General features: G+C 52.9%; 58 protein-coding genes, 1 pseudogene and 1 riboswitch (1 of these 60 cut by a window edge). Of the genes and pseudogenes, 31 read left to right on the plus strand and 28 right to left on the minus strand.

Going from position 1 to position 56,599, the window contains the following annotated elements; all coding sequences use genetic code 11:
* Window positions 1–487: 487 nt before the first annotated feature.
* Window positions 488–649: a hypothetical protein gene (locus RTX30_RS09375; protein ID WP_312689144.1), complete on the minus strand. Its 162-nt coding sequence runs from the start codon at window positions 647–649 to the stop codon at window positions 488–490.
* 418 nt (window positions 650–1,067) lie between these two features.
* A complete protein-coding gene (locus RTX30_RS09380) occupies window positions 1,068–2,015 on the minus strand; it encodes a VirK/YbjX family protein (protein WP_312689146.1) in 948 nt (315 codons plus the stop codon).
* A gap of 175 nt (window positions 2,016–2,190) precedes the next feature.
* Between RTX30_RS09380 and pphA the strand changes: the two genes are divergently transcribed.
* On the plus strand, window positions 2,191–2,835 hold the full coding sequence (pphA, locus tag RTX30_RS09385) for a protein-serine/threonine phosphatase (RefSeq protein WP_312689148.1): 645 nt from the start codon (window positions 2,191–2,193) through the stop codon (window positions 2,833–2,835).
* On the opposite strand, the gene RTX30_RS09390 is transcribed toward pphA, so the two are convergent.
* From RTX30_RS09390 to yebS, 5 genes are all read right to left on the minus strand, one after another.
* Window positions 2,836–3,027 (minus strand): YebW family protein, encoded by a 192-nt coding sequence (locus tag RTX30_RS09390; protein ID WP_312689150.1) that lies wholly within the window; start codon window positions 3,025–3,027, stop codon window positions 2,836–2,838.
* 105 nt (window positions 3,028–3,132) lie between these two features.
* On the minus strand, window positions 3,133–3,372 hold the full coding sequence (locus tag RTX30_RS09395) for a YebV family protein (RefSeq protein ID WP_312689152.1): 240 nt from the start codon (window positions 3,370–3,372) through the stop codon (window positions 3,133–3,135).
* Between the two features lie 114 nt (window positions 3,373–3,486).
* Window positions 3,487–4,926 carry a 16S rRNA (cytosine(1407)-C(5))-methyltransferase RsmF gene (rsmF, locus tag RTX30_RS09400; RefSeq protein WP_312689154.1) on the minus strand — a complete coding sequence of 480 codons (1,440 nt, stop codon included), beginning with the start codon at window positions 4,924–4,926 and terminating at the stop codon, window positions 3,487–3,489.
* 78 nt (window positions 4,927–5,004) lie between these two features.
* Window positions 5,005–7,638 carry an MlaD family protein gene (locus tag RTX30_RS09405; RefSeq protein ID WP_312689156.1) on the minus strand — a complete coding sequence of 878 codons (2,634 nt, stop codon included), beginning with the start codon at window positions 7,636–7,638 and terminating at the stop codon, window positions 5,005–5,007.
* A complete protein-coding gene (gene yebS, locus RTX30_RS09410) occupies window positions 7,607–8,890 on the minus strand; it encodes a membrane integrity lipid transport subunit YebS (protein WP_312689158.1) in 1,284 nt (427 codons plus the stop codon). Before yebS ends, RTX30_RS09405 begins: the two co-directional genes overlap by 32 nt.
* Before the next feature lie 131 nt (window positions 8,891–9,021).
* On the opposite strand from yebS, the gene RTX30_RS09415 reads away from it, so the two are divergent.
* The 5 genes from RTX30_RS09415 (at window position 9,022) to kdgR (ending at window position 14,499) form a co-directional block, all read left to right on the plus strand.
* Window positions 9,022–9,519, plus strand: coding sequence for a GAF domain-containing protein (locus RTX30_RS09415; RefSeq protein WP_312689160.1), 498 nt, complete (start codon window positions 9,022–9,024; stop codon window positions 9,517–9,519).
* A 96-nt stretch (window positions 9,520–9,615) separates the two neighbouring features.
* Complete coding sequence (gene proQ, locus RTX30_RS09420) at window positions 9,616–10,302, plus strand: RNA chaperone ProQ (RefSeq protein WP_312689162.1); 687 nt, start codon at window positions 9,616–9,618, stop codon at window positions 10,300–10,302.
* 19 nt (window positions 10,303–10,321) lie between these two features.
* Entirely contained in the window at window positions 10,322–12,370 is a 2,049-nt protein-coding gene (gene prc / locus RTX30_RS09425; protein ID WP_312689163.1) for a carboxy terminal-processing peptidase, read from the plus strand.
* 193 nt (window positions 12,371–12,563) lie between these two features.
* Window positions 12,564–13,445: a protease HtpX gene (gene htpX, locus RTX30_RS09430; RefSeq protein ID WP_312689165.1), complete on the plus strand. Its 882-nt coding sequence runs from the start codon at window positions 12,564–12,566 to the stop codon at window positions 13,443–13,445.
* Window positions 13,446–13,707: 262 nt separating this feature from the next.
* A complete protein-coding gene (gene kdgR, locus RTX30_RS09435) occupies window positions 13,708–14,499 on the plus strand; it encodes a DNA-binding transcriptional regulator KdgR (RefSeq protein ID WP_312689167.1) in 792 nt (263 codons plus the stop codon).
* Between the two features lie 39 nt (window positions 14,500–14,538).
* On the opposite strand, the gene RTX30_RS09440 is transcribed toward kdgR, so the two are convergent.
* Window positions 14,539–14,778, minus strand: a complete 240-nt coding sequence (locus RTX30_RS09440) for a YobH family protein (protein ID WP_312689169.1) — start codon at window positions 14,776–14,778, stop codon at window positions 14,539–14,541.
* 161 nt (window positions 14,779–14,939) lie between these two features.
* Here RTX30_RS09440 and mgrB point away from each other — a divergent pair, with 161 nt between their 5' ends.
* From mgrB to rlmA, 6 genes and pseudogenes are all read left to right on the plus strand, one after another.
* On the plus strand, window positions 14,940–15,083 hold the full coding sequence (gene mgrB / locus RTX30_RS09445; RefSeq protein WP_312689170.1) for a PhoP/PhoQ regulator MgrB: 144 nt from the start codon (window positions 14,940–14,942) through the stop codon (window positions 15,081–15,083).
* A 74-nt stretch (window positions 15,084–15,157) separates the two neighbouring features.
* Entirely contained in the window at window positions 15,158–15,448 is a 291-nt protein-coding gene (locus RTX30_RS09450) for a YebO family protein (protein WP_312689171.1), read from the plus strand.
* 17 nt (window positions 15,449–15,465) lie between these two features.
* Window positions 15,466–16,485, plus strand: coding sequence for an MBL fold metallo-hydrolase (locus RTX30_RS09455; RefSeq protein ID WP_312689172.1), 1,020 nt, complete (start codon window positions 15,466–15,468; stop codon window positions 16,483–16,485).
* A gap of 487 nt (window positions 16,486–16,972) precedes the next feature.
* Window positions 16,973–17,116, plus strand: a pseudogene (locus tag RTX30_RS09460) (DUF2627 domain-containing protein).
* Window positions 17,117–17,128: 12 nt separating this feature from the next.
* Window positions 17,129–17,338: a transcription antiterminator/RNA stability regulator CspE gene (gene cspE / locus RTX30_RS09465; protein WP_001062678.1), complete on the plus strand. Its 210-nt coding sequence runs from the start codon at window positions 17,129–17,131 to the stop codon at window positions 17,336–17,338.
* Window positions 17,339–17,479: 141 nt separating this feature from the next.
* The gene (gene rlmA / locus RTX30_RS09470; protein ID WP_312689173.1) at window positions 17,480–18,295 is read left to right on the plus strand and encodes a 23S rRNA (guanine(745)-N(1))-methyltransferase; all 816 of its coding nucleotides are present in this window, start codon (window positions 17,480–17,482) and stop codon (window positions 18,293–18,295) included.
* Here rlmA and mntP read toward each other — a convergent pair.
* The 5 genes from mntP to manX all read right to left on the minus strand — a co-directional run bounded on the left by mntP (window position 18,292) and on the right by manX (window position 22,442).
* Window positions 18,292–18,858: a manganese efflux pump MntP gene (mntP, locus tag RTX30_RS09475; RefSeq protein ID WP_312689175.1), complete on the minus strand. Its 567-nt coding sequence runs from the start codon at window positions 18,856–18,858 to the stop codon at window positions 18,292–18,294. The two genes, rlmA and mntP, sit on opposite strands and share 4 nt — an antisense overlap.
* Window positions 18,859–18,864: 6 nt before the next feature.
* A riboswitch (yybP-ykoY riboswitch) is annotated at window positions 18,865–19,039 on the minus strand.
* A gap of 197 nt (window positions 19,040–19,236) precedes the next feature.
* Window positions 19,237–19,692 (minus strand): DUF986 family protein, encoded by a 456-nt coding sequence (locus RTX30_RS09480; RefSeq protein WP_312689176.1) that lies wholly within the window; start codon window positions 19,690–19,692, stop codon window positions 19,237–19,239.
* Window positions 19,693–19,748: 56 nt separating this feature from the next.
* Window positions 19,749–20,597 (minus strand): PTS mannose transporter subunit IID, encoded by an 849-nt coding sequence (locus RTX30_RS09485; RefSeq protein WP_312689177.1) that lies wholly within the window; start codon window positions 20,595–20,597, stop codon window positions 19,749–19,751.
* Between the two features lie 12 nt (window positions 20,598–20,609).
* Window positions 20,610–21,410 (minus strand): PTS mannose/fructose/sorbose transporter subunit IIC, encoded by an 801-nt coding sequence (locus tag RTX30_RS09490; protein WP_312689178.1) that lies wholly within the window; start codon window positions 21,408–21,410, stop codon window positions 20,610–20,612.
* Between the two features lie 63 nt (window positions 21,411–21,473).
* Entirely contained in the window at window positions 21,474–22,442 is a 969-nt protein-coding gene (gene manX, locus RTX30_RS09495; protein WP_312689180.1) for a PTS mannose transporter subunit IIAB, read from the minus strand.
* A 306-nt stretch (window positions 22,443–22,748) separates the two neighbouring features.
* Between manX and RTX30_RS22370 the strand changes: the two genes are divergently transcribed.
* Window positions 22,749–22,907, plus strand: a complete 159-nt coding sequence (locus RTX30_RS22370; protein ID WP_409429812.1) for a protein YoaL — start codon at window positions 22,749–22,751, stop codon at window positions 22,905–22,907.
* Window positions 22,895–24,454, plus strand: coding sequence for a CNNM family cation transport protein YoaE (yoaE, locus tag RTX30_RS09500; RefSeq protein WP_312689182.1), 1,560 nt, complete (start codon window positions 22,895–22,897; stop codon window positions 24,452–24,454). The genes RTX30_RS22370 and yoaE overlap by 13 nt, the downstream gene beginning before the upstream one ends.
* A gap of 3 nt (window positions 24,455–24,457) precedes the next feature.
* Here yoaE and RTX30_RS09505 read toward each other — a convergent pair whose 3' ends face one another.
* From RTX30_RS09505 to pabB, 4 genes are all read right to left on the minus strand, one after another.
* Entirely contained in the window at window positions 24,458–26,053 is a 1,596-nt protein-coding gene (locus RTX30_RS09505) for an EAL domain-containing protein (RefSeq protein WP_312689184.1), read from the minus strand.
* A gap of 166 nt (window positions 26,054–26,219) precedes the next feature.
* Window positions 26,220–27,584 carry an L-serine ammonia-lyase gene (sdaA, locus tag RTX30_RS09510; protein ID WP_312689186.1) on the minus strand — a complete coding sequence of 455 codons (1,365 nt, stop codon included), beginning with the start codon at window positions 27,582–27,584 and terminating at the stop codon, window positions 26,220–26,222.
* A 184-nt stretch (window positions 27,585–27,768) separates the two neighbouring features.
* Window positions 27,769–28,347, minus strand: coding sequence for a CoA pyrophosphatase (locus tag RTX30_RS09515; RefSeq protein ID WP_312689188.1), 579 nt, complete (start codon window positions 28,345–28,347; stop codon window positions 27,769–27,771).
* A gap of 3 nt (window positions 28,348–28,350) precedes the next feature.
* Entirely contained in the window at window positions 28,351–29,703 is a 1,353-nt protein-coding gene (gene pabB, locus RTX30_RS09520) for an aminodeoxychorismate synthase component 1 (protein WP_312689190.1), read from the minus strand.
* Between the two features lie 81 nt (window positions 29,704–29,784).
* Between pabB and RTX30_RS09525 the strand changes: the two genes are divergently transcribed.
* Window positions 29,785–29,967: a YoaH family protein gene (locus tag RTX30_RS09525; protein ID WP_312689501.1), complete on the plus strand. Its 183-nt coding sequence runs from the start codon at window positions 29,785–29,787 to the stop codon at window positions 29,965–29,967.
* On the opposite strand, the gene RTX30_RS09530 is transcribed toward RTX30_RS09525, so the two are convergent.
* Window positions 29,968–30,312, minus strand: a complete 345-nt coding sequence (locus tag RTX30_RS09530; protein ID WP_312689192.1) for a RidA family protein — start codon at window positions 30,310–30,312, stop codon at window positions 29,968–29,970.
* A 111-nt stretch (window positions 30,313–30,423) separates the two neighbouring features.
* On the opposite strand from RTX30_RS09530, the gene RTX30_RS09535 reads away from it, so the two are divergent.
* The 5 genes from RTX30_RS09535 (at window position 30,424) to rnd (ending at window position 36,798) form a co-directional block, all read left to right on the plus strand.
* Entirely contained in the window at window positions 30,424–32,334 is a 1,911-nt protein-coding gene (locus tag RTX30_RS09535; protein WP_312689194.1) for an ATP-dependent DNA helicase, read from the plus strand.
* A gap of 58 nt (window positions 32,335–32,392) precedes the next feature.
* Window positions 32,393–33,088, plus strand: coding sequence for a tRNA (adenosine(37)-N6)-threonylcarbamoyltransferase complex dimerization subunit type 1 TsaB (tsaB, locus tag RTX30_RS09540; protein WP_312689196.1), 696 nt, complete (start codon window positions 32,393–32,395; stop codon window positions 33,086–33,088).
* A 35-nt stretch (window positions 33,089–33,123) separates the two neighbouring features.
* Window positions 33,124–33,711, plus strand: coding sequence for a Slp family lipoprotein (locus tag RTX30_RS09545; RefSeq protein ID WP_312689198.1), 588 nt, complete (start codon window positions 33,124–33,126; stop codon window positions 33,709–33,711).
* A 202-nt stretch (window positions 33,712–33,913) separates the two neighbouring features.
* Window positions 33,914–35,599, plus strand: coding sequence for a long-chain-fatty-acid--CoA ligase FadD (gene fadD / locus RTX30_RS09550; protein ID WP_312689200.1), 1,686 nt, complete (start codon window positions 33,914–33,916; stop codon window positions 35,597–35,599).
* A gap of 71 nt (window positions 35,600–35,670) precedes the next feature.
* Window positions 35,671–36,798, plus strand: coding sequence for a ribonuclease D (rnd, locus tag RTX30_RS09555; RefSeq protein WP_312689202.1), 1,128 nt, complete (start codon window positions 35,671–35,673; stop codon window positions 36,796–36,798).
* Window positions 36,799–36,887: 89 nt separating this feature from the next.
* On the opposite strand, the gene minE is transcribed toward rnd, so the two are convergent.
* From minE to minC, 3 genes are read right to left on the minus strand one after another with little or no spacing between them, the layout of a single operon-like run.
* Entirely contained in the window at window positions 36,888–37,154 is a 267-nt protein-coding gene (minE, locus tag RTX30_RS09560; protein ID WP_004384978.1) for a cell division topological specificity factor MinE, read from the minus strand.
* A gap of 3 nt (window positions 37,155–37,157) precedes the next feature.
* Window positions 37,158–37,970 (minus strand): septum site-determining protein MinD, encoded by an 813-nt coding sequence (minD, locus tag RTX30_RS09565; protein WP_312689204.1) that lies wholly within the window; start codon window positions 37,968–37,970, stop codon window positions 37,158–37,160.
* Between the two features lie 22 nt (window positions 37,971–37,992).
* The gene (minC, locus tag RTX30_RS09570; protein WP_312689206.1) at window positions 37,993–38,685 is read right to left on the minus strand and encodes a septum site-determining protein MinC; all 693 of its coding nucleotides are present in this window, start codon (window positions 38,683–38,685) and stop codon (window positions 37,993–37,995) included.
* Window positions 38,686–38,809: 124 nt separating this feature from the next.
* Here minC and RTX30_RS09575 point away from each other — a divergent pair, with 124 nt between their 5' ends.
* The 3 genes from RTX30_RS09575 (at window position 38,810) to RTX30_RS09585 (ending at window position 40,431) form a co-directional block, all read left to right on the plus strand.
* The gene (locus RTX30_RS09575; RefSeq protein ID WP_312689208.1) at window positions 38,810–39,085 is read left to right on the plus strand and encodes a YcgL domain-containing protein; all 276 of its coding nucleotides are present in this window, start codon (window positions 38,810–38,812) and stop codon (window positions 39,083–39,085) included.
* A 146-nt stretch (window positions 39,086–39,231) separates the two neighbouring features.
* Window positions 39,232–39,891 carry a fumarylacetoacetate hydrolase family protein gene (locus tag RTX30_RS09580; protein ID WP_312689210.1) on the plus strand — a complete coding sequence of 220 codons (660 nt, stop codon included), beginning with the start codon at window positions 39,232–39,234 and terminating at the stop codon, window positions 39,889–39,891.
* A gap of 93 nt (window positions 39,892–39,984) precedes the next feature.
* Window positions 39,985–40,431 (plus strand): YcgN family cysteine cluster protein, encoded by a 447-nt coding sequence (locus RTX30_RS09585; RefSeq protein ID WP_312689212.1) that lies wholly within the window; start codon window positions 39,985–39,987, stop codon window positions 40,429–40,431.
* 3 nt (window positions 40,432–40,434) lie between these two features.
* Here the strand turns inward: RTX30_RS09585 and RTX30_RS09590 are convergent, their stop codons facing one another.
* Both RTX30_RS09590 and dsbB read right to left on the minus strand, forming a co-directional pair.
* Window positions 40,435–40,701: a hypothetical protein gene (locus tag RTX30_RS09590; RefSeq protein ID WP_312689214.1), complete on the minus strand. Its 267-nt coding sequence runs from the start codon at window positions 40,699–40,701 to the stop codon at window positions 40,435–40,437.
* A gap of 142 nt (window positions 40,702–40,843) precedes the next feature.
* Complete coding sequence (dsbB, locus tag RTX30_RS09595) at window positions 40,844–41,374, minus strand: disulfide bond formation protein DsbB (protein ID WP_312689216.1); 531 nt, start codon at window positions 41,372–41,374, stop codon at window positions 40,844–40,846.
* A gap of 332 nt (window positions 41,375–41,706) precedes the next feature.
* Here dsbB and fadR point away from each other — a divergent pair, with 332 nt between their 5' ends.
* Window positions 41,707–42,426 carry a fatty acid metabolism transcriptional regulator FadR gene (fadR, locus tag RTX30_RS09600; RefSeq protein WP_312689218.1) on the plus strand — a complete coding sequence of 240 codons (720 nt, stop codon included), beginning with the start codon at window positions 41,707–41,709 and terminating at the stop codon, window positions 42,424–42,426.
* Between the two features lie 33 nt (window positions 42,427–42,459).
* Here fadR and RTX30_RS09605 read toward each other — a convergent pair whose 3' ends face one another.
* Window positions 42,460–43,992 (minus strand): SpoVR family protein, encoded by a 1,533-nt coding sequence (locus RTX30_RS09605; protein WP_312689220.1) that lies wholly within the window; start codon window positions 43,990–43,992, stop codon window positions 42,460–42,462.
* Window positions 43,993–44,311: 319 nt separating this feature from the next.
* Here RTX30_RS09605 and RTX30_RS09610 point away from each other — a divergent pair, with 319 nt between their 5' ends.
* Both RTX30_RS09610 and dadX read left to right on the plus strand, forming a co-directional pair.
* Window positions 44,312–45,610 (plus strand): D-amino acid dehydrogenase, encoded by a 1,299-nt coding sequence (locus RTX30_RS09610; protein WP_312689222.1) that lies wholly within the window; start codon window positions 44,312–44,314, stop codon window positions 45,608–45,610.
* 18 nt (window positions 45,611–45,628) lie between these two features.
* Window positions 45,629–46,699, plus strand: coding sequence for a catabolic alanine racemase DadX (gene dadX, locus RTX30_RS09615; RefSeq protein ID WP_312689224.1), 1,071 nt, complete (start codon window positions 45,629–45,631; stop codon window positions 46,697–46,699).
* A 17-nt stretch (window positions 46,700–46,716) separates the two neighbouring features.
* Here the strand turns inward: dadX and RTX30_RS09620 are convergent, their stop codons facing one another.
* The gene (locus RTX30_RS09620) at window positions 46,717–48,450 is read right to left on the minus strand and encodes a potassium/proton antiporter (RefSeq protein WP_312689226.1); all 1,734 of its coding nucleotides are present in this window, start codon (window positions 48,448–48,450) and stop codon (window positions 46,717–46,719) included.
* Between the two features lie 126 nt (window positions 48,451–48,576).
* Window positions 48,577–49,488, minus strand: a complete 912-nt coding sequence (gene ldcA / locus RTX30_RS09625; protein WP_312689228.1) for a muramoyltetrapeptide carboxypeptidase — start codon at window positions 49,486–49,488, stop codon at window positions 48,577–48,579.
* A 99-nt stretch (window positions 49,489–49,587) separates the two neighbouring features.
* Between ldcA and emtA the strand changes: the two genes are divergently transcribed.
* On the plus strand, window positions 49,588–50,199 hold the full coding sequence (gene emtA, locus RTX30_RS09630) for a membrane-bound lytic murein transglycosylase EmtA (protein WP_312689230.1): 612 nt from the start codon (window positions 49,588–49,590) through the stop codon (window positions 50,197–50,199).
* Here the strand turns inward: emtA and RTX30_RS09635 are convergent, their stop codons facing one another.
* A complete protein-coding gene (locus tag RTX30_RS09635) occupies window positions 50,200–50,931 on the minus strand; it encodes a flagellar brake protein (RefSeq protein WP_312689232.1) in 732 nt (243 codons plus the stop codon). It lies immediately after the preceding gene.
* A 213-nt stretch (window positions 50,932–51,144) separates the two neighbouring features.
* Here RTX30_RS09635 and RTX30_RS09640 point away from each other — a divergent pair, with 213 nt between their 5' ends.
* Window positions 51,145–51,396 carry a GlsB/YeaQ/YmgE family stress response membrane protein gene (locus RTX30_RS09640; protein WP_312689234.1) on the plus strand — a complete coding sequence of 84 codons (252 nt, stop codon included), beginning with the start codon at window positions 51,145–51,147 and terminating at the stop codon, window positions 51,394–51,396.
* A gap of 83 nt (window positions 51,397–51,479) precedes the next feature.
* Here RTX30_RS09640 and RTX30_RS09645 read toward each other — a convergent pair whose 3' ends face one another.
* Complete coding sequence (locus tag RTX30_RS09645; RefSeq protein ID WP_312689236.1) at window positions 51,480–53,237, minus strand: alpha,alpha-trehalase; 1,758 nt, start codon at window positions 53,235–53,237, stop codon at window positions 51,480–51,482.
* 1,003 nt (window positions 53,238–54,240) lie between these two features.
* Here RTX30_RS09645 and RTX30_RS09650 point away from each other — a divergent pair.
* The 3 genes in view from RTX30_RS09650 to tssK are tightly spaced (at most 24 nt apart) and all read left to right on the plus strand, a layout consistent with a single transcriptional unit that may run on beyond the window.
* Window positions 54,241–54,735, plus strand: coding sequence for an SH3 domain-containing protein (locus tag RTX30_RS09650; protein ID WP_312689237.1), 495 nt, complete (start codon window positions 54,241–54,243; stop codon window positions 54,733–54,735).
* 24 nt (window positions 54,736–54,759) lie between these two features.
* On the plus strand, window positions 54,760–55,266 hold the full coding sequence (gene tssJ, locus RTX30_RS09655) for a type VI secretion system lipoprotein TssJ (RefSeq protein WP_312689238.1): 507 nt from the start codon (window positions 54,760–54,762) through the stop codon (window positions 55,264–55,266).
* A gap of 24 nt (window positions 55,267–55,290) precedes the next feature.
* Window positions 55,291–56,599, plus strand: partial view of a type VI secretion system baseplate subunit TssK gene (gene tssK, locus RTX30_RS09660; RefSeq protein WP_312689240.1) — the 5' portion only. It continues 35 nt past the right edge of the window; only the first 1,309 of its 1,344 coding nucleotides appear in the window; the start codon lies at window positions 55,291–55,293; the stop codon falls past the right edge of the window.

Here is a 56,599-nt window from a genome sequence, read left to right on the forward strand (position 1 = left end):
TTAGCCTGCATTAATGCCAACTTTTAGCGCACGGCTCTCTCCCAAGAGCCATTTCCCTGGACCGAATACAGGAATCGTATTCGGTCTTTTTTTTGCACTTCAGTAATACCAGCCCTGCAGCGCTAATTCAAGTGGTTATCCCCCCGCGGTTGTGTTGCTCTGGCGAACCCGCAAGGGTGAGGATTTGTTATGGCTCAGGTTAACTACTCGCTCTTCTTCATGATCCCAGCAGAAATGCCCAACGGGACGATGGCTTTTGCACGTGAAAGATGCGTGTACTACGGGGAGGGGCAACGAAGGACCGTATGCGGTAGAGGGCAAAATCATAGTAAACGTGAGCAAAAAAGGTACGATTTTCCGAAATGTTCAGCTTCTCTCACGCTTGCTCTTCGGGAATGAATCAAGCGCTCATACTCTGCCTAAAAAGGATAAACATCCGGCCTGAGCCGGATGTTTAATGATCGCATTTTTGATGTCTGCCTGGGACTTACCAGCCGCCCGGGCCACCACCGCCAGGTCCTTGCATGGGCGCTCCACCGTGCCCTCCGCCGTGACCGCCACCGGGACCTGGTCCCCAGAAGGGGCCGATACAACCGGAAAGAGAAAGCGCCGCGCAAAGGGTAATCACTGCAAAAATCATTTTTTTCATATTATCTCCTCAAGAAGTCGCGCTAATTTATCATTATCCTATAAATTTTACTTAAGCGTAATCTTAAAAATATATGATATATAATAAAAATCGTACTACGAGTCCGGAGGAACACGGATGACGCAGACATAGCGGAAGGCATGCCACTCGTTTGTTTATCCTCATGTTATCTGGACTGATGGCGGGTAGCGGTAGCCCTTGTCACTGAAAATCGCTGACGTGAATTTTATGATGCACTGGGTGGAAACGACGGAGAGTAAATATGTAGGCGGTATCAGATAGCGCGTAACGCGACGCTGGTGAATTATACCATTATATTAACAATGTTTATCTATGGTTTAAGAAAAGAGGTGTTTAAAATAGGGGCATTGATAACAAAATAAACGCAGGCAAAGCGTATTACTCCGCCTGCTAATATTTACGCGGAAAACAATTGATTAACTTTTACAATAACATCATCCAGCAATTCAAAACGACGGCGGTACTCGGCACGTTTTTTACTGGCAATAGATTCTAATGACTTACGTGCAAATTGTGTCGGCAAACGCCAGCGCCATTTATTGTCTTTTACACCTTCAATGGATGCCCAAAATTCATCGTAACTGGCGTGAAAATGGCGGCCTTTGCTCAGGCGGTAACGCAGAGCGCGGAACACATGGCCATTATCGCTGACACCGTAGATCGCAGTTATGCCTGTCACAGCAGCAAACTGACTCAACACTTCCAGCAGCATTTTTTTCGGGAACACACCGTGACAAGCGCGCGTGGCGACTTTAATGACATCGTGCTGAACCTCTTTGCGTGGTCCTTGCAGACCGCCGATAACCAGTACGCGTTGGCCCTTTTCGCTCACCACGCTGAATGTCACGCTGGCCAGCAGGTGATCATTCTCATCGTGCAGCCATAGCGTGCTTTCACCTTCACGCTCTGCTTTGCTGGCACCGGATGCATAAAGAGAGAAACGGGCGTCATCTTTACCTAAAAATTCGATGATTTGACGAGGCTCCGCGGCACTTAGCGTCTCTGCCAGCGCAGGTGGGACTTTCTCATCCAGCCAGACGTAATGGGAAATAATGGCATCCGCACGTTGCGACGCTCCCAGCCCCAGCGTGAGGTATTGGCGGTGCGATTTACTGGGAAGCGTAATTTGAGCGTTGAGTAAGCTGTCGAACCCCGGTCGGCGGGACAACGCATCCAGCATGCGCGTGGTCGGTGACCAGAATAGCAGCGAGCGAAATAAAAACTTAATACGGTAATTACGCTTTTTCCAAATCGGACCGGGGACAAGACGACCGGCAACCAAATCTGAAATAATACGCGGCTTATAATTTGTCTTAAGTTCTGTTTGCAGGCTGATATTTGACACGATGAAGACCTCTGATTGTTTCAGCGCTTATTTTAAAGGTCTGGTAAATACAAATTAATGCTGCCCCGGTCTTTATTTTCGATTCGTTTAATAATGATTTAGATAAATAGCGTCTGAACAATACATCTTTCTTCGTCAAGGATTTTCCTATACTTAAAAATAAGGGGGGGCAAACATGTATCAGCGTATTGACGGCACACAGTGGCGTAACATTTGGATTGTCGGCGATTTGCATGGTTGCCACCGGCAACTGATGCAGGCGCTCCGTGTACGCCATTTTGATCCCTGGCAGGATCTCTTGGTTTGCGTGGGAGATGTGATCGATCGCGGGCCAGAGAGCGTTCAATGTCTGAAGCTATTGCAAAAACCCTGGTTTAAAACCGTGCGCGGCAATCATGAACAGATGGCGATAGATGCTCTGCGCGAGGGTGATATGGCCATGTGGCAGCTCAATGGCGGTAACTGGTTCAGCACACTGGAGGCGGAGGAACGGCAGCACGCGCTGGAAGGGTTGCAGCGTTGTGCACAGCTGCCCTATATCCTGGAGTTACATTGCCAGAACGGTGTGAATGTTGTTGCGCATGCCGATTATCCGGCTGCGGAATATCAGTGGGAGAAAGCGATTGATCAGGAGTCTGTGCTCTGGCGACGCGACAGACTAAACCAGCTGTTGGCGGGCAAAGGTAGCAAAATCGCCGGTGCCGATCATTTTTGGTTTGGTCACACACCTCTCAGAGCTCGTTACGATGCGTACAATCTGCACTATATTGATACCGGTGCGGTGTTCGGCGGTGAATTAACACTGGCGCAACTGCAATAATCAAAAATCACTGAACTCACTGGCCGGGCGCCAGAAACCGTCAATAAAGTCTTCAACCGGGTAGCAGCCTCCATGGCGTAATCGCTGTGTATCCATCGCGCGAAGACACTGTTGTTCGGTGTTAAATACATCTACAACGATGTCGTCACACCCACCATCCAGGTAACAGACAAATAACACCAGAGCGAACATCCCATCCTCGGTTCAGTACAACGTAACGATAAGTGTAGAGGATGAATCCAGGCAGGGGAAATCAGGCGGGTAAATAACCCGTCTTATGGACGGGTTCCTTTCGAATCAGGCAAGACGCATGACCCAGGTATCAGACTTCTGATCGTAATGCTCGCGATACAAAACCGAATGTTCGCCGTTTAGGGTGGCAGGAATGCTGGTTTCCGCGTCCCAGGCATCAAGTTGCATACACAGATCCGGGTCAGAGCTGCAGGGAATACGCAATGTGCGTTGGCCCTGCGCTTCGCCCTGCAACTCGGCATCGTCGATTTCGAATGCGCCAATGCGCACGCTGGTTTTCGTCATAATGCTCTCCGTTGTTAGCTGATTGTGTGGTACGACCAGTGAAGCCGCCCATATTTCAGCCTGGTACAACGAAGAGCAAGTTGCCAGTCAGAAAGTGCTATTTTTTTACCGCGATCATGCGTTACCGGCAAACAACCGACCGTCGCGCACCAGTTCACGTGGGTAACTGTTCTTCAGTCGCGACCCCACTTTTTTTGCCAGACCTAGCGGTTGCCCCTGAAAGGTCACAATCACATCATCGCGCGGCGGCAAAGTGTCCGGGTAGATGTCACGGCCGCGATACCACTCTTCTGCTTCGGCCAGCGTCAGGGGAAAAGCCAGCGGATTATCATGACCGGTCAGCGCAATAACGGCCTCATGCTGCCAGCGAAAACCTTTATTGTGTGTTTCTGCCAGACGCAGACCAATACGTTGAAAACGAACTTTGCCAATCAATGGCTCAATATGGGCCGGAAACAGCCAAATCTCTTTATCCCGTTGCCACAGATGCAACTCATTCCCCCAACGCAATCCGACCGCCGCGGCGGCAGTGGCAATTTGTGCCGCTTCCCGCGGTTTAACCGGGCTAAAGGGGAAATTACCGACTTTATAGGTTGGCAAAGGCAGGGGAGGTACCGTTGCCGTTTTGCGCAGACGGGCCACGAAAAAACCTTCACAATCATAGATCTGCGGGAATACATGCAAAAACCCGTCTTCGGTTAATGCGCGGCCGGCATCCGGAAAAAGTGCATCCAATGGCATGAACTCAACCGCCTCCGGGTAGCGGGCCTGTAGCCAGTGACAAATGGCTTCATTTTCATCGCGATTCAGTGTACAGGTCGAATAGACCAGCGTGCCGCCAGGACGCAAAGCATGGAAGGCGCTATCGATCAGCTCGCGCTGGGTGGCGGCAATCTCCAGGTTACTGGCAACCGACCAGTTTTTCAGCGCATCGGCATCTTTTCTTACCACGCCTTCGCCTGAGCAAGGAGCATCGAGCAAAATGGCATCGAACATCTCGGGGAGTGCCGGTCCAAAAACCCGGCCATCAAAATGCGTCAACGCAACATTAGAGATGCCGCTACGGTTAATATTGGCATGTAACACTTTGACCCGGCTGGCCGAGAACTCATTGGCCAGAATGGCTCCCTTGTTGTTCATACGTGCAGCGATTTGTGTGGTCTTGGACCCTGGTGCGGCGGCTACATCCATGACCCGTTGCGGTATATCGCCATCAGCAAACAGGGCGGCAACCGGTAGCATCGAGCTTGCTTCCTGAATGTAAAACAACCCGCTTAAATGCTCAGCGGTACTGCCCAGCGGCAGCGTCTCTTCATCGTCACGCTCGATCCAGAACCCCTCGGCACACCAGGGTACGGGTGTGAGTTGCCAGCCGTAAGGGGCTACCAGTGTGAGAAAATCCGCCACGGTAATCTTCAACGTATTAACGCGAATACTCCGCCGCAAAGGGCGCTGGCAGGCCGCGATAAATTCATCGAAAGAGAGATGGGCTGGCATGGCCAGGCGCATTTGCGCCAGGAATGCTTCAGGAAGGTAAACAGCGTTTTGAGCCACAGGGCGCACCACAAGCAATAAAACAGGCGCGCAGTGTAGCACAAAGGCTCCGACGCAGACACGCCGGAGCCTGTAGCGTTAACGCGGCAGGGCGGTGCCCCATTGCCGCCACTCTTTCGGCTCACTTTCCAGCAACAGGAAATGTTTACCCGGCTGTGCTTTCGGTGCCAGCGGCGTACCCGGTGGCGTCGCAAAGGCAATACCGCCGCGAATGAATTGATTAAAGGTACCGGTTTTCACCACCCCGCCAGTCAGGCCAAAATCAAGCGTATAGCCGGACGCCAGCCAGAAGACTGAATTGTTGCGTACCAGGTGTTGATAGCGTTTGCTGATGCGCATCGCCACCATCACACGGTCGGAAAGTGTGCCGAGCGCCAGCCCGGTAACCGTACCCACCTCGATACCGCGGAACAGGACCGGGGTGCCGATGTTCATCGAACCTACTTCCGGCGCTTCTACCACAATATTGAGCCCGTCGAGGTAGCGCGAGTCGGTGATGGTCGCTTCCGAAATTTCGAAATCCCTGCGCATGTCGCCGCGCCCTGGCTCCACATTGATATAAGGCTGCAACAGGGTATCAAGATGCTCGACGCCTGCGGCAGAGATTTGCGGGGTGATCACAGAGAAACGAGAACCCGAGCGGGCAAAGGTCTGCACATATTCCGGGTAGAGTACGGCACTGGCCTGAACTTCGTTTTTATCGGTGATCAGTTGCAAACTCTGAATCTGACCGATATCAATGCCCAAATAGCGGATCGGCATGCCTTCCGCCAGTTTTCCGGCATCAAACGCGTGTAACGTGATCTGGCCACCAACGGCACGCGCCGCAGTTTCGGAAGCGTACAGTTCACGTTTGTCGCCTTTACGGGTGCGACCACTCGCGCCACTCAGGTTATCAAAACTGATTGCACCTTTTATCGCCCGGGACAGGGGAGAGGCCTGTACCGTCAGCCCGCTGCCATTAAGCTGCACTTTCGCACCACCTTCGGCCCAAAAGACGCTGTTCGAGGTCAGCAGATCGCGATACTCAGGTTTGATATGTAAATCGATGTCGAAGGCGTTAGCACGCGGGCGCACCGTGATAACCTGGCCCACTTCGAATTTACGATACAACACCACCGAGCCTGCCTGCACATCTGGCAGGGTTTGCGCAGTCAGCGTCAGTGTCGTGGTGGGCAGATCGCTCAGACTGTTTTCCAGCGCTTTATCGAGGTTGGCAAACAGCGGATAGGTCTGTTTCATGTCGCCTTTTACCCCAGGCAGAATGCGGATCCCTCCGCTGACCCATTCACTGGCGCTGGCAGCAAGAAATTCCACGCCATCAAGTCCAACTTTGACATCGATACGGCTGTTAACCACAAATTTACTGTCGCCATGCACCAGCGAGCGATATTGCGGATCGATAGCCACAGCAAAGGAAACACCGTCGCGCGTCAAATTGCGCTCCAGTACTTGCCCTATCTGCACACCATGCAGAACCAGCGGTTGCCCTGCGTCGATGCCATAACTTTCCGGCGCAGTCAGTGTCAACGTAACGACGCCGGGCTCCTGCAAAAGATTTTTGTCGGCAGGAAGTACTGCGAACTGATTGCGAGGCTGGCCTTCACCTGGCACCAGCTCCAGCGTATTGCCGGTCAATAACGCGCTGACATTGGGGTTGTTGAGCGAAAGTTTCGGGCTGCGCATCTCAATACGGGTTGTATCGCGTAGGAGATTGACCACGCCGGGATCGACAGTCAGCTCCCCGGTTACGGTGCCCCCGGGATTAAGGTCGATTTTGGTCAGCTCACCCACTTCCAGACCCTGGTACATTAACGGCGTGGAACCGGCTTTCAGACCCTGGCCGCCGGGCAGATCCAATTTGACCAGCACACCGCGCTGGCTGTGAGCCAGGTCTTCATATAAGCCATACTCATCGTCCTGGTTAGCTGTGGCCGATTCGTCGGGTGAATCGAAGGCGATGGCACCATTGACCAGCGCAGCCAGACTTTCCAGTTCCACTTTCGCGCCGCTCAGACTCACATCCGCTTTGACACCGGAAACGTTCCAGAAACGGCTGGCTTTTTTGACCAGATTGGTGAAACGCCGCTCAATCAGCACATCGATGGTAACGCCTTGTTTATTGGCGTTGATCGAATAGTCATAGACCCGACCGACGGGGATTTTTCGAAAGTAGACCAATGAGCCACTGTTTAGCGCCCCTAAATCCGGCGCATGCAGATGGATCATCAGGTCGCCATTGTTCAGGCGATACTTTGGTTGCGTGTCCAGCGCGGTAAAATGCTCCTGCGGCTCACCTTTACCCGGCATCATTCCGATGTAGTTACCGCCAACCAGTGCATCCAGCCCGGATACCCCGGCGAGGGACGCTTTGGGGGTGACCAGCCAGAACTGGGTTTCGCTGCGAAGCGCATCTTTCATGTTGGCTTTAATACTGGCGCGCACTTCAATTTTTTTCAGATCGTCACTCAGGCGAATATCCTGCACGGTGCCAACTTCCACCCCCTGGTAACGAACCGGTGTGCGCCCGACAACGATGCCATCGGCGGACATAAAATCGATAGTGATGGTGTTACCACGATCTTCGTAGCTGCTCCATATCAGCCAGCCTGCGATCAAGAGGGCGATAACCGGTAACAGCCAGAACGGCGAAATGCGCCGTTTAGATTTAATGCGCGCTTCAGTCGGCGAAGCGGGGGTTTCCTGACTCATGAGCATCCCAAAGTAAGCGACTGTCCAGCCATTCGACAGCAAGAATAGTCAAAATTACCGCCGCACCGAAATAAAACGCGGCCGGTCCCATAGTAAAAGCGAGTAGCTGGTCGCGATTAATCAGTGACATCATCAGTGAAATGACAAACAGATCGAGCATCGACCAACGCCCAATCCAGGTCACAAAGCGCAAGAGTAAAATACGAGAACGCAACCCCTGTTCAAATTTAAAATGGATGCTGAGAAGCAGTGTAAACAGCACAATGACTTTGGTAAATGGTACCAGGATACTGGCGATAAACACCACGCCCGCCACAGCAATATTGCTGTGGGCAAGGGAGATGATCCCGGACATGATGGTGTCTTCCTGGCGCGCACCGTTGACATAAATCACCGAAATCGGCAACAGGTTCGCCGGGAACAGCAAAATAAATGACGCCGTCAGTGATGCCCAGCATTTTTGCAGGCTCTGCTTACGACGCATTGGCAAAGGAATATGGCAGCGCGGGCAGCGGCCTCGCGGGTCCGGGAAACCGGTAAAATGGCAGCCAAGGCAGATACGCAACTGCGGGTCTGGGCGCTTTGCCGGGCGTTGCGGATAAAAGCGCTCCCATAACTGTTCCACATTGAGGTGGATAAGTGTCATGACACTCAGGAGTACCAGCGCGATAAACGCAAATAAGCCGATGCCGGGCTGAAGCCATGCGTAGTCCTGCACTTTGATCGAGGCAACGCCAATCCCCACCAGGTAGATATCCAGCATCACCCATTCTTTGAGTTTCTCCAGCATCAATAATACCGGACGGAGATTCATGCCAAGGATATTGCCGAGCCATAAATAGGCAATCCCGCTAATCAGCACCAGCGGTGCGCCAACGGTACAAAACAGGACCATTGCTGCGGTCAGTGGGGATCCCTGTGCGGTCATTTGCCAGATCCCCTGCAACAGGTTGGCATCAATGCGCACTCCTAATAAATAGAGATGCAATAAGGGTTCGCCCCATGCGAAGGGCATCAGTAGTAGCATTGTTACCGCCATGGCGCCCAGGCGGGTTAATGACCAATCGCGCCCATCGCGGATTTTGGCGTCGCAACAGGGGCAAAATGCACTTTGGTGCGATTTCATAACCGGTAACGCAAAAAGCGTATCGCATTGTGGGCAGCGCTGATAATGTGCGCGGGGCAATGCTTCGCCGACCCGGCGAATGGCGATTTTTTGCGTGGTGGCGAGTTGTCGAATCTTCAGGGCCATTGCATGCGTCAGAAAAGGTTTGAATGAATCTATCTTAACTCATGTCGTGAACATCTTGAGCATCAACGCATTTAATGCTTATTTTAATAGGCTAAGCAGTTTTCAAAGTAAGACACCAAAGTGGTTGGATAATGAACAAAACAGAATTTTACGCGGATCTGAACCGTGACTTTCAGGCGTTAATGGCAGGTGAAACCAGTTTTTTAGCTACGCTTTCAAACACCAGTGCGCTGTTATTTGAGCGTCTTAACGGGGTGAACTGGGCGGGGTTTTACTTGCTGGAAGGCGACACGCTGGTACTGGGACCGTTTCAGGGCAAAATCGCCTGCGTGCGTATTCCCGTCGGGCGGGGTGTTTGCGGCACGGCAGTGGCGCAAAACAAGGTACAGCGTGTAGAAGATGTGCATCAGTTCGACGGCCATATCGCTTGTGATGCCGCCAGTAATGCGGAAATCGTATTACCACTGTCGGTGAATAATCAGATAATTGGCGTACTGGATATTGATAGCGTTGAGTTCTCTCGCTTTACTGCAGAGGATGAACAAGGGCTTCGCGAGCTGGTGTCGCATCTGGAAAATGTCCTTGCGGGGACGGATTTTAAAAAATACTTTGCGCCCGTCGCAGGATAATCAACGGATAACGTAGCATTTACGGATAGCGTCATTATAATGACGCCTGTTCATGCCTGCGCTTGTTGGCAACGTCCGTTGTAATCAGGAAATTTCATGGAAAATCAACCTAAGTTGAATAGCAGTAAAGAAGTTATCGCTTTTTTGGCCGAACGTTTTCCTCACTGTTTCAGTGCTGAAGGCGAAGCACGCCCCCTGAAAATTGGAATTTTTCAGGATCTGGTCGAGCGTGTTGAGGGTGAGATGAGTCTCAGCAAAACCCAACTTCGTTCCGCTTTACGTCTTTATACTTCAAGCTGGCGTTACCTGTACGGCATCAAGGCGGGCGCGGCTCGTGTTGATCTCGACGGCAACCCGTGCGGTGTCCTTGATGAGCAGCATGTCGAACATGCGCGTAAGCAGCTTGAAGAAGCAAAAGCTCGCGTTCAGGCGCAACGCGCTGAACAGCAAGCCAAAAAACGAGAAGCAGCAGCTGCTGCCGGTCAGGAAGAGGCGCCTCGTCGTGAGCGCAAACCGCGTCCGGCTCCGCGTCGTAAGGAAAGCGGCGAGCGTAAGCCTCGTGCTGACAAACCTGTCGCGAAAACCCAACGCGCACCGCAGCAGGAAGAGCGCCATACGCCAGTTTCAGATTTGTCTGTACTGAGTGTGGGGCAAAACCTGAAGGTGAAAGCGGGGAACAATGCGATGGACGCCACCGTGCTGGAAATCACCAAAGATGGCGTTCGCGTACAGCTTAGTTCGGGTATGTCGATGATTGTACGCGCAGAACATTTAATGTTCTGAAACGGAGGCCTGGCCTGGCATGAACACTTTGTTTAAGCGCACAGCGTTGGCTGGTCTGTTATTCGTAACAGGCCATGCGCTGGCTGTGGAAGATATTACCCGTGCTGATCAGATTCCGGTGTTAAAGGAAGAGACGCAGCATGCGACCGTGAGCGAGCGTGTTACGTCACGCTTCACACGCTCTCATTACCGTCAGTTCGATTTGGATCAAGCCTTTTCGGCGAAGATCTTCAATCGCTATCTTAATCTGCTGGACTACAGCCATAACGTGCTGCTGGCAAGCGATGTCGAGCAGTTTTCGCAAAAGAAAGGCCAGTTAGGCGATGAGTTGCGCAGCGGTAAGCTGGACGTTTTTTACGACCTCTATAACCTCGCGCAAAAACGCCGATTCGAGCGTTATCAGTATGCGTTGAAGGTACTGGAGCGCCCGATGAACTTTACCGGTAATGATTCGTTCAATTTGGATCGCAGCAAAGCACCCTGGCCGAAAGATGAAGCCGAGTTAAATGCGCTGTGGGACAGCAAAGTGAAGTACGACGAGCTGAGCCTGAAGCTGACTGGCAAAGATGACAAAGAGGTGCGTGAAACCTTAACGCGTCGATATAAGTTTGCGATTCGCCGTCTGGCGCAGACCAACAGCGAAGATGTGTTTTCGCTGGCGATGACCTCCTTTGCCCGGGAAATCGATCCGCACACTAACTACCTTTCCCCGCGTAACACTGAGCAATTCAATACTGAAATGAGCCTGTCGCTTGAAGGTATTGGCGCGGTGTTGCAAATGGACGACGACTACACCGTGATTAATTCAATGGTGGCGGGTGGTCCGGCGGCGAAAAGTAAAGCCATTAGCGTGGGCGATCGTATCGTTGGCGTCGGGCAGACCGGGCAGAACATGGTCGATGTCATTGGCTGGCGTCTTGATGATGTCGTTGCCCTGATCAAAGGTCCTAAAGGCAGCAAAGTCCGTCTCGAAGTTCTGCCAGCAGGTAAGGGCACCAAAACCCGTATCGTGACGCTGACGCGTGAGCGTATCCGCCTCGAAGATCGTGCTGTGAAGATGTCGGTTAAGACGGTAGGTAAAGAGAAAGTCGGGGTGCTGGACATTCCTGGCTTCTACGTTGGTCTGACGGATGATGTCAAAGTTCAGTTGCAGAAGCTGGAAAAACAGAACGTCAGCAGCGTAGTCATCGATCTGCGTACCAACGGTGGCGGAGCACTGACCGAGGCGGTGTCGCTCTCTGGTCTGTTTATCCCTTCCGGGCCGGTCGTACAGGTGCGTGATAATAACGGCAAGGTGCGCGAAGACAGCGATACTGACGGTGTGGTCTATTATAAAGGCCCGCTGGTGGTACTGGTGGATCGCTTTAGTGCCTCGGCGTCGGAAATCTTTGCTGCTGCGATGCAGGACTATGGTCGTGCGTTGATTGTTGGCGAGCCGACGTTCGGAAAAGGTACCGTTCAGCAGTACCGTTCGCTCAACCGTATCTATGATCAGATGCTGCGTCCCGAATGGCCAGCGCTGGGTTCGGTGCAGTACACCATCCAGAAATTCTATCGGGTCAATGGTGGCAGTACGCAGCGTAAGGGCGTAACGCCGGACATCATTATGCCGACCGGAACGCAGGTGACGGAAACGGGTGAGAAATTCGAAGACAACGCACTGCCGTGGGATAGCATCAATGCTGCCACCTTTGTGAAATCCGGTGATTTAAAACCCTTTGGCGCAGAATTGCTGAAAGATCATGAAGAACGTATCGCGAAAGATCCTGAATTCCAGTACATCATGAAGGATATTGCTCGCTTTAATGCTCTGAAAGATAAACGTAACCTCGTGTCGCTGAATCTGGTGCAGCGTGAGAAAGAGAATGCGGAAGATGATGCGATTCGCCTCTCTCGCCTTAACGACCGCTTCAAACGTGAAGGCAAACCGCTGCTGAAAAAACTGGATGATTTGCCGAAGGATTATCAGGAGCCGGATCCGTACCTTGATGAGACGGTCCACATTGCGCTTGACCTTGCCCATCTGGACAAAGACAAACCGGCGGAACAACCCGCTCCCGCGAAGTAACTCCCAACAGGCACAAGAAATTGTGCCTGTTTTTTTTAACAATCCTCCACTGGCGTAAGCGTTGTGCTACAAAATGTAAAGTTGTGTCTTTCTGGTGACTTACGCCACTCCGATGCTTGAAAATAGCCTGTATGCCCATACGATGTGGGTAATCGCATAGTGCGTTTTGTTAAACCGAGGTTAAAAGAAAATTATGATGCGAATCGCGCTCTTCCTGTTGACTAACCTGGCCGTGATGCTGGTATTCGGTCTGGTACTTAGCCTGACGGGCATTCAATCGAGCAGCGTTCAGGGTCTGTTAATCATGGCGCTGTTGTTTGGTTTTGGCGGCTCGTTCATTTCACTGCTGATGTCGAAATGGATGGCGCTGAAATCGGTTGGCGGCGAAGTGATTGAGCAACCGCGTAACGATATGGAGCGCTGGTTGATGAATACGGTGGCGCAGCAGTCGCGCCAGGCAGGCATCGCAATGCCGCAGGTGGCAATCTACCATGCGCCGGATATCAACGCCTTTGCGACTGGCGCGCGTCGTGATGCCTCGCTGGTCGCGGTCAGTACCGGGCTGTTGCAGAACATGAGTCGTGACGAGGCAGAAGCCGTCATCGCTCACGAAATCAGCCACGTGGCCAACGGCGATATGGTAACGATGACGCTGATCCAGGGCATCGTAAACACCTTTGTTATCTTTATCTCGCGCATTATCGCGCAGATTGCCGCAGGATTTCTGGGCGGCAACCGTGACGATGGTGAAGAGAGTAACGGCAACCCGCTTATCTATTTTGCTGTTGCAACCGTACTGGAGCTTGTATTCGGTATTCTGGCCAGCATTATTACCATGTGGTTCTCTCGCCACCGTGAGTTTCATGCCGACGCCGGCTCTGCGAAGTTGGTAGGACGCGAGAAGATGATTGCCGCTTTGCAACGCCTGAAAACGAGCTATGAACCTCAGGAGGCCAGCAGCATGATGGCATTCTGTATCAACGGGAAGTCAAAATCGCTGAGCGAATTGTTTATGACACACCCGCCGCTGGACAAACGTATTGAAGCGCTGCGTACCGGCGAATACCTCAAATAAGTTCAGTGCAGTTCTGGAAAGCGCGTCGCATGACGCGCTTTTTTTATGTCTCTAAGAGACGTGCTTCGTCAGGAAGATTTAACCCTGTTTAATTTAGGGGTATGCTCATAAGGTTATTATCTGGTCATCCTGACAATGGCTTTCCGGCTTTATGTCGCAGATTTGTAATGAAGTGGGTATACGCGCATTGCGGCGACAAATGGGCGAATTTATAATAAAATCGGATTCTGAATTTTATAAAACACAGGCGGTGAGGTGATTAATGGCAATCGCAGATTTGGATAAACAGCCAGATTCTGTCTCTTCAGTATTGAAGGTATTTGGCATTCTGCAGGCGCTCGGCGAAGAGCGTGAAATCGGCATTACCGAGCTTTCGCAGCGTGTCATGATGTCAAAAAGCACCGTTTATCGCTTTTTGCAAACCATGAAGTCTCTGGGCTATGTGGCGCAGGAAGGGGAGTCAGAAAAATATTCCCTGACGCTGAAGCTGTTTGAACTGGGTGCGCGCGCATTGCAAAACGTGGATTTGATCCGCAGTGCGGATATCCAGATGCGTGAACTCTCTCGTCTGACCAAAGAGACGATTCACCTGGGCGCGCTGGATGAAGACAGCATTGTCTACATCCACAAAATCGACTCAATGTACAACCTGCGCATGTACTCGCGTATTGGCCGTCGCAACCCGCTGTACAGTACCGCAATTGGCAAAGTGTTGCTGGCCTGGCGCGACCAGGAAGAAGTGGTGCAAATTCTCGAAGGCGTGGAATACAAACGCAGTACTGAGCGTACCATTACCAGTACGGAAGATTTGCTGCCGATGCTGGATATTGTGCGTCAGCAAGGTTATGGTGAAGACAATGAAGAGCAGGAAGAGGGCTTACGCTGCATTGGCGTACCGGTTTTCGACCGCTTTGGCGTCGTCATTGCCGGGCTGAGTATCTCTTTCCCGACGCTGCGTTTCTCTGAAGAGCGTTTGCACGAATACGTAGAAATGCTGCACCAGGCGGCACGTAAAATTTCTGAGCAGATGGGATATAACGACTATCCGTTCTGAAAATAAAAGCCGCCTCAGGGCGGCTTTTTAGTTTTTTTGTTAACCGTTATCAATCACGGTTTCGCTTTTTCGCAGTAGCGGGCAATTCGACAGACCAAAGAAGCCGTTGTTGGAATGAACATATTGTGCGGTACTGGTCCCTCTCGCTGTCAGATACTTACACTGTAAACCCAGGCCTGCCGCGTTCTCATGGCTGCCGATTAGGACGCCATATCCGCTCAACAAAAGCCCAATCCACGCCAGCGCAACGATGATCACACCCCGAATCACTGTTCGCATGTTAGCTCCTTGCAAAATGAAAAAATCGATTCTCAGGCTACTGACTTTACCTTATGAAACAAGTCGAGCATTCCTAAAAAATTCGAAAGGAGCTACAGTTAGTCGCGGTTTAGGGAAGCCATGTTAACCTGGTGACACCTTGCAATGTTGCGGAGAGTGGAGTGAGAAAATATAGATGGCTGATACTGGCTGCCGTACTGGTAGTCTGCCTGCTACTCTGGACTCAAATGATTAATGTGATGTGCGATCAGGATGTACAATTCTTCAGCGGCATCTGCGTCATCAACAAATTCATCCCCTGGTAATGGCATTTTTTCAGTGAGAGATTTCCTTCCTTGACGCCAGTGGTAAAATGCCGCGTCTACATTGAGGTGGTGAAATGAACGAAGTAATGAATTCGGGTGCACTTAATTTTGCATCCCTTGTGGTTTCTTTGGTGGTTTTGGTGGTCGGGCTGGTGTTGTGGTTCTTTATTAATCGCGCCAGTTCACGTTCGAACGAACAGATAGAATTGCTCGAGGCCTTGTTAGACCAGCAAAAAAGGCAAACAGCGCTGCTGCGTCGCCTGTGTGAATCTAATGAGCCGGAAAAAGAAGAGACGCCTGAACCGGTCAAAGCGCAGGCCAGAGACGATGATGAGGATTTCATCCGTCTGGTGGCTGAACGCTAACAGGGCAGGAGGGCAAGATGGTCTGGAAAAACCCCTGGTACAATCCTGCTCTCCCGCACCATACCCCCGAAGGATTCACCAACACGGCATCCGTCGCCCACCAGCCTGGCGACGTAAAACGCTGGCGCGACGAGCGCAAAGCCGCCGGGTTGCCCACGCCTCCCGCGGGTGGTTACCCGCTTTTTATCGAGCAGTGGTGGCAAAGAGCGGTTATCAATCAGCATGAAGAAGATGGTGTATGGTGGTTGGGGCATGCCACTCTTCTGTTACGTCTGCAGGGGCGTTTTCTGCTGACTGACCCGGTATTTTCCCGTCGGGCTTCTCCCGTTCGTTTTGCTGGTCCGCGGCGGCGTACCCCACTAGCGCTGACGACAGCCGATATCCCACGGCTTGATGCCATTCTCATCTCTCATAATCACTACGATCACCTGGATAAGAGCACGCTACGATTGCTGCTGCGACGTTTTCCGGATGTCCACTTCTTTGTCCCTTTAGGGTTAGGGCAGTGGGTGCGTCGGTTGGGAGCAAGGAATATTTCTGAACTGGACTGGTGGCAGGAATCTCTGTTTGAGGATTTGTCCTTTACCGCCGTCCCTGCACAGCACTGGAGCATGCGCACCTTTTGGGATCGCAATCGCTCTTTATGGTGCGGCTGGGTCATCGCCTCTGATTCACTGCAGTTCTGGTTTCCAGGGGATACGGGATATACTCCAGAGTTACTGCAGATCCCGCAACGCCTGGGGCCGCTCGATGCGGTAGCTTTACCAGCAGGGGCTTACGCGCCGCGCTGGTTTATGTCAAATAACCATATGGATCCTCAAAGCGCTGTGTCGCTCTGGCAACAACTGGGTATGCCGCTGGCATTTCCTGTCCACTGGGGTGTATTTGAACTGGCGGATGAATCGCTCGATCAACCGGTTAAAGAGTTGCAGACTTTATTAAGCGAAACGGCAGGGATAAATGATAACTTCAGGATCCTGAAAATTGGTCAGTATTTACCTCTGGCTAATTCTGAAGCTTCGCTTAAAAAAATGTGAGCCATTATAAAATGACATTGTTTTATTTTTGTCGAAACGTTTTCATTGCTTATTTATGAGGCATTGTCATCATAATTTCATTATTTTGGTGCAGGCATAAGCTTATTTGCACAACAACTATGCAGTAGTAAACCCATGGGATAGTTTACCCTCTGATCAATATTGTTTAAGAATCTTCCTGGGTGAGTGGAAGGGCATAACTATGCGATAAAAGTTCTAACGATATACGCTATATGTCTCGCTTTTTATGCCGCTGCGTGGACTAATAGAACTTATTGAGCTATGGTAAAAAATAGCCGGAATATGCTGCAGATTCCTCGCTTCAAATCGTCTGCTATAACGTTCATTTTTTTGCATAAAAGTGCATCGGTAACGTTAATAACCACAGGATTTGTGCGACGGATCGAGACATGTTTAAAAATGGCTTGCCTTAAATTACGTATTGTGTGATAACACGTTTTGGGTCAAACGAGGTACAGTTCTGTTTATGTGTGGCATTTTCAGTAAAGAAGTCCTGAGTAAACACGTTTCGTTGAATACAGCTTCTCTGCCGAACCTTATATTAGTGCCTCAAGCAGTAATGTCTCAGTTTTCTCAGTCAAAATGCCTGCGGGCGAAGTATATACATTAAGGAATTTTGCAAATGGCAAAGATTAAAGGTCAAGTTAAGTGGTTCAACGAGTCTAAAGGTTTTGGTTTCATTACTCCTGCTGACGGCAGCAAAGATGTGTTCGTACACTTCTCTGCAATCCAGGGTAATGGTTTCAAAACTCTGGCCGAAGGTCAGAACGTTGAGTTTGAAATTCAGGACGGTCAGAAAGGTCCGGCTGCAGTTAACGTAACTGCTATCTGATTTCGACACCTCTGAGCTTGAAGCGCCTTGTGCGCATCAATGTCAGCATAAAGCCTCGCCATCGTGCGGGGCTTTTTACTTTCCCCGATATAGCAAATAGCGGTACACTTCCGCCTTTTAGAAATCCCCCCCGGAGTTTGTATGCCTTTCAGTTGCCCGCTCTGCCACATGCCCCTCAGTCGTAGCGACAAATCGTTTGGTTGTCTTTCAGGTCATCAGTTTGATATTGCGAAAGAGGGTTACGTGAATCTGTTGCCGGTGCAGCATAAACGTTCCCGCGATCCGGGCGACAGTGCGGAGATGATGCAGGCACGGCGTGCTTTTCTTGATGCCGGGCACTATCAACCGTTGCAAGAGGCTATTGGCAAGCTGTTGAGCAAAACGATAACCACGGGCGCAGAGGCTGTTCTCGACATTGGCTGCGGGGAAGGGTACTACACGCAAGCATTTGCGCAAATTGCCCAAGAGCCAGGCGCGCAGACCTTTGGTCTTGATGTGTCGAAAGCTGCCATACGTGCCGCAGCGAAACGCTATCCGCAGGTCATGTTTTGTGTCGCTTCCAGCCACCGCCTGCCGTTCGACGATAACAGCTTTGATGCGGTGGTGCGTATCTACGCGCCCTGCAAAGCGCAGGAACTGGCTCGGGTGATTAAACCTGGCGGTGTGGTGATAACAGCCGCACCAGGTCCGCGGCATTTATTGGAACTTAAGGGGCTTATTTATGATGACGTTCAGTTGCATGCTGAGAATTCGGGCGAAATCGACGGTTTTACCGTGACTGAGCAGCAATCCATGGCGTATGAAATGATATTAACGGGACCAGAAGCGGTCGCGTTATTGCAGATGACGCCCTTTGCGTGGCGCGCGAAACCCGAAGTATGGGAAAAATTAGCGGCAAGCGAACGTTTTCACTGCCAGACGGATTTTAGCATTCACTGCTTAAGGCGGGCAGACTAACCGGCAAAGTGGCTCCACAGGATCTCCGTGCCGATGCCAATCAGCACAATTCCCCCAAGGATTTCGGCGCGCTTGCCAAGCAGCGGGCCGATAAAACGGCCAACCATCATGCCCAGTGTCGACATTATCAGCGTGGTGCAGCCGATGGCCAGCGCAGTCATGAGAATATTGACCTGCAGGAAGGCGAGCCCAACGCCAACCGCCATTGCGTCCAGGCTTGTGGCAATGGCGGTGGTGACTAATAACCAGAAACCGTGGCGGGTTGGAGTTTCGCAGCAATCTTCTTCATTGCCACGCAGCCCTTCCACGATCATTCGCCCGCCGAGGAACACTAATAATACAAATGCGACCCAGTGGTTCCACTCAAGGACAAACTGTGTCGTTAGCATGCCCAGGCTCCAGCCAATCAATGGCGTCAGCGTTTCAATCACACCAAAGATGAGGCCGGTACGCAGGGCTTCGCTGAATTTGGGTTTATGTAGGGTTGCTCCCTTGCCGATAGATGCGGCAAAAGCATCCATAGACATGCCAAAAGCGAGAAGTAGGGTGGCGGATAAGTTCATAAGAGCGTCCTGACCGGGAGTTCCATATAACACACCACTGCCCCCAGTAAACAGCAGTCGGTGTGTCAATGGTCTCGCCTGACTGATCAGATTCAGTCCGTACGCGCCACGTTTTGCAACGAGTATGTTGACACGTACATTTCCGGGTGGTGGAAATCGGCTACTCCCCAACGACGGACGCACATTAACATATTTTGAGAATATAAAACAACAACAGAAAAATATAATCCCGTTTACCAGTTGATAACGATTAGCATTAAGATTTATGCGTGAAAATAACGTTAATAAATATAAGTACTTTTAGTCTGCAATATAGCAAAGGCTATAAATTCGTTTATTTTTTACACGAAAATATAGACAAGGCTAAGTTGTAACTTGTTAATTTTTAACAAGAATTTTATATATTCTTTCAAGATCGTCGATATTCCGTACACGTACCAGTAATCGCCGTTGTTCTAATTGCATAACCAGCACACCATCTTCGGATAAATTCATCTCTTTAATGCGGTTATATTCGATCCATACGTTACCAAAGAAAAAACCCTGCTTTTTAAAGATGATTTTCGGGGCGCGGATCCAGAAAAGATAAATTCCGAGCAGTACCAGCGCAAATAATAACCACAGACTTAATGTCGGACCGGCGTTGACCGCATTGTTATAAATGAGGATGACCAGCAGACCGACAAAGATCGCACCATCGGTGCGGCTTCTGCGTAACAGGGGCACACTCAACAGCGTTTCGCCATTGCGGCGGGGCATAATAAACTCATCATACAAAGCAAAAGCCAGCAGGGCGGCAACAGTCAGCAGCAACACGACGTCCGTCATCGTCATTCTTCCTCCGGTAAATAAAAAGGGGGCAACAAAGCCCCCGGTCACAACAGCAGAAATTACAGACCCAGCAGGCCGATGGCGTAGCCCACGATGCCAATGACAAAGAAGCCAACGATGATCCACAGCGGGTTAACTTTCTTACGCAGCAGCCACATACAGGCAAAGGTCAGCAGCAGCGGCACCAGGCCCGGCATTAACTGGTCAAGGATGGTTTGGACCGTCGTAACAGTGGTTTTACCGGTCTGGTCAGTGATCTCCGACACGACCAGCGGAATGTTCACATGCGTCCACTTATTGACCAGCGCCCCCATGACAAACAAGCCGAGGATAGAGGCTCCCTCTGTTAGTTTCTGTAGGAAACCGCCGCCCATATCTTTAACAATGTCGATACCTTTACGGTAACCGTATGCCACGCCGTAATAGCGTGTGGCCAGGCGAACAATGTTAAACAGGAAGAAGAACAGCAGCGGCCCAAGCAGGCTACCGCTCATGGCGATCCCGGCGCCCAGTGCTGCAAACACCGGGCGTACAGTCCCCCAAAAAATCGGATCGCCCACCCCGGCGAGCGGCCCCATCAGACCCACTTTGATGCCGTTAATCGCACCGTCATCGATCTCTGCGCCGTTAGCGCGTTGTTCTTCCATCGCCAGAGTCACGCCCAGTACCGGTGCGGCAACATAAGGATGGGTGTTAAAGAATTCCAGGTGGCGTTTGATTGCCTGCCGACGCGCTTCGTTGTTCTCCGGATAAAGACGTTTTATCGCCGGTACCATAGAGAAACAAAAGCCAAGCGCCTGCATACGTTCAAAGTTCCATGAACCCTGGAACAGGTTAGAACGGAGGAACACACCGCGAATATCGCCTGGAGTGAGTTTTTTCTCAGTCGTTTTAGTCATATCAACCATGTCGCTCACCTGTTAATCCAGTTCGTTGTCGAGATCGTTAGAGGTAGCCGCCGGAGCTGAGCCACCAGCAGAGCGGTTATATTTCGGGCTAAGCTGAATATAGAGGATGGCCATCACCGCACCGATAACACCCAGCGAGACGAGGTTAAAGTTGGTGAAGGCAGCGGTTACAAAGCCGAGGTAGAAGAACGGCATCAGGTAACCTGCACGCATCATATTGATGACCATTGCATACCCGACAACCACAATCATGCCGCCCGCGATATTCAGACCGCTGGTAACCACTTCCGGAATGGCGTTCAGCATGCTCTGTACTTCGCTGGTGCCGACAGAGATAGCCACAATCACCGCCGGAATGGCAATACGCATGGCTTGCAGGAACAGAGAAGAAACGTGGATCCATGACAGCGCGGTCAGGTTACCGCTTTCCGCTGCCTTGTCCGCCGCATGCTGAAAGCCGACGGTGATGGTACGTACGATAATGGTCAGTACCTGGCCTGCCGCCGCCAGTGGAATAGCAAGGGCGATACCCGCGCCAATGCTCTGATGGCCGCCTATAACCAGGATTGTCGAGATAATAGACGCCAGTGCGGCATCCGGAGCAACGGCCGCACCGATGTTCATCCAGCCCAGCGCGATCATTTCCAGAGTACCGCCGATGATGATACCGGTTTTCATATCACCCAGAACGATACCCACCAGCGTACATGCCACCAACGGACGGTGGAACTGGAACTCGTCAAGTATCGACTCCATACCGGCAATACAAGCGACGACAAACACCAGCACAATCTGAAGAGTGGTAATCTCCATTGTACTTCTCCTATAGCTAAATCAGACGTAAGTGTGAAAAATGAGTCAATCAGGTCGTCGCGGTTATTTCGCCACTTTGCTGATCAAATCCATCATTTTCAGTTTCGGATCGTTTGAAACTTTACGGACTTCAAGCTCAATACCGCGTTCGTTAAGTTGCTTGAATGCGGCGATATCTTTCTCGTCCACCGAAACGGCATTGTTCACCTGGGTTTTACCCTGCCGGTAGGCCATGCCACCGATGTTAACGGAGGTCAGTTTTACCCCGTCTTCAACAATACGCAGCACATCGGTGGGATTGGTGAACAACAACATTACGCGCTCACCCGCATATTTCGGGTTGTTGTAGACACGGACCATTTTCGCCACATCAACCACATGCGCGGTTACGCCTGGAGGGGCAACCTGGGTCAATAAGGTTTTACGCACGTTGTCTGCTGCCACTTCATCGCTCACCACAATAATGCGGGTCACGTTCGTCTCTTTGGTCCAGCGGGTCGCCACCTGGCCGTGGATCAGGCGATCGTCGATACGTGCAAGGCCAATAACCATATAATCTTTTGGCCCCATAGGTTTGGCGGGTGTCGCGGGTTTTGCCGCAGCAGGTGCCGGGGCGGGAGCCGGTTTTTCCACGGGTTGTGCTTTCAGGGCTTTCACACCTTCACGGCCTGTTTCCACCGCCAGTGCAACCAGTTCATCGAAGGTTGGGTTGTCATCCCTGGCCATCAGTGTTTCCACCAGCATCGGGATATTAACGCCGGCAATCACCTCGTAATGCTCTTTATCGACGACAATGCGGCTGGCGGCGTTAAACGGGCTGCCACCCCATGTATCAACGAGAAATAGCACGCCTTTGCTGGTTTCCAGTTTTGCCAGCTGTGCGTTGTATTTTTCGATTAACGTTTCCGCATTTTCTCCGGGAACGAAATCAATCCAACCGACGTTTTCCTGCTCGCCCAGCAGCATCTCGGCGGTTTTGAGCAGCTGTTCCGCAGCCCAACCATGTGTGCCTAATACAATAGCAATGGTCACTTGCTACCTCCTTCTTCTTGTCGTAAACACATCGTGCTGGATGTATTGAGAACCTGTCCCGTAGACGGAATCGATTCAGATAAGGGTTAACGAGTACACCTATGACTTCCGTGAATTATTTTAGAGAGCGAAAAAATAATTTATGTGATGAAGATCCTCAATTTAGGTTTACTTTCTGTGAAATTTCGAAGCGCAAAATATCCACACAAACTGCAAAGTCTGGTAAATCTTTGCAAAATGTAAAGTCCCTCTGATATGTTTATCCTCCGTTTAATAAGTCAGGAGTATAGGGCATAAGCCCACAGTATGGACCGTCACCGACGTCAGTTCACCTTCAGGCCTTTCTGTGCCGCGCAATCCGGCGTTTTCCGCCACTTTCCAAATACGTTTGATGTCATCACGCCCGTGCTTAACCGCACGCCGTTTCGCTATTCCTTAAGCAGGAGCTTTGTATGGAATTCCTGATGGATCCCTCTATCTGGGCGGGATTGTTGACACTGGTAGTACTGGAAATCGTTCTTGGTATTGATAACCTGGTTTTTATCGCCATCCTTGCCGACAAACTACCGCCCAAACAGCGTGATAAAGCACGCCTGATTGGCCTGTCGCTGGCGCTGGTGATGCGGCTGGGGCTGTTATCGCTTATCTCATGGATGGTGACGCTCACAAAGCCGCTGTTTTCCATGTGGGATTTCACTTTCTCCGGCCGCGATTTGATCATGCTGTTCGGTGGTGTGTTCCTGCTGTTTAAAGCGACAACAGAACTGCATGAACGGCTGGAAAACCGCGATCATGACAGCGGCCAGGGCAAAGGCTACGCCAGCTTCTGGGTCGTGGTGGTGCAAATCGTTATTCTTGACGCCGTGTTTTCGCTCGATGCGGTGATCACCGCTGTCGGTATGGTAAACCACCTCCCGGTGATGATGGCCGCCGTCGTCATTGCGATGGCGGTGATGTTGCTGGCCTCCAAACCGTTAACGCGCTTCGTCAATCAGCATCCGACGGTAGTTGTGCTCTGTTTGAGCTTCCTGCTGATGATTGGCCTGAGTCTGGTCGCAGAAGGGTTTGGCTTCCATATTCCGAAAGGCTATCTGTACGCTGCTATCGGTTTCTCCATTGTGATTGAGTTCTTTAACCAGGTTGCCCGCCGCAACTTCATTCGCAACCAGTCGCGTCTGCCTCTGCGAGCCCGTACCGCCGATGCCATTCTGCGTTTAATGGGCGGTCGTCGCCAGGCTAATCCGCAAAATGAAGCCGACAGCCAGGCGCCGGTACCGGTACCGGAAGGTGCCTTCGCCGAAGAAGAGCGGTATATGATTAACGGCGTACTGACGCTGGCCTCCCGCTCGCTGCGCAGCATTATGACCCCGCGCGGTGAGATTAGCTGGGTGGATGCGAACCTGAGCGTTGATCAAATTCGCCAGCAACTGCTTTCGTCGCCGCACAGTCTTTTCCCGGTGTGCCGTGGTGAGTTAGATGAAGTGATTGGCATTGTGCGGGCGAAGGAGATCCTGGTTGCGCTGGAAGAGGGTGGCGATGTCGCCGCCATCGCCGCCGCGACCCCGGCAATCGTAGTACCGGAAACGCTGGATCCGATTAAATTGCTGGCGGTACTGCGCCGCGCCCGTGGGAGCTTCGTCATTGTTACGAACGAATTCGGTATGGTGCAGGGGCTGGTTACGCCGCTGGATGTGCTGGAAGCCATCGCCGGTGAGTTCCCGGATGCCGATGAAACCCCGGAAATCGTGGCCGATGGCGATGGCTGGCTGGTAAAAGGCACGACCGATCTGCATGCGCTGCAACACACGCTGGGTCTGGATAATTTGGTGAATGACGTCGAAGATATTGCCACCGTAGCCGGCCTGGTGATCTCCGCCAAAGGGCAGATCCCTCAGCCGGGCGAGACGCTGGAGATGGCGCCGCTGCATATCACCGTGCTTGAAGCCAACGACTACCGTGTTGATTTGGTGCGTGTTGTTAAAGAGCGGCCAATCCACGACGAAGAAGAGTAATCCTTACCCTGGCATGAGCGGCACGATCTGGCCGTTAGGCTGCGCTGGCGGGGTGTTATTCCCCGCCAGCCACGTCGGGAAATCGCCTATCGGCATCGGTTTCGCAAATAAAAAGCCCTGTAAATGATGGACTTCCTGCTGGCGCAAATACTGCGCCTGCTGCGGTTGTTCCACGCCTTCCGCCACCAGTTCGATGTGCAGACGTTGCCCAAGGGCGATAATCATATCGGTCACGGTCGAATTCACCGCATCTGTACCAATCGCTGCAGTATAGGATTTATCAATTTTGAGCACGTCGGGGTTCAGCTTCTCCAGCCACGCGAGGGAACTGTTGCCCGTACCAAAATCATCAATCGCAATTTTCGTCCCTTTTCGGTGCAATTCGCGCACCATACGTGAGTCCACATCCTGCAGGGCATCACGCTCGGTTAGCTCAATGACCAGTTGCTGGTGTGGGCTTTTGCTATACCACAGCTGATTCAAATCTTTGAGCAGTTCGCCATGACGCAAATGGCTCGGCGCCACGTTAATACCGATGTGAAAATTCGGGCTGTCCGGGAACAGCACCAGTTGCCGCTGTGTTTCAATAATGACGTAGCGGGTAAGAGGGGCGATAAGATGATGATCTTCGGCAATGGGGATAAACACTTCCGGAGAAATCCATCCCTGGCGCGGGTTATGCCAGCGTAACAGGATCTCCACACCGGTACACTGCAGGGTTCTGGCATTGACCAGCGGCTGGCAAAACAGTTCGAACTCATGGGCAGCAAGCCCGAGATTGATTTCCCAAGAAAAGCTCATGCGGCTGGCTGTTGCGAACCAGGCAATAAACCCGGTCAATAAGCCGATCATTATCGCCAGTGGCAATTGCGTAGGCAGTTGCCGGAGCGCCAGCTCACTCGCGCCAGGGCCACTAATGTTAACGGCAAACGGAAATATTGCAGACGATTGCTGATAGGTTTTCTCATCCTGCTGTGACGGCAAGGCGACTGTCACGCCAACATCCGGCACCAGATACCGCTCGCCAACGCGCAAAATGACCCGCGTGATGAGTGGTGCCTGCGGTTCAAACATCAGGCTGCTCAGCAGACCGATATTAACCGCTTCCATCACTCCGCTTTGCCCGTCGTTGCTGACCGGATACCAGATAATCATTAACGGTGTGCCTTTTAGTAACGACCGGTCGGTCGTTAACATCATCACTGGCTTATCGTGGGGAAGATCGGGCTGAAGCTGATGCACCGGAATACTGCGGTAACCAAAAATACTGGAACAATAAAGAATGCCTTCCTTAACCAGCGCGATGGCGCGCACCGTTTGCAGGCTGGCCGCCTCTTTACGCAGTTTGGGGTGGGCATCTGCACAGGACGTACCCGCCAGCGTGACCAACTGTTCAGCGGTGGTCGTAAGCGGTTGCAGTAATTTCTCAAGGGATTGTACAGCGTGCTGGGTAAACGCAAGCATCTGCTGCTGGTTTGCGTTGCGCTCCGAAATAAAGCGAAACGAGAGGGTGGCTATCAACGCGACAAAGGCAATGACCACGCAGAAAATGGCGCGTTTTCGTCGATAGCCCTGGATGATCCTTTGCGCTGTTTGCATGCCATGATCGCCTGTCGAAACGCTGGCGTAAGTTCCTTGCCAGAACAGACAAAGTGTAGTGGGGAAATCAATAACCGACGAGAATAGCGGAGATATAGAGTGGAATCGTCGGCCCTGAGGCAATAAAAAACGCCGTTCGACTGAACGGCGTTGGGCAAGCCAGTGGTTAATCGCACTGCACTTTGATCGCCAGTCCGCCGCGGGATGTTTCGCGGTATTTGGCGTTCATATCTTTCCCGGTTTCATACATCGTTTCGATAACCTTATCGAGTGACACACGCGGTGCACTGGTGCGACGCATTGCCATGCGCGAGGCATTAATCGCCTTCACCGATGCGATGGCGTTACGCTCAATGCAGGGAACCTGCACCTGGCCGGCAACCGGGTCGCAGGTCAGTCCGAGGTTATGTTCCATACCAATCTCTGCGGCAACGCACACCTGCTCCGGGCTGGCACCCAGTAATTCGGCCAGACCTGCCGCGGCCATAGAGCAGGCTACGCCGACTTCGCCCTGGCAGCCGACTTCAGCACCGGAAATGGACGCATTCATCTTGTACAAGGCCCCAATTGCGCCGGCAGCAAGGAAATAACGGATATAAATATCCGGGCTGACCGATTCAATAAAGTGATCGTAATAGGCCAGTACGGCCGGGACGATGCCACAGGCGCCATTGGTCGGTGCTGTCACTACGCGCCCGCCAGCGGCGTTCTCTTCATTCACGGCAAGCGCGAACATATTAACCCAGTCGATGACGTTCATCGGATCGTTGGACAGCTTATCGCTCGCTACCAGCATCCGACGCAGTGCAGACGCACGTCTCGGCACACGCAGTGGACCCGGCAGAACCCCTTCGGTATTCATCCCGCGATCGATGCAGGCGCGCATGGTCGCCCAGACGTGACCAAAATAGTCTTCAATCTCTTTTTTCGAGTGCAGCGCCAGCTCGTTCTGCATCACCATGCCGGAAAGCGATAGCCCGGTTTCTTTGCAGTAATCCAGCATTTGCGTGGCGGAGTTAAAGGGGTAGGGCACGCTGACCGAATCCAGCGTCGATTTACCGAAATTCTCTTCATCAACGATAAAGCCGCCGCCGATAGAGTAGTAGGTTTTGCTGTACGTCACCTGCTCGCCGCGCCAGGCGGAGATGCGCATCCCATTTTCATGCAGCGACAGGTTATCGCTGTGAAAGCGCATGCCATCATCCTGCGGGAAGTCGACTTCATGGCGGCCCTGCGCCAGCAGTAAACGCCCCCGGGTTTGCACGTCGCGAATAAAACCGGGAATGGAATCAATATCGACCGTGGCCGGTTCGTTACCCGCCAGCCCCATAATAATGGCGATATCGGTATGGTGGCCTTTCCCGGTAAGGGACAGTGAGCCGTAAACATCCACCGCAATACGCGTGGTGTCTTCCAGCAATCCTTTTTCGACCAGATCATCGACGAACTGCTTACCGGCCTTCATCGGGCCAACAGTGTGGGAAGATGAGGGACCAATCCCCACCTTGAACATGTCGAATATACTAATCACATTAACACTCCTGACAGGGTTACCGGGTTTCCAGTAACGATGTAATAACTGCGCATAGTGTAAGAGGGAAGGTTGCCGTCAGCTTAACTATTCACATGAATTAAACTAATGCGTAACCCTGATTAAACTAATAAAGCGAAGTCGCTCGCAATCTGTCAAAAAGGTGCGTTGTGTAAAGTATAGTCTATGGCAGGCGGCCGATCTGTAACGCCAGTGAGCGGATAATACCCGCCGTCATGCCCCAAACAAAATAATGCTGATACCACGATAACCATACCCGATGTGCATTGCCGTGGCGGTGCACATCCAGCGGGTGATAACGCCCCAAGCGCAGCGCTTCTGCCAGCGGCATTTCAAACACGGCCGCCACTTCATCTTCGCTGGCGCGCCACGGCAAATCTGGCGGGATCACCCCAACAACAGGGGTAACCTGAAAACCAGTCACACTGTCCACCGGTGGCAATACGCCGATTACTTCCACCGCGTCTGGCGGAATAGCGACCTCTTCGTGCGCTTCGCGTAGCGCAGCAGCAATGAGCGAGGCATCGGTACTGTCGACCGCACCGCCGGGAAAGGCGACCTGCCCGGCATGTTTGCGCAATAACGGCGAGCGCTGGGTGAGCAGCAGACCAGGCTGCTCGCGGCGCACCACCGGCACCAGTACGGCCGCCTGGCGTGCGTTGAGGGTGGGCGGATTCAGTTGCGGGCGCAAAAGCTGAAAGCGTGATAAAAAATCGTCCAGAGTTAAAGCCGGTTGTTCCACTCGTCATTTCTCCAGTTGCCGCAGGATACGATTAACCTTATCAAAAGTTTCCTGATATTCCGCCTCTTCCTCACTATCGGCGACGATGCCGCCCCCAGCAGAGCAGTATATTTGCCCCTTGCAGGCGGTCAGCGTGCGAATGGTGATACTGGTGTCCATATTGCCGCAAACGCTGAGATAGCCGATGCTGCCGCACCAGGCATTACGCCGCTGCGGCTCCAGAGCGTCAATGATCTCCATGGCCCGCACTTTGGGCGCGCCGGTAATGGAACCGCCAGGAAATGCGGCACGCAGTAAATCCGTGGCGCGGCGACCGGCGGGCAGGGTCGCGGTCACGGTACTGACCAGATGGTGCACCGCCGGAAACGGTTCAACAACAAACAGTTCCGGTACGCGTACCGTTCCGGGTAAGGCTACCCGACCTATGTCATTGCGCATTAAATCGACAATCATGAGATTTTCCGCGCGATCTTTGGGCGACGTGGCCAGTTTCTGCGCCTGCTGCGCATCCGCCTGCGGATCGGCAAGGCGTGGCAGCGTACCTTTAATAGGCCGTGTCTCGATATGTTCCCCATTAAGACGAATAAAGCGTTCCGGCGACAGGCTGAGGATCGCCCCCTCCGGCAACCGCAGGAAGGCGCTAAACGGGGCGCGATTTTCGCGATTCAGCCGGGTAAAAGCCAGCCATTCATCGCCGTGATAACGGGCCTGAAAGCGTTGGGCAAGATTGACCTGGTAGCAGTCACCGCTGTGCAGCCAGGCCTGCACCTGACGAAACTTTTCACCGTACTGCGCCCGGCTCATATTGGCCCGCCAGGGTGATGTTAAGCAAAACGGTTCCCGCTGCGGCGCACATTGCGCTTGTAACCACGCCAGCCGCGCATGTACATCGCCATGGCTGAGAAGCGTCACGCGCTGGCGCTGGTGATCTACAATCAGTGCCCAGTCATAAATCCCCACCGCCATATCGGGTAAGTCAATATCGCGCAGGGCATGATTGGGAAGTTTCTCAAAACGGCGGCCCAGATCGTAGCCAAAGAGCCCAAGCGCGCCGCCCTGAAACGGCAAATCTGCATCAGGCTGCGCCTGCAGACCACACTCATCAAGCGCGTGTTGTACCCATTGTAGCGGATCGTCATACCGTGTGCGGCCGTCATCGCAGCGGGTGGCCTCGCTGTAAGTAGTGAGGGTTTTTAGCGGATCGGCTACCAGAATATCAAAGCGATTATGCGGGTGATCGGCATGGCCCGAATGTAACAGCATGGCCCAGGGTAGCGGGCTGAGCGGGGCAAAATAGTATTCTGCGGCGTCCTGACGCCACGGTAAGGAAATAACGGCGGGGGATAACGTCTTCATGGGCCCTCATGTGCGTCTTCGACTGGCGAATCGCGCAGACGCATGGAATAATTAGCGCCAACAATTTAGCAGGAGTTAATGATGTTTGCAGGTTTACCTTCGCTCAGTCACGAGCAGCAACAAAAAGCGGTCGAGCGTATTCAGGAGCTGATGGCAGGCGGTATGAGTAGCGGACAGGCCATTGCTCAGGTAGCGGAAGAACTGCGCGCCACCCATACCGGCGAGCGGGTCGTGGCGCGCTTTGAAGATGAAGAAGACGAGTAATTACACCGCCGCGATAATTTTGATTTCGACTTTATAACGCGGGTTCATTAACGTCGCCTGCACCGTGCAACGCACGGGTGCATGGCCAGCCACTACCCACTCATCCCAGGCTTTATTCATTGCGGCAAAGTCAGTGCTGTCTGCCAGAAAGAGGGTGGCGTCAAGAATACGTGATTTATCGCTGCCCTGTTTCTCCAGCACTGCGTCGATTTGCGCCAGTGTGTTCACTGTTTGCGCATAAGCATCGGCATCCAGATTTTCAGGTACGCCAGTGTAATAGAGGGTCTGATTATGAATGACCACATCAGACCAGCGTGCTTCCGCATCGATTCGCACAATCGTCATACTCATTTCCTTTTGATTCTTTTCACAGGCTGGCAAGAGTGCCACATAAACCCGGCTGGCGTAAATCCGCTCACCCTGACATAATCACTGGCGATTTAACCAGGGGGTAGTGTGACCGACGATTTTGCAACAGACGGCAAGCTTGCCGAGGCGATACCGGGATTTAAACCGCGCGAACCGCAGCGCCAGATGGCGCACGCCATCACCGAAGCGATTAACGACACCCGGCCGCTGGTGGTCGAAGCGGGGACCGGTACCGGCAAAACCTACGCCTACCTCGCACCTGCGTTACGTGCCGGAAAGAAAGTGATTATTTCGACCGGCTCCAAAGCCCTGCAGGATCAGCTCTACAGTCGCGATCTGCCTACCGTGGCGAAAGCCCTGGCTTTCACCGGGCGCACTGCGTTATTAAAAGGGCGCTCCAACTATTTATGCATCGAGCGGCTGGAACAACAAGCGCTGGCGGGCGGCGATCTGCCGGTGCAAACGCTGAGCGATGTGATCCTGCTGCGCTCCTGGTCCAATCAAACCACCGACGGTGATATCAGTACCTGCGTTAGCGTGGCGGAAGATTCACAGGCCTGGCCGCTGGTCACCAGTACTAATGACAACTGTCTGGGCAGTGATTGCCCGATGTACAAAGATTGTTTCGTGGTGAAAGCGCGCAAAAAAGCGATGGACGCCGATGTGGTGGTCGTTAACCACCATCTGTTTCTTGCGGATATGGTGGTGAAAGAGAGTGGCTTTGGTGAGCTTATCCCGGAAGCCGAAGTGATGATTTTTGACGAAGCCCACCAGCTTCCGGATATTGCCAGCCAGTATTTCGGCCAGTCGCTCTCCAGTCGACAGTTGCAGGATCTGGCGAAAGATTTCACCATCGCCTATCGCACCGAATTGCGCGATACCGCGCAACTGCAAAAATGCGCCGATCGGCTGGCACAAAGCGCACAAGATTTTCGTCTGCAACTCGGCGAACCGGGGTATCGCGGCAACCTGCGCGAACTGCTGGCGGACGCTAACATTCAGCGCGCGTTGCTGCTGCTCGATGATGCACTCGAACTCTGCTACGACGTGGCGAAACTGTCGCTCGGCCGTTCAGCGTTACTGGACGCTGCCTTTGAGCGTGCCACGCTCTATCGTGCCCGTTTAAAGCGCCTGAAAGAAATCAATCAGCCGGGTTACAGTTACTGGTATGAATGCACATCCCGCCACTTCACGCTGGCCCTGACACCGCTGACAGTAGCGGATAAATTCACCGAAGTGATGGCACAAAAAAAAGGCACCTGGATCTTCACCTCGGCGACGCTGTCGGTGAATGACGATCTGCACCACTTCACCGCCCGTCTGGGTATTGATGATGCGCAGTCGCTGCTGCTACCCAGCCCGTTTGATTATCAACGCCAGGCACTGTTATGCGTGCCGCGTAATTTGCCGCAAACCAACCAACCCGGCGCGGCGCGCCAACTGGCGGCGATGCTACGACCAATCATTGAAGCTAACAACGGTCGCTGCTTTATGCTGTGCACCTCCCACGCCATGATGCGCGATCTTGCCGGGGAGTTCCGGGCGACCATGACTTTGCCGGTACTGTTGCAGGGAGAAACCAGCAAAGGGCAACTGTTGCAGCAGTTTGTTAACGCGGGCAATGCGCTACTGGTCGCCACCAGCAGTTTTTGGGAAGGGGTGGATGTGCGCGGCGATGCGCTATCCCTGGTGATCATTGATAAGCTACCTTTTACCTCGCCCGACGATCCACTGCTAAAAGCGCGCATGGAAGACTGCCGTTTACGCGGCGGCGATCCCTTTGATGAAGTGCAACTTCCCGATGCCGTGATCACCCTCAAGCAGGGCGTCGGGCGTCTGATCCGCGACATTGACGATCGTGGCGTGCTGGTCATTTGCGATAACCGTCTGGTCATGCGTCCTTACGGGGCGGTGTTTTTATCCAGCTTACCGCCCGCGCCCCGCACACGGGATATTCGTCGCGCGGTGCAATTCCTCGCCTCACCACCGGCGCAGTAATTTGCTGCAGACTGTGGTAAGATGCGCGCCATTTTGTTGAAAGTGGACTGCTATACCCATGCGAATTCTGGCTATTGATACCGCCACCGAAGCCTGCTCTGTTGCTCTGTGGAATGATGGTACGACCTTCGCTCACTTCGAACTTTGCCCCCGCGAACACACACAACGCATCCTGCCGCTGGTCAAGGATGTCCTTCTTGATGCCGACCTGTCGCTGACGCAGCTGGATGCGCTGGCGTTTGGCCGTGGGCCGGGAAGCTTTACCGGCGTGCGGATTGGTATTGGCATTGCGCAGGGGCTGGCGCTGGGCGCTGAACTGCCGATGATTGGCGTGTCAACGCTGGCCACGATGGCACAGGGCGCATGGCGTAAAACGGGTGCAACCCGTGTGCTGGCGGCCATTGATGCGCGTATGGGCGAAGTCTACTGGGCGGAATACCAGCGCGATGATCAGGGCATCTGGCAGGGCGAAGAAACCGAAGCCGTTTTGAAGCCGGAGGCGGTGATTGCCCGCCTGCAGCAGCTTGACGGGGAGTGGGCGATGGTGGGCACCGGTTGGGCTGCCTGGCCGGAGATGAGCCAGACTGCCGCGCTTACGTTAACCAACGGCGAAACTGAACTTCCCGCTGCGGAGGATATGTTACCGATTGCGCAGCAGTTATTTGCACAGCAGCGCACGGTGGCGGTTGAACACGCCGAACCGGTTTATTTGCGTAACGAAGTGGCGTGGAAGAAACTTCCTGGCCGGGAATGAATCTCAGTAGTACAAACTGAGTGAGGAGTCGCATCATGGCGGTTAAAAGAAAAAGTATGCACTGGTTGTTTGCTGTTCTGACGACGGCGGTGTTAAGTGGCTGTGTTTCAGTGCCTGACGCGATTAAAGGAACCAGTCCGCAACCGCAAGATGATCTTGTGCGGGTGATGAATGCGCCAGCGCTGTACGTTGGCCAGGAAGCGCGTTTTGGTGGCAAAGTGGTGGATATCCAGAATCAGCAGGGGAAAACCCGTCTGGAGATTGCCGCTGTGCCGCTTGATAGCGGCGCCCGCCCGGTGCTGGGCGAAGCGTCTGTCGGCCGGATTTATGCCGATGTCAACGGTTTCCTCGACCCGGTCGACTTCCGCAACCAATTGGTGACCGTGGTTGGGCCAATTACCGGTACCGTCGACGGGAAAGTAGGGAATGCGCCCTATAAATTTATGACCATGCAGGCGACAGGTTACAAACGCTGGCGTCTTACTCAACAGGTGATGTTGCCGCCGCAACCGATGGACCCCTGGTTTTGGGGACCTGGGCCGCGTCCGCTGCACCCGGGTTTCGGGGGATGGGGATGGTACCCACCGGAGCCGGCCCGTGTTGAGACTGTCGTGACTGAGTAACAGGTATTATCAACGGAAAGAGACAGCGGCCTGGCCGCTGTTTTCGTCTGTAGCAGTTCATAAGAAAAATAATTAGTGACGGGCTTCGCAACCTTCGGTTCGCTTAATTAATAAACTGGTACGCTGAGTTAATATTATGTTAACGGCTTGTTTATTAACTGGGGTTGTGATGACCAAAAATACTCATTTCAGAGGTGATGCATTGAAGAAGGTTTGGCTTAACCGTTATCCTGCAGACGTTCCTGCGGAGATCAACCCTGACCGTTATCAATCCCTGGTTGAATTATTCGAACACTCCACAGCCCGCTATGCCGATCAGCCTGCGTTTATTAACATGGGCGAGGTGATGACCTACCGTAAGCTGGAAGAGCGTAGCCGGGCCTTTGCCGCGTACCTTCAGCAGGGGCTGGGGCTGCAAAAGGGCGACCGTGTTGCGTTGATGATGCCGAACCTGCTGCAATACCCTGTCGCGCTGTTTGGTATTTTGCGAGCCGGGATGATCGTGGTGAATGTGAACCCGCTCTACACTCCACGCGAACTGGAACATCAACTGAATGACAGCGGTGCTGCGGCTATTGTTATTGTTTCCAACTTCGCTCATACCCTGGAAAAAGTGGTCGAAAAAACCCAGGTGCGCCACGTTATTCTGACGCGCATGGGCGATCAGCTCTCGTCTGCTAAGGGCACACTGGTTAACTTCGTCGTTAAGTATGTAAAACGCCTTGTGCCGAAATACCACCTGCCGGACGCCATTTCCTTCCGTCGTGCACTGCAAAGCGGCTACCGCATGCAGTACGTGAAACCTGAACTGACCCCTGAGGATTTGGCTTTCCTGCAATATACTGGCGGCACCACGGGTGTGGCGAAAGGGGCGATGTTAACCCACCGCAATATGCTGGCGAACCTTGAGCAAGTGAACGCCACCTACGGGCCCTTGCTGCACCGGGGCAAAGAGCTCGTGGTTACCGCGCTTCCGCTTTATCACATTTTTGCCCTGACCATGAACTGCCTGCTGTTTATTGAGCTGGGCGGGCAAAACCTGCTGATCACCAACCCGCGCGATATCCCGGGATTGGTGAAAGAGCTGGCAAAATATCCTTTTACCTCGATGACAGGGGTCAACACCCTGTTCAACGCGCTGCTTAATAACGAAGAGTTTCGTCAACTCGATTTCTCTTCGCTACACCTGTCAGCAGGTGGCGGTATGCCTGTTCAACAAGCGGTAGCCGAGCGCTGGGTCAAACTGACGGGCCAGTATCTGCTGGAGGGCTACGGGCTGACGGAGTGTTCGCCGCTGGTCAGCGTTAACCCGCACGATATTGATTATCACAGCGGCAGTATTGGTCTGCCGGTGCCGTCTACAGAAGCGAAGCTGGTGGATGATGAAGGTAACGAAGTTCCCCCAGGTGAGCCGGGCGAATTGTGCGTGAAAGGGCCGCAGGTGATGCTGGGCTACTGGCAGCGCCCGGATGCGACCGATGAGATCCTGCGCGACGGCTGGCTCTATACCGGTGACATCGCGGTAATGGATGATGAAGGTTTTCTGCGCATTGTCGATCGTAAAAAAGACATGATTCTGGTTTCCGGTTTCAACGTTTATCCCAATGAAATTGAAGATGTGGTCATGCAGCATAGCGGCGTGCGCGAAGTGGCCGCCGTTGGCGTGCCATCGGAAAACAGCGGCGAAGCGGTGAAAATTTTCGTGGTGAAAAAGGATGAAAGCCTCACTGAAGAGGCGCTGATCTCCTTCTGCCGCCGCCAGTTGACCGGCTACAAAGTACCGAAACAGGTGGAATTTAGAAGCGAGTTACCAAAATCGAACGTGGGTAAAATTTTACGGCGAGAATTGCGTGACGAAGCCCGTAGCAAAGTGGACAATAAACCCTGAGCTATGCATTAATCGCCCGAACGCCGGTTAATCCGGCGTTTTTTATGGGCGCAAACTAAAGAGATAATGATTTGAATTACCAGATGATCACCACCAACGATGCGTTGGCAGCGTTATGTGAAGCGGCCAGCACGTTTCCGGCCATTGCCCTGGATACCGAATTTGTCCGCACCCGTACCTATTACCCACAGCTGGGGCTGCTTCAGATGTATGACGGCGAGCGTGTGGCGCTGATCGATCCTTTGTCTGTGACCGACTGGTCACCGTTTCGCGATCTGCTAATTAACCCCCAGGTGACCAAATATCTGCACGCTGGCAGTGAAGATCTGGAAGTGTTTCTCAATGCGTTCGGCGTACAACCCCAGCCGATGATCGATACCCAAATCCTGGCCGCCTTTTGCGGTCGTCCACTTTCCTGGGGGTTTGCCGCGATGGTGGAAGAGTTTACCGGTCTGGTCATCGATAAAAGTGAATCGCGCACTGACTGGCTGGCGCGCCCGCTAACCGAGCGCCAGTGCGATTATGCGGCGGCGGACGTGTGGTATCTGTTGCCGATTGCCAACAAATTACTGGCGGAAACTGAACAGGCAGGCCGGCTGGATGCTGCGCTCGATGAGTGTCGCCTGATGATGCAGCGTCGCCAGGAAGTGCTGGCCCCGCAAGAAGCATGGCGCGAGATCTCTAATGCCTGGCAGTTGCGTACCCGCCAGCTCGCCTGCCTGCAATTGCTTGCCGACTGGCGTTTGCGTAAAGCCCGCGAACGCGACCTGGCGGTGAACTTCGTGGTGCGGGAAGAGAACCTGTGGGCGGTGGCGCGATACATGCCTTCCAGCATGGGTGAACTGGACAGCATTGGTTTGTCGGGAAGCGAGATCCGCTTCCACGGAAAAACGCTGCTGGCGTTGGTTGCTCAGGCGCAGGCGTTGCCGGAAGAGGCTTTGCCAGAACCGCTGCTTAACCTGATGGATATGCCGGGCTATCGGAAGGTATTTAAAGCGATCAAAGCGCTGGTTCAGACTATGGGTGAGAAGCAGAACGTCAGTGTCGAGTTGCTGGCATCGCGTCGGCAAATCAACCAGCTGCTTAACTGGCACTGGAAATTAAAACCGCAGTCGGCTTTACCTGAATTAATAAGCGGCTGGCGCGGCGAAATGATGGCTGATGAACTGAAAAAATTACTGGCGGAATATCCGCGCTAATAACTGTAAATAATTACAGGGGTTGGCGAGGAATAAACAAAAAAGGCAGAACGGAGTCTGCCTTTTTTAATGCCAGCGTCAGAGACGAATTATTTCGTTTCTTCCGCTTCCGGTAAGGTGACGTTAAGTTCCAGAATGGAAATATCATCGCCTTTTTGTTCTAACTGAACCGTCACCATTTCCGGATCGATCTGCACGTATTTACAAATCACCTCCAGAATATCCCGCTTTAACTGCGGCAAATAATGAGGTTCAGCGTCACTGCGGCGGCGTTCTGCAACAATAATTTGCAGACGTTCTTTAGCAATGCTGGCGGTGTTCTTTTTTCTGGAGAGAAAAAAGTCGAGTAATGCCATAACTTATCCTCCGAACAGGCGTTTGAGGAAACCTTTCTTCTCTTCTTCAATGAAGCGGAAAGGACGATCTTCTCCCAGCAGACGTTCCACGGTATCGGCATAGGCTTTGCCTGCATCAGCGTTAGTATCCAGAATCACCGGCTCACCCTGGTTCGATGCGCGCAACACGGATTGGTCTTCCGGGATGACGCCAACCAGTTTGATACGCAGAATTTCCAGCACATCTTCCATGCTCAGCATATCGCCACGGTTAACGCGGCCCGGGTTATAACGGGTGAGCAACAGGTGCTCTTTAATCGGTTCTTCACCCTTTTCTGCGCGACGCGACTTCGACGCCAGAATACCAAGAATGCGGTCAGAGTCACGCACCGACGACACTTCCGGGTTAGTGGTGATAATCGCTTCGTCAGCGAAATAAAGCGCCATCAGCGCGCCGGTTTCAATGCCGGCAGGGGAGTCGCAAACAATAAAATCGAAGTCCATTTTTTTGAGATCTTCGAGCACTTTATCTACCCCTTCACGGGTAAGCGCATCTTTATCGCGGGTCTGCGACGCCGGGAGAATATAGAGGTTTTCAGTGCGTTTATCTTTGATCAACGCCTGGTTAAGCGTCGCATCGCCCTGGATAACGTTGACGAAATCATAAACCACGCGGCGTTCGCAACCCATAATCAGATCCAGGTTGCGCAGCCCAATATCAAAATCGATAACAACGGTTTTTTTGCCCTTTTGGGCTAAACCAGTAGCGATGGCCGCGCTGGAGGTGGTCTTGCCAACGCCCCCTTTACCCGAAGTAACAACAATAATGCGTGCCATAGGAGTTCCTTGTTAAAAGGGCTTAATTTAAGGGTTGAATTGTCAAAGCGTTGTCGGCTAACCGCAAACGTGCCGCTTTGCCATAAAATTCGGCCGGGATTTGATCGCTCAGCCAGTATTCTCCCGCAATGGAGACCAGCTCCGGCGTGAGATGAGTACAGAAAATTTGTGCTTCACGGTCGCCGCTGGCACCCGCCAGCGCACGGCCACGCATCATGCCGTAGACATGAATATTGCCATCGGCGATAAGCTCTGCGCCAGCGCTGACATGGCTGGTGACGATCAAATCACTGTTTGGCGCATAAATCCGCTGGCCAGAACGAACCGGCGCATCAATTAAACGTGTTTTTATGGCCGGAGCGGCAACGGGAGCGGGTTCAGGATCCGCCGCTTTCCGTGGCAGTTGTTCTTTGCCTTCCATCAGTATGGGCAGACCGGCGCGTTCGATTTCTGCTTTTAGTTCAACATCTTTGCATCCACTGATGCCGACAACGCGCAACCCGGTTTCGCTAATGGTCTGCTGAAGTCGTGGCCAGTTAACAGAGCCTTCGAGTGCGGAGACGTTGATGACCACTGGAGCGTGCTGCAAAAAAGCAGGAGCCTGAGCAATTTTGTCTTTTAACGCCTGACGAATAACCTCGGGTTTTGCATCATGCAAGTGAACCACTGATAAGGTAAAACTACTGCCTTTTAGCTCGATGGGCGTGTTTGACATCCTGACCTTACTCATTTTGCTATTATCACCCGCATCTGGAGTGATATTCCGAAGACTATCAGGCATGTTATAGTCAGTATTATATTCAGGCAAGTAACCACCCGTTAATTCCGAGTAATTAAGTATGTTTTGTGCGATCTACCGAAGTACCCGACGTGATCAGACTTATCTGTATGTCGAAAAAAGAGACGATTTTTCCCGCGTGCCAGAAGCATTAATGCAAAGTTTCGGTCAGCCGCAGTTAGCGATGCTTTTACCCCTTGATGGGCGTAAAAAATTGGCGGGTGCCGATCTTGATAAAGTGAAAGAAGCATTGTTGAGTCAGGGCTATTATTTACAGTTACCACCGCCGCAGGAAAATTTATTGAAGGAACATCTTGCCGGTCTTGGAAAACAATAAATACGTGCACGATGACGGCGGATTTTCCGCCGTTTTTTATTATCGTCTGCGTCAACGCCCGTTACATGCTGGTATTTGACAAATCCTCGGGCGGCGCGGATAGTCATTTTTCGCTCATGTTCAATGTGTTACCGGAGGTAAAATACATGTATCAGCATCATAACTGGCAGGGCGCTCTGCTGGATTACCCGGTGAGTAAAGTGGTATGCGTTGGTAGCAACTACGCGAAACATATCAAAGAAATGGGGAGCGCTACCCCGGAAGAGCCGGTTTTGTTTATCAAACCCGAAACAGCGCTTTGCGATATCCGCCAGCCGCTGGCATTGCCGCAAGATTTTGGCTCGGTGCATCATGAAGTTGAACTGGCGGTGCTGATCGGCGCGACCTTACGTCAGGCAACCGAAGAACATGTGAAGAAAGCAATTGCCGGTTACGGCGTGGCACTCGATCTGACGCTGCGCGATCTGCAGGGTAAAATGAAGAAGGCAGGGCAGCCGTGGGAAAAAGCCAAAGGTTTTGATAACTCCTGCCCGATTTCTGGTTTTATCCCGGTCACCGAGTTCAGTCACGATCCGCAAAATACGACGCTGACGCTCAAGGTCAATGGCGAAATCCGTCAGCAGGGCACCACAGCAGACATGATCCATAAAATTGTGCCCTTGATTGCATATATGAGCCGTTACTTCACGCTGAAAGCGGGCGATGTGATCCTCACCGGTACGCCAGAAGGCGTTGGCCCCCTGCATAGCGGCGATGAACTGGACGTGAGCCTTAACGATCACGCGTTGACGACTCGCGTACTCTGACGTTGTTTGCCGCCTGAATCGGGCGGCAAAACTTGCATCCGCATGCCAGACTGGTTATAAGGTGCACCCTGGTTTTCAATGGCGGATTTCTTAATGAACGACACGCCTTTCTGGCAAAGCAAAACTCTCGAGCAAATGACAGACGCGGAGTGGGAATCACTGTGCGATGGCTGCGGCCAGTGCTGCCTGCATAAATTGATGGATGAAGATACCGACGAGATCTACTTCACCAACGTTGCCTGCCGCCAGTTGAATATCAAAACCTGCCAGTGCCGTAATTATGAGCGCCGTTTTGAGTACGAGCCGGACTGCATCAAGCTGACCCGCGAAAACCTTCCCACCTTTGAGTGGCTGCCGCCGAGCTGCGCTTATCGTCTGCTGGCGGAAGGCAAAGCGTTGCCAGTGTGGCATCCTTTGCGCACCGGCTCCAAAGCAGCGATGCACGCCGAACGCATCTCGGTGCGTCATATTGCGGTGAAAGAGTCAGAAGTGCAGGACTGGCAGGCCCATATTCTCAACAAACCCGATTGGGCAGACTAACCGTTACGGGCGCCAAAACAGATTGATGATAACCGTCCCCAGCAGCATCCAGCAGGGCACCGAGAAATAGACGGTGCTTTTTTGCTCCCGGCTACTCTTCATAATCAGTAAGGCAATAAACGAACCAATCAGCACAGCAAGGGCGAGAGAGGTCAGCAGAGGGCTGTAGGTAAGACTGCGCAGGGTAGCATAGAGCAGAAGGGCGGAAACCACGCTAAATAAACGGATTTTCCGTGTAAATACCGCCACGCCGGTTAGCCAATAGATCATAGCAACTGTTCCTGTCACGCTTTTCCTCCTTGCAAAGTGTTAATGCCCGCCAGCACCCTACCTGTAGCACGCGCCTGAATCAACCGATACGCGCCGTCTGGCTTATTGAGGATAAAAAAAACGCCCCCGAAGGAGCGTTCTGTTAGCGACCGAAAAGATCGCGCTTTTTCGGTTTGAAGGGCTGGGCTATCAGCACCAGCAGCGCAACGACAAGGTAGGCCACAAAAATGCCCAGCAACCACTGCGGCATTTCCAGTGACAGGAACGCCCACTGGCGCTGTGCGCAATCGCCGGAGGCAACAAACACCTGCGGCAGCCATTTGTCCAGCGGCAGCCAGCCCGGAAAACGAGCGGCAAAATCGCAGGTCATAAACGGAGAAGGGTGTAACTGGATTTGGGTATGCTCCCAGGCCAGTTGGATCCCGCGTACCGCGCTGTAGATCCAGATAGCCAGCGCCACAAAACGCAGCGGTGTTTTTGGCGCAATCGCGCCGACAATGCCCGCGCCCATCACGCCAAACAGCGCGCTGCGTTCGTAAATACAGAGCACGCAAGGTTTCAGCAGCATGACGTGCTGGAACCAGAGCGCAACCATTTCAAGTGCAAACGCCGTAAGCGCCATTAACAACCAGGCGCCGCGTCCACGTGAGCACTGGTTCAGGTATCGCAACATAATCATTTCCCGGGGATATGCGTAGAAAAGGCAGTGTAAACGAAATCAATGTTCTGACCACTAGCCGCTATCAAAATAATACGTAATCGAATGTTTATCATGCGAAAAGTCAAACCAGACCGCGAAACGCTGCAATATCAGACAAAAAATACCGTGCCAGTCCAGAAAGTCACTTTCACTCGAAAGCCTTATAGCTGCTAAGGTTAAGCATTGCTAAATAGTCAAAATGGTGCACCGATCCCCATTTTTCTTGTTTTTGTCCGCTATCTGCCCTTAACGGGGTCTGGTATGATGAGTCATCTTTGCAAATGCTGTGTAATGGAAATCTCACTATGGTCATTAAGGCGCAGAGCCCGGCGGGTTTCGCGGAAGAGTACATTATTGAAAGTATCTGGAATAACCGTTTCCCTCCGGGATCGATCCTTCCGGCTGAACGCGAACTCTCTGAACTGATTGGCGTCACTCGTACCACATTGCGTGAAGTTCTACAGCGTCTGGCCCGTGATGGCTGGCTGACGATCCAGCATGGCAAGCCGACCAAAGTGAACAACTTCTGGGAAACCTCCGGTCTGAACATTCTGGAAACCCTGGCGCGTCTGGATCACGAAAGTGTTCCGCAACTGATCGACAATCTGTTGTCCGTGCGCACCAACATTTCCACCATTTTTATTCGCACGGCGTTTCGCCAGCATCCTGATGAAGCGCTGAAAGTGTTAGCCAGTGCGCGCGAAGTGGAAGATCACGCAGACGCCTTTGCCGATCTGGATTACAACATTTTCCGTGGGCTGGCGTTTGCCTCCGGCAACCCGATTTACGGGCTGATCCTGAACGGCATGAAAGGGCTGTATACGCGTATTGGACGGCATTACTTCTCCAGCCCGGAAGCCAGAAGCCTGGCGCTGGGTTTTTACCACAAGCTGGCAGACGTATGTGAACAGGCGCAGCACGATCAGGTTTATGACGTGGTGCGACACTACGGCCGTGACAGTGGTGAGATTTGGCATCGCATGCAAAAAACGATGCCAGGCGACCTGGCGCTACAAAGCCGATAAGCAAAAACCCCTCTGTGACAGAGGGGTTTTTCGTTACAGCGTGTTGGTGCGCGCTGGGCAGCGTTCCAACAGTTCCACACTTCCATCTTCGTTTTGTTGCTCCAGCAACACATCAAACCCCCACAAACGGTGCACGTGCTTCAGCACTTCCCGCCGGCCTTTGTCCAGCGGCGCACGGTTATGCGGAATGTAACGCAGCGTCAGCGAACGGTCGCCGCGCAGATCCACATTCCACACCTGAATGTTCGGTTCAAGATTGCTCAGATTGTACTGTGAAGACAGTTTGTTGCGGATCTCCCGGTAACCCTCTTCATTATGAATGGCGGCAATTTCCAGGTAGTTATTGCGGTCGTCATCCAGCACGGTAAAGAAGCGGAAATCACGCATGATCTTCGGTGACATAAACTGGCTGATGAAGCTCTCATCTTTGAAGTCGCGCATAGCAAAATGCAGCGTCTCCAGCCAGTCAGAACCGGCAATATCGGGGAACCAGTAGCGGTCTTCATCCGTGGGTGACTGGCAGATACGCTTAATATCCTGAAACATGGCAAAGCCGAGCGCGTAGGGGTTAATACCGCTGTACCATGGGCTGTTATAAGGCGGCTGGAACACCACATTCGTGTGACTGTGCAGGAACTCCAGCATAAAGCGGTCGGTTACTTTCCCTTCGTCATACAGGTGGTTGAGAATGGTGTAATGCCAGAACGTCGCCCAGCCTTCGTTCATCACCTGGGTCTGCTTCTGCGGATAGAAATACTGACTGACCTTGCGCACAATACGCAGGATCTCGCGCTGCCACGACTCCAGCAGCGGGGCATTTTTTTCCATAAAGTAGAGCAGGTTCTCTTGTGGCTCTGCCGGATAGCGACGCGCCTGGGCCACTGCCACTTCTTCATCGCGTTTTGGCAGGGTTCGCCACAGCATATTCACCTGGCTTTGCAGATACTCTTCACGGCTTTTCTGCCGCGCTTTCTCCTCCTGGAGCGAGATTTTCTGCGGGCGTTTGTAGCGATCCACGCCGTAATTCATCAGCGCATGGCAGGAATCGAGCAGTTTTTCCACTTCATCCACGCCGTAGCGCTCTTCACAATCGGTGATGTATTTACGAGCGAAAATCAGATAATCGACAATCGAGCTGGCATCGGTCCAGCTGCGAAACAGGTAGTTATTTTTGAAGAAAGAGTTATGCCCGTAACAGGCATGAGCCATGACCAGCGCTTGCATGGTAATGGTGTTCTCTTCCATCAGATAAGCAATACAAGGATTGGAGTTAATCACTATCTCGTACGCCAGCCCTTGTTGGCCGTGTTTGTACAGGCGCTCGGTTTCGATAAATTTCTTACCAAACGACCAGTGAGGGTAGTTGATAGGCATACCGACGCTGGAGTAGGCATCCATCATCTGCTCTGAGGTGATCACTTCGATTTGATGCGGATAGGTATCCAGCCGATAGAGTTTTGCCACCCGGTCGATTTCCGCCAGGTAGACATCCAGCAGATCAAACGTCCAGTCGGGTCCATCGCTCAGACGAATAGAATCCTTATTCATTGAGTCAATCGTAGCCATTAGCGCGCCCTCGTTGTTAACGACACTCTCTCAATGGAGCGTCTCATTTCAAGCATAGAACACCCAATAAAATCTGTAGCCAGGCCATAAGATTTTCTTCACGATTTTCCGATCTCATCACGGGGTGAAAAGCGCATTAAGTAGATTTTTATTCTGCGGTTAAATGGCGTTCAGCAGGAGATGCTAAATAGTGGCAGCCCTTGTCAGGTGGTAAGGCTGTGAGGCATGTCACCATAAAAAAGGCGTATGTTGAATAATATTTTCATCTGGGTTATCAATTTGTAATCAGATGATTGTGCTTTACTCATGGGAGAGGGATATGCAAGTTGTTGTATTAGGAAGCGGTGTGGTGGGCGTAACCAGCGCCTGGTATTTGCGTCAGGCAGGTCACGACGTGACGGTAATCGATCGGCAGTCCGGCCCGGCGCAAGAAACCAGTGCTGCCAATGCGGGCCAGATCTCGCCCGGCTATGCCGCCCCCTGGGCTGCACCCGGTGTTCCCTTGAAAGCCATCAAATGGATGTTTCAGCGTCACGCTCCGCTTGCTATTCGCCTGGATGGCACCTCATCCCAGCTTAAATGGATGATGCAGATGCTGCGTAACTGCGACACCCGCCATTACATGGAAAACAAAGGCCGCATGGTGCGTCTGGCAGAATACAGCCGTGACTGCCTCAAATTGCTACGTGAAACCACCGGCATCCAGTACGAAGGACGGCAGGGCGGGACGCTACAGTTGTTTCGCACCGCTGAACAATTTGAGAACGCGACCCGTGATATTGCCGTGCTGGAAGATGCCGGTGTGCCGTATCAGTTGCTGGAAGCCGCGCGGCTGGCAGAAGTCGAGCCTGCACTGGGCGAGGTCGCCGGCAAGCTGACCGGCGGGCTGCGTCTGCCGAACGATGAAACCGGTGACTGCCAGCTGTTCACCCAGCATCTGGCGCAGATGGCAGAGCAGGCCGGCGTGGTCTTTCGCTATAACACGCCGGTGGATCGCCTGTTGTATGAAGGTGAAAAAATCTACGGCGTGAAATGTGGCGATGAGGTGATCAAAGCAGATGCTTATGTCATGGCGTTTGGATCCTGGTCAACCGGCCTGCTGAAGGGCATTGTCGATATTCCTGTCTACCCGCTTAAAGGCTACTCGCTGACCATCCCCATCGCTGAGGAAGATGGCGCACCCGTATCGACGATCCTCGACGAGACTTACAAAATCGCCATTACCCGTTTTGACCAGCGCATTCGTGTGGGCGGGATGGCGGAAATTGTTGGCTACAATACTGAGCTGTTACAGCCGCGCCGCGAAACGCTGGAAATGGTGGTGCGTGACTTGTTCCCACGCGGCGGCTTTGTGGAGCAGGCGACATTCTGGACCGGCTTGCGCCCCATGACGCCAGATGGCACACCGGTGGTCGGTCGCACGCCGTTTAAAAACCTGTGGCTTAACACCGGCCATGGCACCCTCGGCTGGACGATGGCCTGCGGTTCCGGGCAGTTACTGAGTGATTTACTGTCAGGCAACACACCGGCCATACCGTCAGATGATTTGAGTGTTGCCCGCTACTTACCCGGTTTTACCCCGGCGCGTGCCCGGCACTTACATGGTGCCCATAACTGATAACCATAAGGAACACTGATGTCTCGTCCTGTTCTGGCGACCCTGGATCTGCAGGCGCTCAGGAATAACCTGCATGTGGTGCGCCGTGCCGCACCTACCTCGAAGGTGTGGTCGGTAGTCAAAGCCAACGCTTACGGTCATGGCATTGACCGTATCTGGCAGGCACTCAGCAGTACCGACGGCTTTGCGATGCTCAATCTGGAAGAAGCGATACTGCTGCGGGAACGCGGCTGGAAAGGGCCGATTCTGATGCTGGAGGGGTTCTTTCATGCCGATGAGTTGCCGCTGTTTGACAAATATCGCCTGACCACCAGCCTGCACAGCAACTGGCAGATTAAGGCGCTGCAAAACGCCCGGTTGCAAGCACCGCTGGATCTGTACCTGAAAATCAACAGTGGCATGAATCGTCTTGGCTTTCTGCCGGAGCGCGTCCACAGCGTATGGCAGCAGTTGCGCAGCCTGGCTAATGTCGGTGAGATTACGCTTATGTCGCATTTCGCCCAGGCAGAACATCCGGAGGGGATCCGCGCACCCATGGCGCGTATTGTGCAGGCGGCAGAAGGCATCGATGCGCCGCGTTCATTGTCTAACTCTGCAGCCACCTTGTGGCACCCGGAAGCCCATTATGACTGGGTACGACCCGGCATTGTGTTATATGGCGCGTCGCCTTCGGGCGCGTGGCAGGATGTGGCAACCAGCGGTATCCGTCCGGTGATGACCCTCAGTAGCGAGATCATTGCCGTGCAGACCTTAAAAAGCGGCGACGCGGTGGGGTATGGAGCCCGCTACCGTGCAGAGCGGGAACAACGCATTGGGGTGGTGGCCTGCGGCTATGCCGACGGTTATCCCCGTATTGCCCCCTCGGGTACGCCAGTGCTGGTGGACGGTGTACGGACAACGCTTGTCGGCGCAGTCTCGATGGACATGCTGACGGTCGATTTAACTCCCTGCCCACAGGCCGGCATCGGTACGCCGGTCGAGCTGTGGGGCAAAGAGATCAAAATTGATGAAGTGGCTGCCGCAGCCGGTACGGTGGGTTATGAACTGCTTTGCGCCGTGGCACCGCGTGTGCCTGTTGTGACAGTGTAACTTGATTATCGAGGCGGTTATTCCGCCTCGTCTTCTGCGACCCGAACGCCGACTTTAAGGACCGTATTATCGGCTTTCTCTGCCACCGTCCAAATCATACCGGCAAACTCGACCTGGTCGCCCACGACCGGCGCAGCCCCCAGCAGTTGCTGAACGATATCGCCAAGCGTCTGTTGCTTGTCGCGGTATTCCAGCCCCTCTTCCAGGCCGTAAATCAGCGCCACATCTGCAAATTTCGCATCCGCTTCAAGAATAAAATCGCCGAAGAAACGTTGATCCAGCGCCACTGGCGGCGACTGGCTGAACAGCTTGCCCAGTGCAGGGAGATCGCTTTCCCGGCCAATGACACACAGCACGTCGCCTTCTCGCAGGCGTGTGCTGCCGGTCGGGTGCAATAGCACATTATCGCGGAACAGGGCGGCAATTCGCGTCTCTTCCGGCATATGCAGGTCGCGCAGCGCCGCGCCCACGCACCATTTATCGGCGCTCAGCTGGTAAACAAACTGCTCCCAGGGGTTATTGGGATGAATATCCAGCCCAACGCGTGACACCGGCCAGCCGACAGGCGGTACCACCACTTTGGCTTTTTTGGCTGCCCACGACAGCGATGTGCCCTGGAAAAGCAACGAAATCAGCACCACGAAGAAGGCAACGTTGAAGAATAAACGGGCATGATCCAGTCCGGCCATCATCGGAAAAGTGGCGAGGATAATCGGTACCGCGCCGCGCAATCCCACCCAACTGATAAACACACGCTCACGCAGATTAAAACCGCGAAACGGCAGCAGGCTGGCGAACACCGACAGCGGGCGGGCAACAAAAATCATCCATGCCGAGAGAATAAGGGCAGAAATAGCAATCGGCCACAGATCTGACGGCGTCACCAGCAGTCCCAGAACAAGGAACATGGCGATTTGCGCCAGCCAGGCAAGGCCGTCGAAGTTCTGCAAAATACCAAAGCGGTTGCGAATGGGGCGGTTGCCGAGCACAAAACCACACAGGTATACCGCCAGGATCCCGCTACCGTGCAGGGCGGTAGTCAGCGCAAATACCAGGATACCGCCGCTTAATGCCAACAGTGGGTAGAGGCCAGCAGGGAGAGCGATGCGGTTAATCATCTGTTGCAGCAAATAGCCGCCCACGCCACCGAGCAAAATGCCAAGACCGAACTCGCGCACAATATGCACGAGGAACATCAGATCGACATCGGCACGGTGCTTTTGAATCATCTCAATGAGCGTGATGGTCAGGAAGACCGCCATGGGATCATTACTGCCGGATTCAATCTCCAGCGTGGCGCCAACACGCTCATTCAGCCCTTTACCACCAAGCAGGGAGAACACCGCTGCCGCATCGGTTGAGCCGACAATCGCGCCAATCAGCAGCCCTTCCATGATGTTCAGCTTAAACAGCCAGGCGGCCATCATACCGGTCAGGCCGGATGTCACCAGCACGCCGACGGTGGCCAGCGATAAGGCCGGGCCGAGCGCCACACGAAATGAACTGGCGCGGGTGCGCATGCCGCCATCAAGCAAAATGATAGCCAGCGCGAGGTTACTGACCATATAAGCAAAGGGATAATTATCGAACGGAATGCCGCCGATGCCGTCTACGCCGGCCAGCATACCAATCGCCAGGAAGATGACCAGAATCGGAATACCAAGGCGTGATGAAAAGGAACTCAATAAAATACTGCAGGTTACAAGGACTGAACCCAAAATAAACAGACTGATTATCGCCTCAGCGTCCAATGTGTTGCTTCTCCTTATGCCGTCATGACAAATCACCAACCCGACTGCATAACGCAACCTGAGTCATTCAACGCATTTATCATAACGGCAGCAATAGCATTTTAATAAGGGCATAAAGCGCTTTTTTTATACCGACATCACCGGATGACCCGACAGTGTCAATTGAGAGATATCAGCATGTTGCAAAACAGCATGCGCGCCTAATGGCAAGGTGACGGTTTGTTGCTCGTGACCAAACGCCAGCCCGGCGATCACCGGGATGGACAATCGCGCGCGCAGCGAGTCCACCATTGTTGTAAGAGTGTAGCCCGCATCATACTCATTCGGCTGCGAATGGGTAAAACTGCCGAGCACCAGCGCCCGTTGCCGCGCCAGGATCCCGGCGTGCAACAATTGCAGCAGCATGCGCTCCACGCGGTAGGGGTGTTCGTTAATGTCTTCTACCACCAGAATGCCGTTCTCGATGTTTGGCAGCCAGGGGGTGCCAATCAGCGAAGTCAGCATCGCGAGGTTGCCACCCCATAAGGTCCCCTCGACCCGGCAACCCGGGCCTTCACCGTTCCACTCAATGGTGAAGACCTCATTGCGCAGCGCGCGCCAGAAATGTTCAACAGTAAAGGGATCCTGCGGGGTGGCTCCAAAATTTCCCGCCAGCATCGGCCCGCTAAAGGTGATCACCTTCCCGGTAGCCAGCAAGCCCAGTTGAATAACCGTGAAATCGCTGTGACCGCAAATCAACAGTGGCTGGCTGCTCTGACGTGCGGCTATCGCCTGCCAGTTAACGGCATCCAGCAAACGGCTGGCGCCATAGCCACCACGCACTGGCATAACAATCAGGTTCTCTCCTAGCAGTTGCGCCAGGGCATTGAGATCGGCAAGGCGTTCTGCGTCACTGCCAGCAAACCGCTCGCAGCGGCGGGCGATGACCTGCTGATTACGAACGTGGTGCCCCTGCTGTTCAAGCTGTGTAACGGCGTTGGCGGCCGCCTGCTGATTAATGCAATAACCGGAAGGGGCGATCAGGTGGAAGGTGGACATGGCATTTCCTTGCTGACATCTATAACGAAACAGTTATCATGCCGCTTACCTGTGTCGTTGTCATCCGCAGTGATGTACACCTGAATAAGGATGGTTTGCGTGAAATTAAGATGGTTTGCTTTTCTCGTGGTATTGCTGGCCGGCTGTAGCTCAAAACAGGACTACCGTCAGCCGGACTGGAACCCCGAAATACCGGTAAAACGTGCAATGCAGTGGATGCCGATCACTGAAAAAGCCGGAGCGGCATGGGGCGTCAGCCCACGTTTGCTGACGGCGATGATTGCGGTCGAATCCGGCGGAAACCCTAATCTGGTGAGTAAATCAAATGCTGTGGGTCTGATGCAATTAAAAGCCTCGACTGCCGGGCGTGAAGTCTACCGCCATATGGGCTGGAGCGGGCAACCCTCCACCAGCGAATTAAAAAACCCGGAACGCAATATTTCGATGGGTGCGGCTTATCTGAGTATCCTGGAGCATGGGGCACTGGCGGGGATCCGTGATGAAAAAGTGATGCAGTACGCGCTGGTGATTTCCTACGTGAATGGCGCAGGCGCGCTGTTGCGCACCTTTTCTTCCGACAGAGGAGAAGCCATTGAGGAAATTAATGATTTAAGCGCTGACGCCTTCTTAAAGCATGTGGTGGATAAACACCCCGCACCGCAGGCGCCGCGCTATATCTGGAAAGTACAAAAAGCGATGGATGCGATGTAATTAGCGCACCCGGCTGGCGCGTTCGCGCGCCTCGCGCTCCAGGGCAAAGATAATGCGCTGGAGCTCGCGCTCCACACCTGGGCTAACATTTAAGAAACGAAAACTGAGGCGCGGCGTACTTATTGTTTCGTTTTTGCCGTCCACGACTTTGCGCTCGCCAATCGCAATTAACTGCGCATCAAAATAGAACTGCCCCCACGACGCCATATCCAGCTCAACCTTGGTAAAGCGCATGCCCGGCTCAAGCGAATCCGGCACTTCACCATCCAGCAGCGCACCCATGCCGCCCAGCGACAGATCGTATAAACGGAAACGGATCTCTGATTTATCCGGCATTAACGCCTTGCAGAAGTAAGCCGGATGCAGCGGGGCAATAATACGGAAATATTCACGACGCTGGATAAACCACAACGTCTCAGGCAGCGCGCTAATAAATGCAGGCAAAGCCTGATAATCACCTGCATAAAGTTTGGGAACCGTAAATTCGACTTTAGCACCCTGCGTTTCAGCGGTAATGGTCACTTTCGCCGCACGCTGTACCGCATTGTTCTCGTAATCCTGACTACCAAAATCCATGATCAACTCTTCCGGGCTCGCGTCCAGGATCTTACTGATGAATTGACCACCGCCCCAGGTGATGCAGACGGGAACCTGGTTTTTTTGTAAATCGCGCAATACGCCGAGCACGGCCAGCGGATTTTGTTTCAGGAACTGCTCACTGTAATTGCTCACGCCGAATGGCTCCTTGATGACTGACACACCGTCGTTGATATATCGGCATTTCTGCGGAGAACTTAATACAAACCGACACAATTTTTTTACGGGAAAGTTTGCCTTAAATCCGTGAGACGGAAATGCTTTTGCCGTTGATAACTATAATGTAGTCAACGCTTCGCTAATTTGGGCGAAGTGGGTAAACAAGACAAGTTAAAGGAGTGAATAAATATGGGCATTCTTGCGTGGATTTTATTTGGCCTGATTGCCGGGGTGATTGCCAAATTCATCATGCCAGGCCGGGATGGCGGCGGTTTTATTCTGACGTGTGTCTTGGGGATTGTCGGCGCAGTCGTCGGCGGCTGGCTTGCCACGCACCTGGGCTATGGTGGAGACATCACCGGGTTCAATGTGCACAGCTTTATCGTTGCCGTTATCGGCGCCATTGTGGTGCTGGCGGTGTTTCGATTGCTTCGCCGATAACGCTGGCATTGGGTAGGGGTGAGGCAGGGAGTCACCTGCCATAAACACCAAAAAGGCCGCAACCTGCGTTGCGGCCTTTTTTATCACTTCGTGGCCGCTGCGGGCTGCTCGCCAGCTTGCGCCGCAGGTTGCGCAGAAGGCGTCGAAGGCGTGGCTTGCTGCACCGTAGGTTTTGCTGACTGCGCCGGTTGCGTTTGCGGTACGCTGTCGCACGGTTTCTCTTTCGGGCAAATCAAATCAAGCATCTTCAGCGTAACGCCGTTAGTCCAGCCAAACCCATCCTGCAATGGGTACTCGCCGCCGCCGCCGCCCGTACCGGTCGTGCTGACGTCATATTTCTCGACCAGCTTTTTCTCGCGGTCGTAGGTGTGCTGCACATTGGTCAGGAACCGCCAGCTTACGTCCATCGCCAGCTTCTGATGATCGTAATTTTGCAGACCGGAAGTTGCGATCCACTGTAATGGTGCCCAGCCGTTTGGAGCATCCCACTGCTGGCCGCTGTTAACGGTGGTGGTAGTGATCCCGCCCGGTTTCAGCAGTCGGGCCTGGGTTGCCGCTGCCACTTTATCTGCCCGGTCTTTCGCTGCAGCGTTAACGAACAACGGGTAGAGCGCTGCGGCGGTGAGCGGGTTACGGACCTTTTTGGTCTTCAGGTCGTAATCGGCATACCAGCCCTCTTTGTCGTTCCACAGATTGGCTTCGATAGCTTTTTGTCTGGCGTTCGCCAGCGCTTCATACTGGCTGGCTTTGGCCGCATCGCCAGAAACCTGGTATGCCCGCGCCAGTACTTTTTCCATCTTGAACATCAGCGCATTGAGGTCAACCGGCACAATAGAGGTTGTGCGAATGGTCCCGAGTTGATTCGGGTCGTCCATCCAGCGCGAACTGAAATCCCAGCCAGACGCAGCAGCAGAGCGTAAATCACGATAAATATCGGTAGCAGGGCGGTTCGGGTTGTTTTTCGCCGTGGTGACATCATCAAGCCATGACTCCGGGCGCGGTGTGTCACGGTCATCCCAATAGCGGTTCAGAACCGAGCCGTCGGTCAGCTTAACCACGCGCTTATTGGCCTGGCCAGGCTGTAAGCTCTCCGCGCCATCCATCCAGTAGCGGTACTCTTTTTCCATTTGTGGTAGCCAGGTTTTCAGTGCCTCATCGCCCTCGTGTGTCGCCAGCAATTCCACCATCAGGGCGAAGAAGGGGGGTTGAGAACGGCTGAGGTAGTAACTGCGGTTGCCGTTAGGAATATGCCCCCAGTTATCAATCTCATGCGCGAAATTGGTCACCATATCGTCAATTTTGTCCCAGTGACCGCTTTCCGCCAGCCCCAACATCGTGAAGTAGCTGTCCCAGTAATAGACTTCGCGGAAACGCCCGCCCGGTACAACATACGGTTTCGGTAGTGGCAGCAGCGAATCCCACTTGCCGGCACTGTCGGTGGTGCGGGTCAACACCGGCCACAAACCGTCGATATGTTCACGCAAGTTTTGCCCTTCGGGGGGGACATACTCTTCGCCTGCTTTCGGCAGGGTAAAGTTAACATCCACAAAGTGACGCAAGTCGAAGCTGCGCTGATTACGCTGCATACGGTAATCCGCAAGGATCATCAGTGGGTCGCCTTTCGGAACGGCGTCGGCAAACGTTTTTTGATCCGGAAACAGTTTTGCGCTTTGTACATCGCTAAACAGCGGGCCAAACAGAATATCCGGCGGCTGCGGCGTATTTTGCGCTTGTGCATCTGCGGCTATCGCCTGCGGTACCACCGCAAGAAATGCCCCGGCAAAAGCGAGTTGAAGTGCAAGGAACAACGTGCGCGGTTGGCGCAGTACAGGTCTTGTCATCGATGATTCTCCTTAACGGTACAGCGGTGCCGCTGTAATCAACCTTGTTGAAAACCTTAGTCGAATCTCAGACAGATAGCGTGCTGTGTTTGGCATTTTGCGTGCTTCCAGACGATTTACCCGCCTGGGTACGGGCAAAACGCGGTGAAGTAAATCATGTGCGGCGATATTTTCGGCAATATATGCCGCAATAACGATCTTTCACCACCAAATACGCGGGTAGAATTGTTGCAGGTCAAATGCATTTATTGCGCGACAGTACCGGATATATGTTACAGGTCAATTTGCTGAATGGTTTCGTTTAATGTGCCTGTATTTGGATGTAGTAATACTAAACAATTCGCGCAAAGAAGGGGCAATAGTTGAAATCAAAACTCTTAACAGCGCGGGACAGTAACGGAGGGAACTATCCGCCACAGGTAATATCATTTTTTTTACTTAAAAATATTTCAAAAAATATCCAAATAAAAAGCGTAATATAACCAGAAAGTGGTTTTTCCATGCTGTTAGTCAGGATATTGCACTACCAGATATTGTAGTATTTTCTGCAATAAAGATTCATTTAGGAATAATCCTATCTCGAAATTACAAGGATGTGCTAGCGCAAAATAATCATTTTTATCTATTAATATTCAAACGGTTACAAAGCAACCCGGCAGGGTTGATGAACCTTTGCTCAGGCAAGATTAATTCTCTTCAACTAAAGTGAAATTGTTTCTTGAGAATAATCCTATTTTTCTATAAAACGAAATAATACTATTTCAAGAGGTCGGATTTCATATTGAATAGAATCATCTGATCTGTAAAATCATGTCACGATAGTCAATGAAACGTAATATTATTGCAGCCTTGTTTGTAACAAGACTCGTGCGGTAGCTATGCCTTTTATTCATTATCAGAGCGCTTTCAGGATAAGGATAAGGGTGATTCGGAGCCATCCGGATATGCCTTTCCTAAACGCTCCTGTTCACCACAGTAATATATTTGCAATGGAAAAAAATCTATGAACATGCGAATGGTATTGGCTCTTGTTTTTGTCTGCAGCGTCTCAGCGTGTAAAGCACCGCCGAAACCGGCGCCAACCGACGACACCATCGTCACCAGCGAAGTTAACGGTGTTACCCTTACTCACCGCTATGCGGTTCACCCGCCAAAAGAGTTTGAACCGGTTAAACAGGATTATCGTGCGCTTTACCCTGCGTCGCTGATGAGTACGCCGGACTTCGGCGGCAAAGTGATCCGTCAGCTGACTGCGGGTAAAACCTACGTTGTGCTGGGACAGGTGGAACACTTCTGGCTGGCGCTGGCCGATGAAGGTCAGGAAGAGCTGATCGGTTATGTACCGATGCGCGCCGTGGTGAAAAGCGAGCTTTACGACGAGACGCTGCGTAAAGACAAAAAACGCCGCATTGTCCCGAAAAAACAAACTTGCGTCTCTGTCGATGGCAGCAGCAAGGCCTGCAAAAACGCGAACTCTGGAACCTGGATCATCGATTAATCCAGCTGTGACGAGCGCCAAGCGATGAATAATAACTCTGTATTTCGCCAGATTTACCTGGTGTTTTTCTTTATGCTGGCCACCCTGGCCAGCGGTTGTGGATCTTCTTCACACAGCGATCCTACCAGCTATAACCTTCAATTCCGGGCTCATCCGCAAATCAATGAGTCCGCTCCTCTTAAAGTCAGGGTGTTGCTGTTGAAATCGGATGCGACCTTTATGTCCGCCGATTTCTGGTCGCTGCAAAACAACGCGGATAGTGTACTTGGCGCCAACCTGCTTAACAGTGATGAATTTTTTCTGATGCCCGGTCAGCTCTCGAAAACGCTGAGCGGTAAAACCTCGCCGGAAGCGCGCTACATCGGCGTGATGGCCGAGTATCAGGCACTGGACGGCAAAAAATGGCGGATGTCCTTACCTCTTCCGGTACCGGGAGAGAGTCGCTTCTACGAATTCTGGAAATCGTCGTCGGATGAGCTGGAAGCCAATATCTTCCTCGACATCAATGGAATCCGTGTCGTTTCCAAATAGCGCCAGCCTTAACAGGAAAACAGTATGAACAAAGCAGAAAAGGTCGTGTGGACCGAAGGTATGTTTCTGCGTCCTCATCACTTTCAGCGTGCGGAAAGCTACTTGCAACACCACATTCGCGAGTGGGGGACACTGCAGCGCCCGTACCTTTGGGGCTACCTTGATATCGAACTGGATGACGCGATGCTGCGTCAGGGCTGTATTGCACTGAGCTACGCCAGCGGTCTGCTGCCGGACGGCACCTTCTTCTCATTCAATGATGCCCGCCAGGCGCCCACACCGCTGGCAATCCCTGACAACGTCAGTAACGAACGCGTGGTGCTTGCCCTGCCGGCTCGCCGTGGCGGACGCGAAGAGGTGATCTTCAGCGAAGAAAGAGATTCGCTGGCGCGTTATGTCACCTGGGAAAGCGAAGTGGATGACGACAACGCCATGTCCGTTGGCCCTGCCGCTGTACAGTTTGGGCGTTTGCGCCTGAAGCTGATGCTGGAAAAAGATCTCAGCGCAGAGTGGACGGCTATCGGTGTGGCGCATGTCCTGGAAAAGCGCAACGACAATCAGGTTCGCCTGGATAGCCGTTACATACCGCCGATGCTGAACGCAGTCAACGACACCGCGTTGTATACGATGGTGAATGACTTACAGAGCCTGTTAACGCAACGCAGCCAGCAAATTGGGCAGCGTCTGCGCCAGCCTGGTCGTTTTAATACCTCCGAAATGGTCGAATTCGCGCTGCTGGCGCTGATTAACCACCATGTGGGGCAAATCGCGCATCTGAAATCATTGCCCTCTATCCACCCGGAAGAGTTGTGGCGAAGCTGGCTGGCATTCGCCACCGAGCTGACGACATGGACAGCGGCCCGTTCGCCGGAGGAGGGGTTGCCCGTCTACGACCATGACGATCTCGCCGGTTGCTTCAATAAATTGCAATTGATGCTGCGTCAGGGATTGTCGCTGGTGATGGAAGAGCATGCTATTCAGTTGCCACTGACCGAACGCACGCACGGCCTGAATATCGCCACGCTGCCGACCACGACCATGGCGCGGGAGTTTGGTTTTGTACTGGCAGTCAAAGCCAGTGTACCGGGCGAAATCCTGCAAACACATTTCCCGGCGCAAATGAAAGTGGCACCCGTAACCAAAATCCGCGATTTGGTTCAGCTTCAACTGCCAGGGATGAAATTACGCACCATGCCGGTTGCACCGCCGCAAATCCCCTGGCATGCCGGTTACAACTATTTCGAGCTGGAAAAAGGCGGCGAGCTCTGGAACGAAATGGAGAAATCAGGGGCTTTCGCACTGCATCTGGCGGGCGAATTCCCGGGTCTTGATA

Origin of the sequence: Kosakonia sp., assembly GCF_032052965.1 — a bacterium.
Taxonomy (GTDB): Bacteria; Pseudomonadota; Gammaproteobacteria; order Enterobacterales; family Enterobacteriaceae; genus Kosakonia.

What these genes read in the sequence shown, in the direction of transcription:
- RTX30_RS09375 (WP_312689144.1), bottom strand. Translation starts at nt 649, where the DNA reads ATGAAAAAAATGATTTTTGCAGTGATTACCCTTTGCGCGGCGCTTTCT.
- pphA (WP_312689148.1), top strand. Translation starts at nt 2,191, where the DNA reads ATGTATCAGCGTATTGACGGCACACAGTGGCGTAACATTTGGATTGTC.
- RTX30_RS09390 (WP_312689150.1), bottom strand. Translation starts at nt 3,027, where the DNA reads ATGTTCGCTCTGGTGTTATTTGTCTGTTACCTGGATGGTGGGTGTGAC.
- RTX30_RS09395 (WP_312689152.1), bottom strand. Translation starts at nt 3,372, where the DNA reads ATGACGAAAACCAGCGTGCGCATTGGCGCATTCGAAATCGACGATGCC.
- RTX30_RS09405 (WP_312689156.1), bottom strand. Translation starts at nt 7,638, where the DNA reads ATGAGTCAGGAAACCCCCGCTTCGCCGACTGAAGCGCGCATTAAATCT.
- yebS (WP_312689158.1), bottom strand. Translation starts at nt 8,890, where the DNA reads ATGGCCCTGAAGATTCGACAACTCGCCACCACGCAAAAAATCGCCATT.
- RTX30_RS09415 (WP_312689160.1), top strand. Translation starts at nt 9,022, where the DNA reads ATGAACAAAACAGAATTTTACGCGGATCTGAACCGTGACTTTCAGGCG.
- proQ (WP_312689162.1), top strand. Translation starts at nt 9,616, where the DNA reads ATGGAAAATCAACCTAAGTTGAATAGCAGTAAAGAAGTTATCGCTTTT.
- prc (WP_312689163.1), top strand. Translation starts at nt 10,322, where the DNA reads ATGAACACTTTGTTTAAGCGCACAGCGTTGGCTGGTCTGTTATTCGTA.
- htpX (WP_312689165.1), top strand. Translation starts at nt 12,564, where the DNA reads ATGATGCGAATCGCGCTCTTCCTGTTGACTAACCTGGCCGTGATGCTG.
- kdgR (WP_312689167.1), top strand. Translation starts at nt 13,708, where the DNA reads ATGGCAATCGCAGATTTGGATAAACAGCCAGATTCTGTCTCTTCAGTA.
- RTX30_RS09440 (WP_312689169.1), bottom strand. Translation starts at nt 14,778, where the DNA reads ATGCGAACAGTGATTCGGGGTGTGATCATCGTTGCGCTGGCGTGGATT.
- RTX30_RS09450 (WP_312689171.1), top strand. Translation starts at nt 15,158, where the DNA reads ATGAACGAAGTAATGAATTCGGGTGCACTTAATTTTGCATCCCTTGTG.
- RTX30_RS09455 (WP_312689172.1), top strand. Translation starts at nt 15,466, where the DNA reads ATGGTCTGGAAAAACCCCTGGTACAATCCTGCTCTCCCGCACCATACC.
- cspE (WP_001062678.1), top strand. Translation starts at nt 17,129, where the DNA reads ATGGCAAAGATTAAAGGTCAAGTTAAGTGGTTCAACGAGTCTAAAGGT.
- rlmA (WP_312689173.1), top strand. Translation starts at nt 17,480, where the DNA reads ATGCCTTTCAGTTGCCCGCTCTGCCACATGCCCCTCAGTCGTAGCGAC.
- mntP (WP_312689175.1), bottom strand. Translation starts at nt 18,858, where the DNA reads ATGAACTTATCCGCCACCCTACTTCTCGCTTTTGGCATGTCTATGGAT.
- RTX30_RS09480 (WP_312689176.1), bottom strand. Translation starts at nt 19,692, where the DNA reads ATGACGATGACGGACGTCGTGTTGCTGCTGACTGTTGCCGCCCTGCTG.
- RTX30_RS09485 (WP_312689177.1), bottom strand. Translation starts at nt 20,597, where the DNA reads ATGGTTGATATGACTAAAACGACTGAGAAAAAACTCACTCCAGGCGAT.
- RTX30_RS09490 (WP_312689178.1), bottom strand. Translation starts at nt 21,410, where the DNA reads ATGGAGATTACCACTCTTCAGATTGTGCTGGTGTTTGTCGTCGCTTGT.
- RTX30_RS22370 (WP_409429812.1), top strand. Translation starts at nt 22,749, where the DNA reads ATGGACCGTCACCGACGTCAGTTCACCTTCAGGCCTTTCTGTGCCGCG.
- yoaE (WP_312689182.1), top strand. Translation starts at nt 22,895, where the DNA reads ATGGAATTCCTGATGGATCCCTCTATCTGGGCGGGATTGTTGACACTG.
- RTX30_RS09505 (WP_312689184.1), bottom strand. Translation starts at nt 26,053, where the DNA reads ATGCAAACAGCGCAAAGGATCATCCAGGGCTATCGACGAAAACGCGCC.
- pabB (WP_312689190.1), bottom strand. Translation starts at nt 29,703, where the DNA reads ATGAAGACGTTATCCCCCGCCGTTATTTCCTTACCGTGGCGTCAGGAC.
- RTX30_RS09525 (WP_312689501.1), top strand. Translation starts at nt 29,785, where the DNA reads ATGTTTGCAGGTTTACCTTCGCTCAGTCACGAGCAGCAACAAAAAGCG.
- RTX30_RS09530 (WP_312689192.1), bottom strand. Translation starts at nt 30,312, where the DNA reads ATGACGATTGTGCGAATCGATGCGGAAGCACGCTGGTCTGATGTGGTC.
- tsaB (WP_312689196.1), top strand. Translation starts at nt 32,393, where the DNA reads ATGCGAATTCTGGCTATTGATACCGCCACCGAAGCCTGCTCTGTTGCT.
- RTX30_RS09545 (WP_312689198.1), top strand. Translation starts at nt 33,124, where the DNA reads ATGGCGGTTAAAAGAAAAAGTATGCACTGGTTGTTTGCTGTTCTGACG.
- minE (WP_004384978.1), bottom strand. Translation starts at nt 37,154, where the DNA reads ATGGCATTACTCGACTTTTTTCTCTCCAGAAAAAAGAACACCGCCAGC.
- minD (WP_312689204.1), bottom strand. Translation starts at nt 37,970, where the DNA reads ATGGCACGCATTATTGTTGTTACTTCGGGTAAAGGGGGCGTTGGCAAG.
- minC (WP_312689206.1), bottom strand. Translation starts at nt 38,685, where the DNA reads ATGTCAAACACGCCCATCGAGCTAAAAGGCAGTAGTTTTACCTTATCA.
- RTX30_RS09575 (WP_312689208.1), top strand. Translation starts at nt 38,810, where the DNA reads ATGTTTTGTGCGATCTACCGAAGTACCCGACGTGATCAGACTTATCTG.
- RTX30_RS09580 (WP_312689210.1), top strand. Translation starts at nt 39,232, where the DNA reads ATGTATCAGCATCATAACTGGCAGGGCGCTCTGCTGGATTACCCGGTG.
- RTX30_RS09585 (WP_312689212.1), top strand. Translation starts at nt 39,985, where the DNA reads ATGAACGACACGCCTTTCTGGCAAAGCAAAACTCTCGAGCAAATGACA.
- RTX30_RS09590 (WP_312689214.1), bottom strand. Translation starts at nt 40,701, where the DNA reads ATGATCTATTGGCTAACCGGCGTGGCGGTATTTACACGGAAAATCCGT.
- dsbB (WP_312689216.1), bottom strand. Translation starts at nt 41,374, where the DNA reads ATGTTGCGATACCTGAACCAGTGCTCACGTGGACGCGGCGCCTGGTTG.
- fadR (WP_312689218.1), top strand. Translation starts at nt 41,707, where the DNA reads ATGGTCATTAAGGCGCAGAGCCCGGCGGGTTTCGCGGAAGAGTACATT.
- RTX30_RS09605 (WP_312689220.1), bottom strand. Translation starts at nt 43,992, where the DNA reads ATGGCTACGATTGACTCAATGAATAAGGATTCTATTCGTCTGAGCGAT.
- RTX30_RS09610 (WP_312689222.1), top strand. Translation starts at nt 44,312, where the DNA reads ATGCAAGTTGTTGTATTAGGAAGCGGTGTGGTGGGCGTAACCAGCGCC.
- dadX (WP_312689224.1), top strand. Translation starts at nt 45,629, where the DNA reads ATGTCTCGTCCTGTTCTGGCGACCCTGGATCTGCAGGCGCTCAGGAAT.
- ldcA (WP_312689228.1), bottom strand. Translation starts at nt 49,488, where the DNA reads ATGTCCACCTTCCACCTGATCGCCCCTTCCGGTTATTGCATTAATCAG.
- RTX30_RS09640 (WP_312689234.1), top strand. Translation starts at nt 51,145, where the DNA reads ATGGGCATTCTTGCGTGGATTTTATTTGGCCTGATTGCCGGGGTGATT.
- RTX30_RS09645 (WP_312689236.1), bottom strand. Translation starts at nt 53,237, where the DNA reads ATGACAAGACCTGTACTGCGCCAACCGCGCACGTTGTTCCTTGCACTT.
- RTX30_RS09650 (WP_312689237.1), top strand. Translation starts at nt 54,241, where the DNA reads ATGAACATGCGAATGGTATTGGCTCTTGTTTTTGTCTGCAGCGTCTCA.
- tssJ (WP_312689238.1), top strand. Translation starts at nt 54,760, where the DNA reads ATGAATAATAACTCTGTATTTCGCCAGATTTACCTGGTGTTTTTCTTT.